This is a genomic window from Sphingobium estronivorans, from assembly GCF_008692605.1.
In the GTDB taxonomy this organism is placed as follows: Bacteria; Pseudomonadota; Alphaproteobacteria; order Sphingomonadales; family Sphingomonadaceae; genus Sphingobium; species Sphingobium estronivorans.
The window spans coordinates 1-55785 of record NZ_LFCT01000003.1 but is presented as its reverse complement, the minus strand read 5'-3'; the positions used below and the strand labels follow the sequence as shown (position 1 = coordinate 55785).

At 64.5% G+C, this 55785-nt stretch carries 56 protein-coding genes (1 of these 56 only partly in view); 28 read left to right on the top strand and 28 right to left on the bottom strand.

All coding sequences use genetic code 11. The features are described from left to right. From F7P65_RS03010 to F7P65_RS02955, 12 genes are all read left to right on the top strand, one after another. A protein-coding gene (locus F7P65_RS03010) for an XrtA system polysaccharide deacetylase (protein WP_150290278.1) crosses the window boundary here: on the top strand, positions 1 to 623 show its 3' portion. The gene continues 223 nt to the left of window position 1, outside the view; the window shows 623 of its 846 coding nt (coding positions 224–846); the start codon falls outside the window, past its left edge; the stop codon is at positions 621 to 623. Beyond that, positions 620 to 1681, top strand: a complete 1062-nt coding sequence (locus F7P65_RS03005; RefSeq protein WP_150290277.1) for a FemAB family XrtA/PEP-CTERM system-associated protein — start codon at positions 620 to 622, stop codon at positions 1679 to 1681. The genes F7P65_RS03010 and F7P65_RS03005 overlap by 4 nt, the downstream gene beginning before the upstream one ends. Then, positions 1678 to 2901: a TIGR03087 family PEP-CTERM/XrtA system glycosyltransferase gene (locus tag F7P65_RS03000; protein WP_150290276.1), complete on the top strand. Its 1224-nt coding sequence runs from the start codon at positions 1678 to 1680 to the stop codon at positions 2899 to 2901. The genes F7P65_RS03005 and F7P65_RS03000 overlap by 4 nt, the downstream gene beginning before the upstream one ends. Then, the gene (gene xrtA, locus F7P65_RS02995; protein ID WP_150290275.1) at positions 2898 to 4442 is read left to right on the top strand and encodes an exosortase A; all 1545 of its coding nucleotides are present in this window, start codon (positions 2898 to 2900) and stop codon (positions 4440 to 4442) included. Before F7P65_RS03000 ends, xrtA begins: the two co-directional genes overlap by 4 nt. Before the next feature lie 90 nt (positions 4443 to 4532). Then, positions 4533 to 6428, top strand: a complete 1896-nt coding sequence (locus tag F7P65_RS02990; protein WP_150290274.1) for an XrtA/PEP-CTERM system amidotransferase — start codon at positions 4533 to 4535, stop codon at positions 6426 to 6428. Positions 6429 to 6491: 63 nt separating this feature from the next. After that, positions 6492 to 7841, top strand: coding sequence for a sugar transferase (locus F7P65_RS02985; protein WP_150290273.1), 1350 nt, complete (start codon positions 6492 to 6494; stop codon positions 7839 to 7841). Beyond that, positions 7841 to 8974, top strand: coding sequence for a glycosyltransferase family 2 protein (locus F7P65_RS02980; RefSeq protein WP_150290272.1), 1134 nt, complete (start codon positions 7841 to 7843; stop codon positions 8972 to 8974). Before F7P65_RS02985 ends, F7P65_RS02980 begins: the two co-directional genes overlap by 1 nt. A gap of 62 nt (positions 8975 to 9036) precedes the next feature. After that, positions 9037 to 9789 (top strand): class I SAM-dependent methyltransferase, encoded by a 753-nt coding sequence (locus F7P65_RS02975; RefSeq protein WP_150290271.1) that lies wholly within the window; start codon positions 9037 to 9039, stop codon positions 9787 to 9789. A gap of 29 nt (positions 9790 to 9818) precedes the next feature. After that, on the top strand, positions 9819 to 11105 hold the full coding sequence (locus F7P65_RS02970; RefSeq protein WP_150290461.1) for an MATE family efflux transporter: 1287 nt from the start codon (positions 9819 to 9821) through the stop codon (positions 11103 to 11105). After that, complete coding sequence (locus F7P65_RS02965; protein ID WP_150290270.1) at positions 11102 to 12253, top strand: glycosyltransferase family 4 protein; 1152 nt, start codon at positions 11102 to 11104, stop codon at positions 12251 to 12253. Before F7P65_RS02970 ends, F7P65_RS02965 begins: the two co-directional genes overlap by 4 nt. Beyond that, complete coding sequence (locus F7P65_RS02960) at positions 12250 to 13002, top strand: FkbM family methyltransferase (RefSeq protein ID WP_150290269.1); 753 nt, start codon at positions 12250 to 12252, stop codon at positions 13000 to 13002. The genes F7P65_RS02965 and F7P65_RS02960 overlap by 4 nt, the downstream gene beginning before the upstream one ends. After that, complete coding sequence (locus tag F7P65_RS02955) at positions 13002 to 14756, top strand: MFS transporter (protein ID WP_150290268.1); 1755 nt, start codon at positions 13002 to 13004, stop codon at positions 14754 to 14756. The genes F7P65_RS02960 and F7P65_RS02955 overlap by 1 nt, the downstream gene beginning before the upstream one ends. A 70-nt stretch (positions 14757 to 14826) precedes the next feature. On the opposite strand, the gene F7P65_RS02950 is transcribed toward F7P65_RS02955, so the two are convergent. Both F7P65_RS02950 and F7P65_RS02945 read right to left on the bottom strand, forming a co-directional pair. Continuing rightward, positions 14827 to 16530, bottom strand: a complete 1704-nt coding sequence (locus F7P65_RS02950) for an amidohydrolase (RefSeq protein WP_205451902.1) — start codon at positions 16528 to 16530, stop codon at positions 14827 to 14829. Further along, positions 16527 to 17396 (bottom strand): NAD(P)-dependent oxidoreductase, encoded by an 870-nt coding sequence (locus F7P65_RS02945; protein ID WP_150290267.1) that lies wholly within the window; start codon positions 17394 to 17396, stop codon positions 16527 to 16529. Before F7P65_RS02945 ends, F7P65_RS02950 begins: the two co-directional genes overlap by 4 nt. A gap of 132 nt (positions 17397 to 17528) precedes the next feature. On the opposite strand from F7P65_RS02945, the gene F7P65_RS02940 reads away from it, so the two are divergent. The 3 genes from F7P65_RS02940 (at position 17529) to F7P65_RS02930 (ending at position 22383) form a co-directional block, all read left to right on the top strand. Next, positions 17529 to 18776 (top strand): threonine ammonia-lyase, encoded by a 1248-nt coding sequence (locus tag F7P65_RS02940; protein WP_150290266.1) that lies wholly within the window; start codon positions 17529 to 17531, stop codon positions 18774 to 18776. A 132-nt stretch (positions 18777 to 18908) separates the two neighbouring features. Next, positions 18909 to 19727, top strand: a complete 819-nt coding sequence (locus F7P65_RS02935) for an arginyltransferase (RefSeq protein ID WP_150290265.1) — start codon at positions 18909 to 18911, stop codon at positions 19725 to 19727. A gap of 133 nt (positions 19728 to 19860) precedes the next feature. Continuing rightward, entirely contained in the window at positions 19861 to 22383 is a 2523-nt protein-coding gene (locus F7P65_RS02930; RefSeq protein ID WP_150290264.1) for a sensor domain-containing protein, read from the top strand. 7 nt (positions 22384 to 22390) lie between these two features. Here the strand turns inward: F7P65_RS02930 and F7P65_RS02925 are convergent, their stop codons facing one another. From F7P65_RS02925 to F7P65_RS02910, 4 genes are all read right to left on the bottom strand, one after another. Continuing rightward, positions 22391 to 22870: a hypothetical protein gene (locus F7P65_RS02925; RefSeq protein ID WP_240334172.1), complete on the bottom strand. Its 480-nt coding sequence runs from the start codon at positions 22868 to 22870 to the stop codon at positions 22391 to 22393. 111 nt (positions 22871 to 22981) lie between these two features. Then, complete coding sequence (locus F7P65_RS02920) at positions 22982 to 23467, bottom strand: GAF domain-containing protein (RefSeq protein WP_150290263.1); 486 nt, start codon at positions 23465 to 23467, stop codon at positions 22982 to 22984. Between the two features lie 42 nt (positions 23468 to 23509). Next, positions 23510 to 23935 (bottom strand): alternative ribosome rescue aminoacyl-tRNA hydrolase ArfB, encoded by a 426-nt coding sequence (gene arfB, locus F7P65_RS02915; protein WP_150290262.1) that lies wholly within the window; start codon positions 23933 to 23935, stop codon positions 23510 to 23512. A gap of 3 nt (positions 23936 to 23938) precedes the next feature. Continuing rightward, on the bottom strand, positions 23939 to 24616 hold the full coding sequence (locus F7P65_RS02910; RefSeq protein ID WP_150290261.1) for an RluA family pseudouridine synthase: 678 nt from the start codon (positions 24614 to 24616) through the stop codon (positions 23939 to 23941). Positions 24617 to 24683: 67 nt separating this feature from the next. Here F7P65_RS02910 and F7P65_RS02905 point away from each other — a divergent pair, with 67 nt between their 5' ends. Next, positions 24684 to 25646, top strand: a complete 963-nt coding sequence (locus F7P65_RS02905) for an acyltransferase family protein (RefSeq protein WP_150290459.1) — start codon at positions 24684 to 24686, stop codon at positions 25644 to 25646. Between the two features lie 89 nt (positions 25647 to 25735). Here F7P65_RS02905 and wrbA read toward each other — a convergent pair whose 3' ends face one another. Further along, positions 25736 to 26335, bottom strand: a complete 600-nt coding sequence (gene wrbA / locus F7P65_RS02900; RefSeq protein ID WP_150290260.1) for an NAD(P)H:quinone oxidoreductase — start codon at positions 26333 to 26335, stop codon at positions 25736 to 25738. A gap of 116 nt (positions 26336 to 26451) precedes the next feature. Continuing rightward, the gene (locus F7P65_RS02895) at positions 26452 to 27171 is read right to left on the bottom strand and encodes a pirin family protein (protein WP_150290259.1); all 720 of its coding nucleotides are present in this window, start codon (positions 27169 to 27171) and stop codon (positions 26452 to 26454) included. Between the two features lie 124 nt (positions 27172 to 27295). Between F7P65_RS02895 and F7P65_RS02890 the strand changes: the two genes are divergently transcribed. Both F7P65_RS02890 and ctrA read left to right on the top strand, forming a co-directional pair. After that, positions 27296 to 28189 carry a LysR family transcriptional regulator gene (locus F7P65_RS02890; RefSeq protein ID WP_150290258.1) on the top strand — a complete coding sequence of 298 codons (894 nt, stop codon included), beginning with the start codon at positions 27296 to 27298 and terminating at the stop codon, positions 28187 to 28189. A 208-nt stretch (positions 28190 to 28397) separates the two neighbouring features. Beyond that, positions 28398 to 29105 carry a response regulator transcription factor CtrA gene (gene ctrA, locus F7P65_RS02885; protein ID WP_150290257.1) on the top strand — a complete coding sequence of 236 codons (708 nt, stop codon included), beginning with the start codon at positions 28398 to 28400 and terminating at the stop codon, positions 29103 to 29105. An 81-nt stretch (positions 29106 to 29186) separates the two neighbouring features. Here the strand turns inward: ctrA and F7P65_RS02880 are convergent, their stop codons facing one another. The 3 genes from F7P65_RS02880 to F7P65_RS02870 form a co-directional block, all read right to left on the bottom strand. Beyond that, on the bottom strand, positions 29187 to 29606 hold the full coding sequence (locus tag F7P65_RS02880) for a hypothetical protein (RefSeq protein WP_150290256.1): 420 nt from the start codon (positions 29604 to 29606) through the stop codon (positions 29187 to 29189). A gap of 350 nt (positions 29607 to 29956) precedes the next feature. Further along, positions 29957 to 30640, bottom strand: coding sequence for a hypothetical protein (locus tag F7P65_RS02875; protein ID WP_150290255.1), 684 nt, complete (start codon positions 30638 to 30640; stop codon positions 29957 to 29959). 100 nt (positions 30641 to 30740) lie between these two features. Continuing rightward, positions 30741 to 32063: a S8 family serine peptidase gene (locus F7P65_RS02870; RefSeq protein ID WP_150290254.1), complete on the bottom strand. Its 1323-nt coding sequence runs from the start codon at positions 32061 to 32063 to the stop codon at positions 30741 to 30743. 91 nt (positions 32064 to 32154) lie between these two features. On the opposite strand from F7P65_RS02870, the gene F7P65_RS02865 reads away from it, so the two are divergent. Both F7P65_RS02865 and F7P65_RS02860 read left to right on the top strand, forming a co-directional pair. Next, a complete protein-coding gene (locus tag F7P65_RS02865; RefSeq protein ID WP_150290253.1) occupies positions 32155 to 32643 on the top strand; it encodes an RNA polymerase sigma factor in 489 nt (162 codons plus the stop codon). Further along, on the top strand, positions 32640 to 33335 hold the full coding sequence (locus F7P65_RS02860) for an anti-sigma factor family protein (protein WP_150290252.1): 696 nt from the start codon (positions 32640 to 32642) through the stop codon (positions 33333 to 33335). Before F7P65_RS02865 ends, F7P65_RS02860 begins: the two co-directional genes overlap by 4 nt. A gap of 12 nt (positions 33336 to 33347) precedes the next feature. Here F7P65_RS02860 and F7P65_RS02855 read toward each other — a convergent pair whose 3' ends face one another. Genes F7P65_RS02855 through F7P65_RS02835 form a run of 5 tightly spaced genes read right to left on the bottom strand, consistent with a single transcriptional unit; the run spans position 33348 to position 36359 of the window. Continuing rightward, positions 33348 to 34118, bottom strand: coding sequence for a metallophosphoesterase (locus F7P65_RS02855; protein ID WP_150290251.1), 771 nt, complete (start codon positions 34116 to 34118; stop codon positions 33348 to 33350). 44 nt (positions 34119 to 34162) lie between these two features. Further along, positions 34163 to 34717, bottom strand: coding sequence for a dCTP deaminase (gene dcd / locus F7P65_RS02850; protein ID WP_150290250.1), 555 nt, complete (start codon positions 34715 to 34717; stop codon positions 34163 to 34165). Positions 34718 to 34723: 6 nt separating this feature from the next. Then, positions 34724 to 35182, bottom strand: a complete 459-nt coding sequence (locus tag F7P65_RS02845; RefSeq protein WP_150290249.1) for a cytidine deaminase — start codon at positions 35180 to 35182, stop codon at positions 34724 to 34726. Continuing rightward, a complete protein-coding gene (locus tag F7P65_RS02840; RefSeq protein WP_150290248.1) occupies positions 35179 to 35844 on the bottom strand; it encodes a glycoside hydrolase family 25 protein in 666 nt (221 codons plus the stop codon). The genes F7P65_RS02845 and F7P65_RS02840 overlap by 4 nt, the downstream gene beginning before the upstream one ends. Before the next feature lie 32 nt (positions 35845 to 35876). Beyond that, positions 35877 to 36359, bottom strand: a complete 483-nt coding sequence (locus tag F7P65_RS02835; protein ID WP_150290247.1) for a UPF0262 family protein — start codon at positions 36357 to 36359, stop codon at positions 35877 to 35879. 121 nt (positions 36360 to 36480) lie between these two features. Here F7P65_RS02835 and F7P65_RS02830 point away from each other — a divergent pair, with 121 nt between their 5' ends. Beyond that, on the top strand, positions 36481 to 37962 hold the full coding sequence (locus F7P65_RS02830) for a replicative DNA helicase (protein WP_150290246.1): 1482 nt from the start codon (positions 36481 to 36483) through the stop codon (positions 37960 to 37962). Between the two features lie 113 nt (positions 37963 to 38075). On the opposite strand, the gene F7P65_RS02825 is transcribed toward F7P65_RS02830, so the two are convergent. From F7P65_RS02825 to F7P65_RS02790, 8 genes are all read right to left on the bottom strand, one after another. After that, the gene (locus tag F7P65_RS02825) at positions 38076 to 38468 is read right to left on the bottom strand and encodes an MAPEG family protein (RefSeq protein WP_150290245.1); all 393 of its coding nucleotides are present in this window, start codon (positions 38466 to 38468) and stop codon (positions 38076 to 38078) included. Between the two features lie 63 nt (positions 38469 to 38531). Continuing rightward, positions 38532 to 39323 (bottom strand): phosphoadenylyl-sulfate reductase, encoded by a 792-nt coding sequence (locus tag F7P65_RS02820; protein WP_150290244.1) that lies wholly within the window; start codon positions 39321 to 39323, stop codon positions 38532 to 38534. Next, positions 39316 to 39756 (bottom strand): DUF934 domain-containing protein, encoded by a 441-nt coding sequence (locus F7P65_RS02815; protein WP_150290243.1) that lies wholly within the window; start codon positions 39754 to 39756, stop codon positions 39316 to 39318. The genes F7P65_RS02820 and F7P65_RS02815 overlap by 8 nt, the downstream gene beginning before the upstream one ends. Next, positions 39749 to 41380: a nitrite/sulfite reductase gene (locus F7P65_RS02810; protein ID WP_150290242.1), complete on the bottom strand. Its 1632-nt coding sequence runs from the start codon at positions 41378 to 41380 to the stop codon at positions 39749 to 39751. The genes F7P65_RS02815 and F7P65_RS02810 overlap by 8 nt, the downstream gene beginning before the upstream one ends. A gap of 3 nt (positions 41381 to 41383) precedes the next feature. Beyond that, entirely contained in the window at positions 41384 to 41680 is a 297-nt protein-coding gene (locus F7P65_RS02805) for a DUF2849 domain-containing protein (protein WP_150290241.1), read from the bottom strand. Further along, on the bottom strand, positions 41677 to 42465 hold the full coding sequence (gene cobA, locus F7P65_RS02800; protein WP_150290240.1) for a uroporphyrinogen-III C-methyltransferase: 789 nt from the start codon (positions 42463 to 42465) through the stop codon (positions 41677 to 41679). The genes F7P65_RS02805 and cobA overlap by 4 nt, the downstream gene beginning before the upstream one ends. A gap of 96 nt (positions 42466 to 42561) precedes the next feature. Further along, positions 42562 to 43995, bottom strand: a complete 1434-nt coding sequence (astD, locus tag F7P65_RS02795; RefSeq protein ID WP_150290239.1) for a succinylglutamate-semialdehyde dehydrogenase — start codon at positions 43993 to 43995, stop codon at positions 42562 to 42564. 40 nt (positions 43996 to 44035) lie between these two features. After that, positions 44036 to 45430, bottom strand: coding sequence for a protein adenylyltransferase SelO (locus tag F7P65_RS02790; protein ID WP_150290238.1), 1395 nt, complete (start codon positions 45428 to 45430; stop codon positions 44036 to 44038). Positions 45431 to 45470: 40 nt separating this feature from the next. Here F7P65_RS02790 and F7P65_RS02785 point away from each other — a divergent pair, with 40 nt between their 5' ends. The 4 genes from F7P65_RS02785 to F7P65_RS02770 all read left to right on the top strand — a co-directional run bounded on the left by F7P65_RS02785 (position 45471) and on the right by F7P65_RS02770 (position 49234). Further along, positions 45471 to 46343: an alpha/beta fold hydrolase gene (locus tag F7P65_RS02785; protein ID WP_150290237.1), complete on the top strand. Its 873-nt coding sequence runs from the start codon at positions 45471 to 45473 to the stop codon at positions 46341 to 46343. A 66-nt stretch (positions 46344 to 46409) separates the two neighbouring features. Beyond that, complete coding sequence (locus tag F7P65_RS02780; protein WP_240334171.1) at positions 46410 to 47522, top strand: glycosyltransferase; 1113 nt, start codon at positions 46410 to 46412, stop codon at positions 47520 to 47522. Between the two features lie 96 nt (positions 47523 to 47618). Beyond that, positions 47619 to 49022, top strand: a complete 1404-nt coding sequence (locus tag F7P65_RS02775) for an NAD(P)H-dependent flavin oxidoreductase (protein WP_150290235.1) — start codon at positions 47619 to 47621, stop codon at positions 49020 to 49022. After that, complete coding sequence (locus tag F7P65_RS02770; protein ID WP_150290234.1) at positions 49022 to 49234, top strand: DUF2093 domain-containing protein; 213 nt, start codon at positions 49022 to 49024, stop codon at positions 49232 to 49234. Before F7P65_RS02775 ends, F7P65_RS02770 begins: the two co-directional genes overlap by 1 nt. Positions 49235 to 49820: 586 nt before the next feature. Here F7P65_RS02770 and purU read toward each other — a convergent pair. The 3 genes from purU to F7P65_RS02755 all read right to left on the bottom strand — a co-directional run bounded on the left by purU (position 49821) and on the right by F7P65_RS02755 (position 52832). Then, entirely contained in the window at positions 49821 to 50693 is an 873-nt protein-coding gene (gene purU, locus F7P65_RS02765; protein WP_205451899.1) for a formyltetrahydrofolate deformylase, read from the bottom strand. Between the two features lie 53 nt (positions 50694 to 50746). Further along, positions 50747 to 51775, bottom strand: a complete 1029-nt coding sequence (locus F7P65_RS02760; RefSeq protein ID WP_150290232.1) for a 2-oxoadipate dioxygenase/decarboxylase family protein — start codon at positions 51773 to 51775, stop codon at positions 50747 to 50749. A gap of 70 nt (positions 51776 to 51845) precedes the next feature. Continuing rightward, positions 51846 to 52832, bottom strand: a complete 987-nt coding sequence (locus tag F7P65_RS02755) for an SPOR domain-containing protein (RefSeq protein ID WP_150290231.1) — start codon at positions 52830 to 52832, stop codon at positions 51846 to 51848. A 168-nt stretch (positions 52833 to 53000) separates the two neighbouring features. Between F7P65_RS02755 and F7P65_RS02750 the strand changes: the two genes are divergently transcribed. The 3 genes from F7P65_RS02750 to F7P65_RS02740 are packed head-to-tail and all read left to right on the top strand — an operon-like array spanning position 53001 to position 55619. Continuing rightward, on the top strand, positions 53001 to 53720 hold the full coding sequence (locus F7P65_RS02750; RefSeq protein WP_150290230.1) for a ParA family protein: 720 nt from the start codon (positions 53001 to 53003) through the stop codon (positions 53718 to 53720). A 14-nt stretch (positions 53721 to 53734) separates the two neighbouring features. After that, positions 53735 to 54298 (top strand): hypothetical protein, encoded by a 564-nt coding sequence (locus F7P65_RS02745; RefSeq protein WP_150290229.1) that lies wholly within the window; start codon positions 53735 to 53737, stop codon positions 54296 to 54298. A gap of 13 nt (positions 54299 to 54311) precedes the next feature. Then, a complete protein-coding gene (locus F7P65_RS02740) occupies positions 54312 to 55619 on the top strand; it encodes an SPOR domain-containing protein (RefSeq protein WP_150290228.1) in 1308 nt (435 codons plus the stop codon). On the opposite strand, the gene F7P65_RS22465 is transcribed toward F7P65_RS02740, so the two are convergent. Beyond that, a complete protein-coding gene (locus F7P65_RS22465) occupies positions 55616 to 55738 on the bottom strand; it encodes a hypothetical protein (protein ID WP_275897543.1) in 123 nt (40 codons plus the stop codon). The two genes, F7P65_RS02740 and F7P65_RS22465, sit on opposite strands and share 4 nt — an antisense overlap. Positions 55739 to 55785 lie beyond the last annotated feature (47 nt).

Below are 55785 nucleotides of genomic sequence, written 5' to 3'. Positions count from 1 at the left end.
GACATGAAGTGGCGAGCCATGGCTATGACCATGCGCGGGTCTTCACCTTCGACGGGGCGCAGTTCCGGGCCGATCTGCGCCGGTCGCGGGCGATATTGGAGGATGCGAGCGGACAGGCCGTGACCGGCTATCGCGCGCCGAGCTTCTCCATCGACCGGCGGGTGCCGTGGGCGCATGAGGTGCTGGCCGAGGAAGGCTATGCCTATTCCAGCAGCGTTGCGCCGATCCGGCACGATCATTATGGCTGGCCGGACAGCCCGCGTTTTGCCTGGAAGCCGGTTCACGGATCGCCGCTGGTCGAGCTGCCGGTGACGACGGCCAAGCTGGCGGGACGAACGCTGGCGGCAGGGGGAGGCGGCTTTTTCCGGCTGCTGCCCTATGGCTTTTCGCGCTGGGCGATCCGACAGGTCAATCGGCGGGATCAACGGCCCGCGATCATCTATTTCCATCCGTGGGAGATCGACCCGGAGCAGCCGCGTGTCGCCGGAGCGCCGCTGCGTTCGCGCTTTCGGCACTACACCAATTTATCGGCCATGGCGGGCAAGCTGCGTCGGCTGACACGCGACTTTTCCTGGGGGCGCGTGGATGCGCTGGCCGTACGGGAAGCGGCGCGGGCGGCATGAGGGCGGGGGAGATCATGGTCACGGCGCTGGACCTGGCCGATCCGGTGCAACGGCAGGCGGCGGACGCGTTCGTGCTGGCGCATCCCGAGGGTACGCCCTTTCATCGTCCGGCGTGGCTGCTGGGCGTGGCGCGGGGGACGGGCAGTCGCGCGCATATGCTGGCCGCGGTGGCGCCCTCCGGCCCGATTGTCGGGTTGCTGCCGCTGCATCATGTGAAGAGCGCCCTGTTCGGGCAGGCGCTGGTATCGTCGGGCTTTGCCGTGGATGGCGGGATTTTGGCGACCGATCCGGCGGCGGTGTCCGCGCTGGCCGCCGCCTGCGAGGGCTTGGCGCGGGAGGCCGGCATCGCCTCGGTCGAGATACGCGGCGGGCCGGTGCCGGGCGAGGGCTGGACGCTGCACGAGGGCAGTCACCTCGGCTTTTCGCGGCCGATAGCGGGCGATGACGAGGCGGAGCTGCTGGCCGTGCCGCGCAAGCATCGCGCCGAACTGCGCAAGGCGTTGGCGAACGACGCGCTGCGGGTCGAGATCGGGCGGGAGGGGCGGCATCTCAAGGCGCATTATCGTGTCTATTCGGAAAGCGTGCGCAATCTCGGCACCCCGGTCTTTCCGGCGCGACTGTTCCGCGAGGTGCTGGCAGCTTTTGGCGAGGATGCCGACATATTGGTCGTTTTGGAAGGCGACCGGCCGGTTTCGGCGGTGCTGACGCTTTATCATCAGGGGCGGGTGATGCCCTTCTGGGGTGGCGGGATCGGGGACGCGCGGCGGTTGCGGTCCAATGAACTCATGTATTATCGGCTGATGGCCCATGGGCGCGAACGTGGCATGGGGATCTTCGACTTTGGCCGCTCCAAGACGGGCAGCGGTCAGGCGGCGTGGAAGAAGAGCTTCGGCTTCGATCCGGTGCCGCTGTCCTATCATAGCTGGTCGGCGACCGGCGCGCGGCGCGACATCAATCCCAACAGCCCGCAATATCAGCGGCGGATCGACCTTTGGAAGAAACTGCCCTTGCCGGTGGCGAACCTGATCGGGCCTTTCATCGCCCGGGGGTTGGGATGACGGGCGAGATCCTCTTTCTCTGCCATCGCATCCCTTTTCCGCCGGACCGGGGGGACAAGATCCGCTCCTATCATCTGCTGGAGCGGATGGCGCAGGTCGCCCCCGTGCATGTCGGCTGCTTCGCGGATGATGCGCGGGACATGGGGTTTGCGCCCGACATGGCGCAGATGACCGCCAGCCAGTGCGTGCTGATGCGGGACCGTTCACGGGTGGCCGCGGGGCTGAAGGGGCTGGCGACGGGGCAGTCCCTGCTGGTGTCGCTGTTCGATCATCCGGGGCTGCATCGCTGGGTCGCGCAAACGCTGGCGGAGCGGCCCATAAAGGCGGTCGTCACCTATTCCGCGCAAATGGCGCATTTCGTGCCGGTGCTGCCCCAGGGGGTGCGCTTCGTCATGGATTTCGTGGATTTCGATTCGGCCAAATATGCCGCTTATGGCGCGCAAGGCTTCGGCCCGATGGCGTGGGTCAACCGGCGCGAGGGGCGGGTGCTGCTCGATTTCGAGCGGGAGGTGGCGGAGCGCGCCGATCTCTGCGCCTTTGTGAGCGAGCCAGAGGCGGCGCTGTTCCGCGAGGCGAGCGGGCTTGGGCCGGATCGCATCGTCGCCATCGATAATGGCGTGGCGCTGGATTATTTCGATCCGGTGGCGGATTTCGCGGCGGTGGAGCGCGCGGCGGCGCCGTTGCTCGTCTTTACCGGACAGATGGATTATCGCCCCAATGTCGAAGCGGTGGAGAGCTTCGCGCGTGAGACGCTGCCTGCGGTCCGCGCTGAATATCCTGAAGTGACTTTCGCGATCGTCGGTCGCAATCCGTCCAAGGCGGTTCAGGCATTGGCTGCGTTGCCGGGCGTGGTCGTGACCGGCGCCGTGCCCGATGTGCGCGGCTGGCTGGCGGCGGCGGATGTGGTGGTGGCGCCGCTCAGGATCGCGCGGGGCATCCAGAACAAGGTGCTGGAGGCGATGGCCATGGCGCGGCCTGTCGTCGCCTCCCCGCAAGCCGCCGAAGGGATCGATGCGCGGGACGGGGACCATCTGTTGATCGCCGCCGATCCCGCGCAGGAAGCGGAGAAGATCGTCGCATTGCTGTCCGACAGGGATCGCGCCCGGCGTCTGGGTCAGGGGGCGCGGGCGCGGATGGAGGATCGCTATCGCTGGTCCGCGACGCTCGCTGCGCTGCCGGACATGCTGTTCGGATCGCCGCCTGCCGTGAGAGCCGCATGATCGAGCGTGTCCTGCCGATGAAGCCGGAGGTCGGGCTGGCTGGCTGGCGCGGGCATCTGACGGCGCTCGGCATCATGGCCTGCACCATCCTTGCGCTGTTCCATCGCGACGTTCTGGGCATGATGGCGATCTGGTGGAACGCATCCACCTATGGACATTGTCTGTTCATCCCGTTTCTGGTGGCATGGCTGGTGCAGCAGCGATTGCCGGGCCTTCGCCGGTTGGAGCCGGCGGCCTGGGCGCCGGGACTGATCTGGCTGGCGGTGGGGGCTTTCGCCTGGATGCTGGGGGCGGCGGCGGGCGTGGCGGTGGTCCGTCATGGGGCGCTGATCCTGATGTTGCAGGGGACGGTGATCGCGCTGCTGGGACCCGCTGTGTCGCGGGCCTTGCTGTTCCCGCTGTTCTACGCCTTCTTCATGGTGCCGTTCGGCGAGGAGATCGTCGCGCCCCTCCAGCTTCTGACGGCGCATATTTCCATGGTCCTGCTCCACCTGACCGGCATTCCGGCACAGATGCAGGGCATCTTCATCACCACGCCCAATGGCTATTTCGAGGTGGCGGAGGCCTGTTCCGGCGCGAAGTTCGTGATTGCGATGACCGCCTATGGCCTGCTGGTCTGCAATCTCTGCTTCACCCGCTGGAGCCGGCGAATCGCCTTCATGGCCGGGGCGCTGGCGCTGTCCATATTGGCCAACGGCGTACGGGCGTTTGCCACGATCTTCGTGGCGGAACTCACGACCATCGATGCGGCGGCGGGCTTCGATCATGTCGTCTATGGCTGGATTTTCTTCGCCATCGTCCTGGCGCTGGTCATGGCGACAGCCTGGCCGTTTTTCGACCGCAAGCCCGGCGATCCCTGGTTCGATCCCGAACGCTTGGGGCACAGGGGAAGCGCGGCCACGGGACCGATCGCGGGCGGCGCGCTGGCGATCGTCGTGGCGGCGCCGCTCTGGTTGACGGCGAGCGCCGCGGCGGGACAGCCCTTGCCGGGCGCACCCGCCATGCCGGTAGTAAAGGGCTGGGTTCGCAGCGATGAACCGCGGCCCCATCCGTGGCAGCCGCGCTTCGATGGCGCGGATTATCTGAGCATGGCGCGTTACCGCAACGCGGCAGGAGAGGCTGTCGATCTCGCCATCGTGACCTTCGACCGGCAGGATGAAGGGCGCGAACTGGTCGGCTTCGGGCAGGGCGCCGCCGGTGCCGACAGCGGCTGGACATGGTCGCAGCCTGCCCCCGCGCCGGGCGATGCGCGTGGCGAGCAGATCACCGGCCCCGGCCGGGTCGTGCGCCATGTGGTGAGCTTCTATGTCATTGGAACCGGGAGGCCGACCGGCAGCGGGCATCTGGTGAAGCTGGAGACAATGAAGGCGCGCCTGCTGGGCGGCGATCAGCGCGCCGCCGCGATATTGGTGTCGGCGGAAGACAGGCCCGGACGTCCGGCGGACGCAGCGATCAGCGCCTTCCTGCAAGAATTGGGCGATGTGAAGGATTTGGCTGACCGCAGCCTTGGAACCCAGCAGGCAGTGACCCGATTCAATTGATCGGGCCAATGCCTGCTCGCCGTTTGTTTTCCGCATTTTGCGAGTCGTCGCTGTTTCAGCTGACTTCAAAATGCTTTAGGGCCTGTTCGCATGTGCGGAATAGCGGGCATTTTCCATCTTGAAACGGCCAAGCCGGTCGATCCGGCGCGGGTCGGCCTGATGCTGGACGCCATGCCGTGGCGCGGGCCGGATGACAGCGGCATCTGGACCGCGCCCGGTGTGGGGCTGGGGCATCTGCGCCTGTCGATCATCGATATCGGCAGCGGCGCGCAGCCGATGCTGACCGAGGATGACAGCCTGGCGGTGGTCTTCAACGGCGAGATCTACAATTTCCTGGAAGTGCGCGCGGAGCTGGAGGCCAAGGGCCATGTCTTCCGCACGCACAGCGACACCGAAGTCATCCTCCACGGCTATCGCCAATGGGGCGAGGCCTGCGTCGAGAAGTTCAACGGCATGTTCGCCTTTGCCCTGTTCGATGCGCGGGCGCAGGCGCTCTGGCTGGTGCGCGATCGGCTGGGGGTAAAGCCGCTGCACTATGCGCTGCTGTCGGACGGCAGCCTGATCTTCGGGTCGGAACTGAAGAGCCTGCTCGCCCATCCCTTGCTGCGCCGGGCACCGGACCTGTCGGCGGTCGAGGATTATCTTAGCCTTGGCTATGTGCCCGACGACGCCTGCATGGTGGCGGGCGTGCGCAAGCTGGGTGCGGGGGAGACGCTGCGCATCGTGCGCGGGCGGCCCTTGCCCCAGCCGCAGCGCTATTGGGACATCAGCTTTGCCGACCGCAGCAAGGCGAAACCCGAAGCGCTCGAGGAGGAACTGGTCGCGCTGATGCGGCAGGCGGTGCGCTCGCGGATGGTGGCGGATGTGCCGCTGGGCGCTTTCCTGTCAGGCGGCGTGGACAGCAGCAGCGTCGTGGCGCTGATGGCCGAGACATCGAAACAGGCGGTTAAGACCTGCACCATCGGCTTCGACGTCAAGGAACTGGACGAAACCGCCTATGCCGACCGGATCGCGCGGCGCTTTGCCACCGATCATCGTACGCGGATCGTGTCGCCGGACGATTATGGGCTGATCGACACGCTGGCGCTGCATTTCGACGAGCCTTTTGCCGACGCCTCGGCGCTGCCCACCTATCGGGTGTGCCAACTGGCGCGGGAGCAGGTGAGGGTGGCGCTGTCGGGCGATGGCGCGGATGAGGCCTTTGCCGGCTATCGCCGCCATCGTTTCCACATGCAGGGCGAAAGGCTGCGCGGCCTGATTCCGGCTTCGGTGCGGCAGCCCCTGTTCGGGACGCTGGGGCGCTATTATCCCAAGGCCGACTGGGCGCCGCGCCCGCTGCGGGCCAAGTCGACTTTCCTCGAGCTGGCGGGGGAGGGCGGAGAAGCCTATGCCGCTTCGGTCGGCGTGACACCCCATGCCTTGCGGCAGAAGCTGTTCAGTCAGGACATGAAAACGCGGCTCGGCGCCTATCGGGCGGAGGATCGCTATATCAAGGCGATGGCGCAGGCGTCCGCCCGCGATCCGCTGGACCGGGCGCAATATGCCGACATCCGCATCTGGTTGCCCGGCGATATCCTGACCAAGACCGACCGGATGAGCATGGCTGTCAGTCTGGAAGCACGCGAGCCGCTGCTCGACCACCGGCTCGTCGAGTTCGCCGCGCGCCTGCCGGTTGCCCAGCGTATTCGCGGCAACAGCGGCAAATATCTCATGAAGAAGGCGATGGAGCCTTATCTGCCGCAGGATATTCTCTACCGGCAGAAAATGGGTTTCGTGACGCCCATCAGCGCTTGGTTCCGGGGGCCTCTGGCGGGCGAGGCGAGCGCCATTGCGGGCGGATCGGCGCTGGCGAAGACCGGCTGGTTCGATGCGAAGATGCTGAGCAAGGTCGCGGCGGATCATAAGACCGGACTGGCCGATCACGGGCGGCTGCTGTGGCAATTGCTGATGCTGGATAAGGCTTTGGCACGGCTCTTTGCGCTCTAACTCTTGAAAGCCGCCTCCAGCAGTGCCAACGGAGCGGACACGCTAAGGTAAACAGGGTCAAAGGTGACAGTCTCCAAGGAAATCGTGCGGGTACGCCTGTACCTGCTGTGTCTGCTGGGGGACATGGCGGGGCTTTTCCTGTCCTTTCTGCTTGCCAACCTGCTGGTGCTGGGCGCCTTTTCGGGGGAGCCGGGCAAGCCGCACGGCCTGGTCATGTTCGCGATGATCGCGCCGATTTACGTGCTGCTGGGCGTGCAGGGCGGCGCCTATGGCATCCATATGCTGGAAAATCTGCGGCGCGGCATTTTCCGGGGGCTGCTCGCTCTGGCACAGGCGGCGATGCTGATGCTGCTGATCGTCTATCTCGGCAAGATCGCCGAGCAGCTTTCGCGTCTGACCTTCATCGTCGGCCTTGGTTTTTCGGCGGCCAGCGTGGCGATGGTGCGGCTGGCCATCGGCCGCCTCGGCGCGCGGCTGCTGGGCGAGGTGCCGCATCTGACCGTCGTGATCATGGACGGCGTGGCCATCGACACCGGCCCGCACATGGAAGTGATCGAGGCTGCTGCTGCCGGTCTGCGCCCTGGAGGCCATGATGCCGACATGGCCGCGCGCCTTGCCGCTGCCGTGGGCATGGCGGAGCGGGTGATCGTCGCCTGCCCGATGGAACGGATGGATGACTGGTCGGTGGCGTTGAAATCGCTTTCCGCGCGGGGGGAGATCGTCGTGCCGGAACTGCTGCGTTTCGCGCCCGCACGGGTGGATGAATTTGATGGTCAGCCGACCATCATCGTGGCGGGCGGCCCTTTCCAGTTCCGCGACAGGCTGATCAAGCGCCTCTTCGACATTGTCGTGGCGACGGCGGCGACCATCGCCCTGTCGCCGGTGCTGATCGCGGCCGCGTTGGCGGTGAAGCTGACCAGCCCTGGCCCGATCATCTTCCGCCAGCCGCGCATCGGTCGCGACGCCCGCCCGTTCAGCATCTACAAATTCCGGTCGATGCGGGTCGAGGCGAGCGACCGCAAGGCGGACAAGCTGACCGCCCGCGACGACGATCGCGTGACGGCGGTCGGCCGCCTCCTGCGCAAGACAAGCATCGATGAATTGCCGCAGCTTTTCAACGTTCTGCGTGGCGACATGAGCGTCGTCGGTCCGCGCCCCCATGCCGCTGCCGCCAAGGCCGGGGACAGCCTTTATTGGGAGGTGGATGAGCGCTATTGGGAGCGGCATTGCATCAAGCCGGGCATGACCGGCCTGGCCCAGGTGCGCGGGCATCGCGGATCGACCGACCATCATCAGGACCTGATCGACCGGCTCCAGTCGGATCTGGAATATGTGACCAAATGGTCGATCTGGCGCGACCTGCGCATCATCGTCGCGACTATCGGCGTGCTGGTGCACCATAAGGCTTATTGATGGACGCGGTGGATCTTGTCGCGGCGCTTGTGCTGCTGCTGTCGCTGATGGCGGTGGCGTGGCCGTTTCTCTTCTATCCGCTGATCCTGCGCCTGCTGCCGAACCGGCCCGAGCATACCGTGGCGGGGCCGGTGCCGTCCGCGTCGCTGCTGTTCTGCGCCTATAATGAGGCGGCGGCGATGCCGGAGAAGCTCGCCAATCTGGCGATGCTCAAGGCGCGCTATCCGGCCCTTGAAATATTGGCATTCGACGATGGTTCTTCGGATGAAACGGCGGCGTTGATCGAAGCGCGGGGCGATCTGGTGACGCTGCTGCGAGGACCCGGGCGCAGCGGCAAGGCGCATGGGATGAAGCTGCTGGCGGCGCGCGCGCAGGGCGATGTGCTGATCTTCACCGACGCCAATGTGATGCTGGACGGCGATGCCATCGATAATCTGCTGGCCCGCTATGCCGACCCGGACATTGGCGGGGTGCTGGGATCGCTGCATTATATGGGCGATGGCGAAAGCGCCACGGCCTCGGTCGGTTCGCTCTATTGGCGGATCGAGGAAAGGCTGAAGGACGAGGAATCGCGGACCGGCAATGTGCTGGGGGCGGACGGATCCATCTTCTCGATCCGGCGGGCGCTCTATCCCGAATTTCCCGACAGCGTGCTGGATGATCTGACCGTCTCCATGGCGGTGGTCTTTGCGGGCAAGCGGTTGGTCAAGGCCAGGGACGTCATCGCTCGCGAGCGACTGGTGGCGGCGCGGGGCGACGAATATCGGCGCAAGGTGCGGATCGCCGCCCGCGCCTGGCATACGCACAGCCATTTGCGGCCGCAATTGCGGCGCATGGGCGCGTTGGACCGCTTCAAATATGGCTCGCGCAAGATCGTGCGCTGGTTCGGGGGCATCTTCATCCTGACCGGCATCCTCGCGGCCGGTACGTTGGCAATGCGGATTTCGCCGACGCTGTACATGATCTGCGGACTGACCGGCGTGTTCATCCTCTGGCGCGGGTTGCGGTCTAGGGGCGGGCCGTTCGCGGCGGTCGTGGACATCGTGATCGCCTATTTCGCGACCCTTCAGGGCGTGTTCAAGGCGATGACCGGGCGCACCGTGACCATCTGGAATCCTGCCAAGTCGCGCTGATCTCCTCTCGCCAAAGCGGCGGCATATTGTATAGGCGACCCAATGTTGAGCGGAGCCAAGGCGTGATTACTTTCCAGCGGGTGGCGAAAGTCGCCGGCAAGCATCTGACCCGAACCCTCCTGGCCGTGCGCAAGGCGCTGGGCGCGCGGGCGAACCGGGGCTGCCCGGCCTGCGGGCAGGCGGTGGTGGGTTTCTTCCGCTATGGCGACAATGGCGAATGGGGGTGTCCGAACTGCGGCGCGTCCCCGCGCGAGCGGCTGATGAACCATCTGATCGCGGGCAATGTGCTGACCGTCCCGGTGGATGGCGCGGTGCTGCACATGGCGCCCAATGAAGCCAGCCTCGTGCGCCGCTTTGCCGCCGCCGCCGATTATACGCCCGCCGATCTCGACCCGGGTCGCTATCAAGTGCCCAATATGCGGCGCGTCGACCTGATGGCGCTTAATGATAGCGAGCGTTACGACCTGTTCTACGCCAGCCATGTGATGGAGCATGTGCCGGACGATCATGCCGTGTTGCGGAACATCCACCGCGCTCTGAAGCCGGGCGGCGAAGCCTGGCTGATCGTCCCGTTATGGGACAAGCCGACCGAGGACGGCAGCTTCGATATTCCCCCGCGCGAACGCGAACGCCGCTTCGGCCAGTGGGACCATGTCCGCCAATATGGCCTGGATTTCGCGGACCGCATCCGCGCGGCGGGTTTCGAACTGGAAGAGATTGACGCGAGTGGCATCGACGCCGACACGCGGCACCATTATGCGTTGGACGACCGGCTGTTCCGCGCCCGCAAGCCCGCCGGAACCTTGCCCCGGTGAGCGAACCGCTCGGCAGGGCGCTCGCCCGGATGGAGGCTTCGGCCCGCATCCTTGCCCTTATCAAGCTCGCCAATGTCGGGCTGACGCTGATCTGGGGCTTTGCCGTCACCTATGTTTTCGTGCGGGCGCTGCCATTGCGGGAGTTTCAGTCCTTCCTGCTGCTGGTGGCGTTCGGTAACTTCACCATCTCCGCCGAGTTCGGCCTCACCAGCATCATCTATGCGCGGCTGCGGCGGCATTGGCTGGGTCTGGGGAAGGACGAGACGGGGGGCTTCCGGCTGGAGGAAATGGGCGTGCTGTTCCTGTTCCTCGGCCTGCTGATCGTCGGCGGCTTCGCGATATTGCTGATCGCGCTGGCGCTGGGCGGGCTGCATACGGGCATGCCGTTGCTGTTCCTGCTGTTCTTCCTGTCGGCCTGCCTCAACCTGCCCGCCTTGCTCGCCAAAAGGGCGTTGGCAGCGGTGGACGGCAATTTCCTTTGGGAAGCGCTCGACTGCCTGCGCCGGGTGATGACCATCGCGCTGCTGCTGTTCATCCTGCAAGGGCTTGATCCGCGCATGTCCGTCGCCTTGCAGCTTTGCGTCAGCGTCGCCGTGATCGGCTATGCCATTTTTCTGGTGCACCGGCGGTTGGGCATGCGGGCGGCGCACTGGTTGTCCTTCCGCGTCGGCGGCGGGCATGTGCGCACCCATTATCTGCGCGACATCGGTGCGTCGGCGGCGTTCACCATCTCGGAAATCCTGGCCTATAACGCGCCCTATTTCACCATAGCCGCAGCCACCCATGATGCGCGGCCGATGCTGATCTTCGACTTCTTCTTCAAGATGTCGCGCTCGCTCTCGATGCTGGTGCGGGCGATGGTGGAGGCGGCGCTGCCCCGCATCACACGGGCCTTTCATGCAGGCGACAGAGCGCGCCTGCGCCAGTTGATGGGGCGGGCGCTGGGCGTGGCGCTGTTCTTCGCGCTGGGGACGTCGGGCGCCTTGCTGCTGCTGGGCGAATGGCTGTTTGCCAAGCTGTTCGACGGACGTGCGGCGATCGATCGCGTCGACTTGTGGCTGATCGACGGCGCCCTGCTGGCGCTGGCCGTGATATGCGTGTCTGTCTATGTGCAGGGCGCGCTTGGCCGGTTCACGCTGTTGCTGGGGCGGTCGCTGCCCTTTCTCACCGGCTCGCTGTTGAGCGTCCCTCTCGCGCGGATGTTCGCGCCGGATCGGTTCGACCTGATGTTCATCCTCCTCTACACGCTGACCCTGTTCGTGGCCGCCGGCATCCACGGCCTGTCCCTGCGCCAGTTGATGGGCAGGCGCGCATGAAGGTGGCGATGTGCGATCCCTCGCTCTTCACCGGGCGCTATGACGACAGCCTGTGCGCGGCGATGGCGGCGGCAGGCGCGGATGTCACGCTTTTGGGTCGTCCGATGCGGGCGACCGACGCCATAATCCCGCAGGGCTATCGCTATGAAGCGCGCTTCTTCCGCCGGAGCGAAGCGCTGCGCCAGCGGATCGGGGAGGGGCGGGCCTTCCGTCTGCTCAAGGCCGCCGAATATGGGCTGAGCTGCGCTATGGGCGATCTCGACGCGCTGGCGAAGGCCGATGTCGCGCATATGCAATGGCTCCCGCTCGCGCCCGCCGACCGGATCATGCTGCGGCGTCTGAAGGGCCGGACGAAGCTCGTCCACACCGTTCATAATGCCGATGCCTATCATGCCGATGCGGGTGTGCAGGGCAGGGGCTATCGCGCCCTGCTGGACCTGTTCGATGGGTTGATCGTCCATGGCGAGACGACCCGGACGGCGTTGGAGCGTCAGGGCGTCGACCCGGCGCGCATTCACGTCACGCCCCATCCGCCGATGTGTCTGGCGGCCGCCGGGCCGGGCGATCTGGCGGAGGTAGCCGATGCCGCCATGCCGCGCCTGCTCTTCTTCGGCACGATCCGGCCCTATAAGGGCGTCGACTTGCTGGTGGAGGCCTGTCTGTCGCTGTGGCGGGCGGGGCATCGTTTCGAACTGGTGCTGGCGGGCAAGCCCTTCATGGACATAGCGCCGCTGCTCGACAGCGTGCGCGCGGAGGGTTTCGGAGAGCGGCTGATCCCCGATCTGGGCTTCCTGACCGAACAGCGGCTGGACGCGCATATGGCGAAGGCGGACATATTGGTCTTTCCCTATCGCCATATCGACAGCAGCGGCGCCTTTCTATCGGCGCTGCATCATGGCAAGGCGATGGTGACGTCCGACGCGGGCATGTTCGTCAGCCTGCCGCCGGAGGTTGCCGTAAAGGCACCGGCAGGAAATGCGGCGGCGCTTGCGCATGCCCTCTTGCCCCTCGTAGAAAGCACGGCCATCAGGCAGGCTTTGGGCGCGCATGCCCGCAGCTATGGAGATTCAATGGGCAATTGGAAGGACATGGCATCGGCCACCCTCGCGATCTATGGCGCGATCTATCGCGGCGTGCCCGGCGCATGAGCCGTTATGTGCGCGAATTGGGCGACCGGATGCTGGCGATGCGCCTCGCCCTCGCCGGACGGGTCCATCAATATCCCGAAATTCAGGCGCTTCGCCGGTTTTTGAGCGCCTTCGCGGTGGACTGCGTGTTCGACGTCGGTGCCAATCGCGGTCAATATGCGACGATGCTGCGCAAGGATGCGGCGTTCAGGGGCACGATCCTGTCCTTCGAACCCAATCCCGAGATTTTCGCGGAACTGGAGAGCCGGGCTGCGTCGGACGGCAAATGGCATGTGTTCAACATGGCGCTGTCCGACTTCGACGGCACGGCCAGTTTCAACATCATGGCGGCCGATCAGTTCAGTTCCCTGAAGAAACCATCCGACCAACAGGATGCGATCTTTGCCGAGCGCAACAGGGTGACGCGCACGGTCGACATGCAATGCCGCCGCCTTGACGGGTTGCTGCCCGAACTGAAAGCGGCGCATGGCTTTGTCCGGCCGTTTCTGAAGATGGACACGCAGGGGCATGACCTTTCCGTCTGCGAAGGCGCGGGCGGGGCCTTAGGCGACATGGCCGGCGTCCAGACCGAACTCGGTGTCCGTCCGATCTATGAAGGCGGCACGGCTTATCGCGCGATGATCGACTGGCTCGCCGAGCGCGCCTTCGTGCCATCGGCTTTTTTCGCCAATAATAAGGGGCATTTCCCGCTGCTGGTCGAAATGGACGGTATTTTCGTCAATCAGGCGCTGTTGTCGCAGGATTGCTGATGGACGTTCGCAACCGCCCGAGAGTGAGCCATGGTATCAGCGCCACCCGCCTGTTCCTTGCGGGCGCGATCGGGCTGACGCTGTGGCTGGGCGGGACCTTCCTCTGGCATGTGACCTACAGACAGGGGATCAGCCTGCCTGTCATCCTGTTGCTGGATCAGGATTTTCCGGCGTTGCTGGGCGGCCTGTTGCTGTTGACGCTGGCCGCGCCCTTTGCGGAAGGGCTGGGCTGGCGCCTGCCCTTGCCCCGCGCGCGGGTGATGGTGCCGCTGATCGTTCTTTTCGGTCTGGTCGCCTGGGCGGGCCATTATTGGCTGTTCCAGGACTATTCCATCTCCCGCGACGAGGAGGTGGCGCGCTTCGCCGCCGCCTATATGCGGGAAGGTTTTCTGGCGCGGCCGATCCCGATGGAGTGGGAGGCCTATCGCCGGGCGATCATGCCCGAATTCTTCTCGCCCTTCGGCGCGGCGGATTATTGGACGGCGGCCTATCTGCCGGTGAACAGCGCGATCCAGGCGCTGTTCTGGCAATTGGGCGATCCCAATCTGGCGGGGCCTGCGCTGCTGATCGCCGGGCTGTTCGCGCTGTGGCGGGTGGCGCTGCATCTTTTCCCCGACCGGCCCGACGCGGTGTGGGTCACCATGCTGCTCGGTCTGTCCTCGGCGCAGCTCTGGGTCACGGCGATGACGCCCTATGCCATGACCGGGCATTTCGCGCTCAACATGGTCTGGCTGGCGCTGGTGCTGCGCGGCGGGCTGGTCGGGCATCTGAGTGCGGCGGTCGTCGCGCTGGCGGCGGCCGGCCTGCATCAATGGCACTTCCCGCCGATCTTCATCGCGCCGTTCATCCTGTGGATGTTGCTCGGCAAGCGGTGGAAGGTCGCGATCTTCCATATCCTCGTGCTGGTGGCCATCGTCATCATCTGGGCCAAGCTCTGGCCGGCTTTCCTCACCCATGTGCTGGGTCAGCCGACCGATGTGCGACCCTCCGCAGGCGTGGGGGACAAGGTAGGCAGCCTGTTCGAACGGTTGGGCGATCGTTGGCAGCCGCTGGTCAATCTCAGCCGTTTCGCCGCCTGGAACAATATATTGATGGTGCCGCTGGCGACGCTGGGCGTGTTCGCGATGCGCTGGCGCAGGGCAGTCCGGGGGCAGGAAATCGCCTTGCCGCTCGCGCTGGGCTGCTTTGCCGGTTGCGCGCTGGCGTTGGCGCAGGGTTATGGCTGGGGATTTCGCTATGCCCATGGCTTTATCGGGCCGTTCTGCCTGCTCGCCGGGCTGGGGTGGGCGCGTTTCCGGGCGGATGCAATGCGCCCGGTGTTTCTGGGCGTGGGGATCACCCTGCTGGTCAGCGCCTTCCTTGTCTGGCGTACGCATCTGTTTGTCGCGCCCTATGCCGCGAGCCACCGCATGATCGACGCATCGAAGGCTGACGTGGTGTTGGTCGATCCGCGCGGCGGCCTGTATGTCACCGATCTGGTGCGGGGCCGCAATGGTGTGCCAGGCAAGCCGATGGTGATGAACCTTGGCATGCTGACGCTCGATCAGGTGGATAATCTCTGCCAGAATTATGTGGTCGAACTGTTCGACCGCGCCGAATTCCGGCCCTTGGGCGTGCCGCTGGCACGCTGGAACCTGGGCCGCATGGATGCCTTGCGCGCGCATATGAAGGAAGAGGGCTGCGACAAGCCGGTCCAGCCGCCGCTGCCCGAAACGGAAGAGGATGCCTTCAACGCATCAGGGGATGTGCTTTAGGGCGATTTCTCGACCAGCGACCCCATCGGCTGCCGGCCAGGAAATCGCGGTCAAATGCCTCCAAGGGGCGCTACTGCCCCTTCACATAGACCCGCTTGCCGCCGATCCACGTCTCCAGCACCTGCGTCGTGCGAATTTCGCTCGCGTTGGAGAGCGAAATATCCCGGTCGACCAGCAGGAAATCTGCCCGCTGACCGGGCACGAGGCTGCCGAAGCGCTTTTCCGCAAAGCCCGCATAGGCCGCCTGCCGTGTGAACCCGTCCAGCGCCGCCTCGAAGCTCACCCGCTGTTCCGGCATCCAGCCCCCCGCCGGCTGACCCGACGCATCCTCGCGGCTCATGGCGGCGGCCATGCCAAGGAAGGGATTGGGGCTTTCCACCGGCACGTCCGACCCGAAGGCAAGGGGGACGCGATGATCCAGCATCGCCTTCCACGCATAGGCGCCCTTCAGCCGCGCGTCGCCCAGTCGTGCCGTCGCCATGCGCCAGTCCGAGGTAGCGTGCACCGGCTGCATGGATGCCACGATGCCAAATTGCCCGAAGCGCGGCAGCTCTGCGGGGTCGACGATCTGCGCATGTTCGATGCGCCAGCGCCGGTCGCCCTTATAGGTTTCGCTGAGTTCCTGGATGGCGTCCAGTATTTCGCTATTGGCGGCGTCACCGATGGCGTGAACCGCGATCTGGAAATTGTCCATCGCCGCCCGGCTCATGATGTTGCGGAGTTGCGTCGAGGGGATCATCGGCAACCCGCGTTGCCCCGGCGCGTCGGCATAGTCCGCCTTCAGCCACGCTCCGCGCGACCCCAGCGCACCATCGAGGATCAGCTTGATCCCGCCCATGCGCAGATGATCGTGATACAGCCAGGGCGTCGGCTCCGGCCCGGCGATCAGCACCATATTGTCGAGGCCATAGGCGTAGGAGATGATCCGCACGCGCAGCGCCCCCCGATCCGCGGATCGCCGGAACGCCTGCCAGTCCTCGATGCTGGTGCCCATGTCGGCAATGCCGGTAATACCCTGACGGAGCAGCGCCTGCTGCGCCTTTTCCAGCGCAATGTCGCGGTCCTTGGGCGCGGGTGGCGGCATGACCTTCGTCACCAGATCCATCGCCTTGTCGACGAACACGCCCGCCGGCTTGCCGCCCGCCATTTCGATCCGGCCGCCCGCCGGCGCTTTGGTGGCGGCGGTGACGTTCGAAGCCTTGATCGCCAGCGAATTGGCCCAGCCCGCATGGCCGTCGATCCGTTCCAGCCAGACCGGCACATCGCTGACCGCCGCATCCAGTTCGGCCGCTGTGGGAAAGCGCCCCAAGCCCCAAAGCTCCTGGTTCCAGCCCGTCCCGATGATCCATTTCCGCCCCGGATTGGCGGCGGCATAGTCGCGGATCTTCGCCTGCGCCTCCGCCAGCGATGTCGTGCCCGACAGGTCCAGCGTGATGAGCGACAGGCCATAGCCCATGACATGCCCATGCGCATCGATGAGGCCGGGGATCAGCGTCTTGCCGCCCGCGTCCAGTTTGAAGTCGAGCCTTTTGGACTGGGGTGGCTCCGGCTCGTTCTTCCTGCGCTTTTTCTGGCGCGGCTGTTCCGGCTCCTGATAGCGGTCGGGCAACAATTTTCCGACCTTGCCCTCATCATCGATGGTCAGGGCCCGGAACCGCACGATCCGTCCATTGGCGTCCAGCGCGATGCCGTTCACATTGTCGATGACGCCCGAAGCCAGGGCCGTGCCGGGCAAAGCGAGCGCGGCCACCGCCGCCAGCAATGCAGCCTTCATGCCCGCGTGATCCGCCGCACCAGAGCGCTGGTGTCTTGCCGATGGCCGCCCATCGCCTGCACATCGGCAAAGAACTGGTCGATCAACGCCGTCACCGGCAGGGTCGCCCCATTTGCCCGCGCTTCCTCCAGCGCCAGCCCCAGATCCTTGCGCATCCAATCCACCGCGAAACCGAAATCGAAATTGTCCGCCGCCATCGTCTTCCAATAATTGTCCATCTGCCAGCTTTGCGCCGCGCCGCCGGAGATCGCCTCGAACACCTTGTCCAGATTGAGTTCCGCCGCCTGCGCGAAACGCAACGCCTCCGCCAATCCCTGAACCACGCCGCCGATGCAGATCTGGTTGACCATCTTCGCGGTTTGTCCCGCGCCCGCTTTCCCGACATGGACGATGCGAGCGGCATAGGCCTGCATCACGATCTTCGCGGCGTCGACGGCGGGCTGGCTGCCCCCGCACATGACGGAAAGCGAACCCTTTTCCGCGCCCGCCTGACCGCCCGTGACCGGCGCGTCCACGAAATAGAGGCCCCGGCTTTCCCCCTCCACATAGAGCTGCCGCGCAATCCGCGCCGATACCGTCGTATGGTCGATATAGAGACCGCCGGGCTTCATCGCGCGGAAGGCGCCGTCCCGGCCCAACGTCACCTGCGACAGATCGTCGTCGGTCCCGACGCAACTGATGACGATATCGGCATGTTCGGCGGCCTTGGCCGGGCTGACCGCGACCGTGCCGCCATAGGTCTCCGCCCAGCTTTTCGCCTTGCCGATGGAGCGGTTGTAGACCGTCATCCGGTGCCCGGCCCTGGCCAGATGTCCTGCAATCGGACCGCCCATGACGCCCAGGCCGATAAAAGCGATATGTGCCATATGCCTCATGCAGTTAAAGGGGTGAGGCCAAGCCATAAGCACAGTTGTCCGTCAGTGCCAGTTCCTTCAACCGCAATTTTCATGTCGCTGGCCTGTTTCGGCCCGCGCGAAAATGCTTTAGGGGAGCGCGCCATGAATACGCTGACCAGCATCGAGAGCGCCATGCCGCTGCCCATTTCCGTCGACGATATATTGGCGGCGCGCGTGCGAATTTCCGGCTCGGTCGTGCATACGCCGACGCTGGTGAGCCAGACGCTGTCGACCATGTTCGGCTGCAAGGTCTATCTGAAGTTCGAGAATCTTCAGTTTACCGCCGCCTATAAGGAGCGCGGCGCATTGAACCGCCTTCTCCAGCTTGACGAAGAGGCGAAGAAAAAGGGCGTGATCGCCGCCTCGGCCGGCAATCATGCGCAGGGTCTGGCCTATCATGGCAAACGGCTGGGCGTGCCCGTCACCATCGTCATGCCGACCACCACGCCCACGGTGAAGGTGACGCAGACTCAGGGCCATGGCGCCACCGTCGTCCAGTTCGGCGAAAAGTTCGACGATGCCTATGCCCATGCCCGCAAGCTGGAGGTGGAGCAGGGCCTGACTTTCGTGCATCCCTTCGATGAACCCGCCATCATGGCAGGGCAGGGCACGGTCGCGCTCGAAATGCTGGAGGACGCGCCGGAGATCGACACGCTGATCGTCCCGATCGGCGGCGGCGGCCTGTTTTCGGGCGTGGCGACCGCGGCCAAGGCGATGAAGCCTGATATCAAGGTCTATGGCGTGCAGGCGGAACTCTATCCCTCGATGTACGACTTTATCAAGGGCGCGAACCTGCCCTGCGACGGCGACACGCTGGCGGAAGGCATTGCCGTCAAGCAGCCGGGCGAACTCACCCGCCGCTTTGTCGAGCGGCTGGCGGACGATGTGCTGCTGGTCAGCGAGCGCCATCTGGAGGAGGCTGTCAGCCTGCTGCTCCAGATCGAAAAGACCGTGGTCGAGGGGGCGGGGGCGGCCGGTCTCGCCGCGCTGCTGACCAACAAGGACGAATTCGCCGGGCGCAAGGTGGGACTGATCCTGACCGGTGGCAACATCGACACACGCCTGCTGGCGAATGTCCTGCTGCGCGATCTGGCGCGTTCGGGCCGTCTGGCGCGGCTGCGCATCATCCTTCAGGATCGGCCCGGCGCGCTGTTCCATGTCGCGCGCATCTTCGACCAGGAAGCGGTCAACATCCTGGAACTCTCGCACCAGCGGATTTTCACCAATCTGCCGGCCAAGGGCCTCAGCCTCGACGTCGAGTGCGAGACACGGGACGGAGCCCATCTGGAGCGGCTGATCGCCGCTCTTCGCGCGGTGGGTTACGAAGTCGCGCCGATCGAAGTCGCCTGATCGACGCGCCCGCTGTGGCGCCTCTGCCCTCCACGTGATTTTCGTGGTAAATAAACTTTTCACAGCGGCCCGCGAACGGCATAGTCGACTCATGAATCAGGGGTCGGGCAGCGCTGTGGGGGAGATGCGGTTGTGAGTGCGCCATTCCGCTTTCCACGCTTTTTCGTGACCAATCCCAGCCCTTGCCCCTATCTGCCGGGCAAGAGCGAACGGAAGGTGTTCACCGAACTGAGCGGCGACAATGCGTCGGAACTGAACGACGCGCTTGGCCGCATCGGTTTTCGCCGCAGCCAGAATGTCGCCTATCGCCCCAGCTGCGCGGATTGTTCCGCCTGCGTGTCGGTGCGCGTCGTCGCGGGCGAGTTCACGCCCAATGCGACCCAGCGCAAATTGCTGCGCAAGAATGAAGATCTGGTCATCACCGCCTGCAAGCCCTGGTCGACGGAGGAGCAGTTCGCGTTGCTTCAGCGTTACCTGCGTGCGCGCCACCCGGGCGGCGGCATGACCGAGATGGATGAGATGGATTTCGCCGACATGGTCGAACAGACCCCGGTGGAAAGCCATGTCGTCGAATATCGCGAACCCGGTGAAAACGGTCGTCCCGGCAAGCTGGTCGGCGCCTGCCTGACCGACCGGCAGGGCGATGGCCTGTCGATGATCTACAGCTTCTTCGATACGGAGCTGGAGCATCGCAAGGGGCTGGGCAATTTCATCATCATGGATCATATCCTGCGCGCCGCGAAAGCCGGTCTGCCCTATGTCTATCTCGGCTATTGGGTCGAGGAATCGCAGCGGATGCAGTATAAGATTCGCTATCGTCCGCTGGAAAGGCTGAGCCGTAACGGCTGGACGCGCTTCGATCCGCAGCAGCAGGTGCAGGCCGTTCGGGAAGCGGGCTGCCGCGACGAAGCGGCGTTGCCGGGCGAACTGGCAGCGATTTTTCGTAAATAAGATGCCGGACCGCGAACCGCGGATCGCGCCATTGCGGATATATTTCCGATACTTGCATGGGAAAGCTTCTTTAACTTTTTCCGCTACAGCATGCTGATGAAGTGCGGAAACAGCATTGGATCAGAGCAGTCCCATGGACCGTTTTGCTGATCGCCGATTTGGAGATATCGATGCCGAGCCGGCCATGGGCCGGCTGGACTGGGATATGCTCCATTACCGCAATGAAATGGCCTCTTCACCGGTCTTTCACGGCGTTTCCCCGCCGCTGATCCGCTGGATCGCGGACGATCGTGGCCGCGTCCTGTCCCGGGAAATCTGTTCGGACCTGTTCGCGCGGCATTTTACCTGCGACATGATGGGTCATGACTGGCGCGTTTTGCTCGACCGGCGCGACCGGCGGGCCTTGGCCGACGCGGCGAAAGGATCGTCCCGGCCCGACCCGGTCCCGGTTCGGATGCGCGCCCAATCGGGAGCCAGGCGGTGGGGCATTGTCCGCATGACGCGGGTTGTCGAAGCGGACGAAGCGCCGCTCTGGTACGGGACCGTCGAGGATATTGACGAGCGCCACGATCATGACCGGCGCGCCCTGGCCGATGCGCTGGCGGAAAGCCGGCAGCATTATCGTTGGTCGGTCGACCTGAGTCCGCAAGTGCCCTGGACGGCGGCACCCGATGGCAGGGTCGAGGAAATCGGCCCGCGCTGGCAGGAGTTGACGGGGCGGTCGCCGCACTCCGCGCGAGGGGCTGGATGGATTGCCTCGCTGCATCCCGACGATGTCGAGCGAACCCTGTCGCTCTGGGCCGAAAGGCTCCGGTCGGGCGAGCCGGTAGATATTGATTATCGAATATGCCTTGCCGGCGGCAGCTATCGATGGATGCGTGCAAGGGCTTCGGCGCGACGGGACGACCGGGGTCGGATCGTGCGCTGGTACGGCACGCTGGAGGATATTCATGCGGAAAAGCTGGCGCAGCGCGCTCTCGCCGAGAGCGAAGAGCGCTTCCGCCTGGCCATCCAGTCGGCGCGCCTTGGCATCTGGGATTTTGACGGAGCCAGCGGAATGCGCACCTGGTCGCGGGAATTCCGCGCGATGCTGGGCCTGTCGGATACAGAGCCGGCGACGAGCGAATTGGCGTTGAGACTGGTGCATCCGGAGGATCGGCCGCGCCTTGCCGCCATGCTGGACGCGGTGGCTGCCAATCGCCTGCCGCCGCATTTCGAAGCGACGCTGCGGGTGTATCGGGCCGACACTGGCGCACTGCGTTGGATCCGGAGCATCGGCTGGAGCAGCTTTGCCGAATCCGGCCGCCCGGCGCGGGTGATTGTCACCTTTCAGGATGTGACCGAGGAACGGAACAGCGAGGATCGCATCCGCTGGGCCGCGACCCATGACCCGATGACGCGCATGCCCAACCGCGCGCTGTGGCAGGCCACGCTGGAGGACATGACGGAGCAGGCGCGCCAGTCGGGCGAGAGTTTCGGTCTGGTGATGGTCGACATCGACGATCTGAAGCGTATCAACGACATGCTGGGCCATGACGCGGGCGATGCGCTGCTCTGCGGCTTTGCCCAGCGCTTTGCCGCCTGCGCCCCGGCCGACGCAACGGTCGGGCGGCTGGGCGGCGATGAATTCGGCATGATCGCGCCCTCACTGGCCGACAGCGCTGCGCTGGCCGAATGGAGCGCCGAATTGCTGGGCGGCGTGCGTGGACCTTATGTTCATAACGGTCGTTCGCTCGATTGTAGCGTCAGCATCGGCGGCGCCGTGTTCGGTGAACATGGTGATGAAGCGACGGAATTGCTCAAGGCGGCCGACCTGGCGCTTTATGCGTCCAAATCCGCAGGGCGCGGGCGGCTGACCATGTTCCATTCGCAATTGCGGGCGGAGGCGCAGCAGCGCAGTTCCATGATCCACATGGCGCGGCAGGCGATCTCCGACGATCTGGTGGTGCCCTTTTATCAGCCCAAGATCGACCTGCTGACCGGCCGGATATTGGGCTATGAGGCGCTGCTGCGCTGGCAGAATCCGCGCACCGGCGTGCATGCGCCGGACAGCATTGCGGCGGCCTTCGACAATGCGGAAATCGCGGTCCAGCTTACCGAGAAGATGATGGCGGCGGTCGTGCGCGACGTCAGCCGCTGGTTGCGCGCCGGTCACGATCCGGGCCGCGTGGCGATCAACGCTTCGGCGGCGGACTTCATGCAGCATGATTTTGCCGGCTATGTCCTCGCCCATCTCGAACGCAGCGGCATATCGCCCCAGCATTTCGAGGTGGAGGTTACCGAAACGGTGTTTTTGGGCCGGGGCGCGGATCAGGTCGAGCAGGCGCTGCATCGGCTCTCGGCGGCGGGCGTGCGGATCGCGCTCGACGATTTCGGCACCGGCTATGCCTCGCTCAGCCATTTGAAACAATATCCGGTCGACGTGTTGAAGATCGACAAGAGTTTCGTCAGCAATATCGAGCAGGATGCGGGGGACGCGGTCATCGTCGACGCCATCGGCAAGCTGGGTGGCAGCCTGGGCATGGAGGTCGTGGCCGAGGGCATTGAGCGGCAAAGCCAGATCGCCCTGTTGCTGGCGCGGGGTTGTGCCGTCGGGCAGGGCTATCTGCTCGGGCGGCCCCGGCCCTGGGCGGGCGTGCGATTGCAGGCGGCCTGAAGGCGCTCTATCTCGAACGCCGCCGGGCGGTGTGGGAATTCACCGTTTCCGTGACATAGCTGCGCGTCGTCCTGACCGTGGGCTGGATGACGACTGTCGTGGTGGTGGCGCCGGGATAATAATAGCCTTGCGCAAAATAACCGGGCGCCTGCGTCGTCGTGACAATGGGCTGGCCGGGGACGGGCGGCGCGGGCGCGGCGGCATAGGGCGGCGCATCGTAATCGACGCCGGGGCCGTCATGGACCTGGCCTTCGAACCGGCCCTCATAGTCGCCGCTATAGGTCCTGCCGTCCCTGTCGCGCCATGTGCCGCTCCAGCGCCCCTCATAGCTCGGCGTCTCTGGCGGAGGGGGCGGGACGTCAGGGGCCGTCACCTCGTCATCGTAGCGCAACCCCTGTGGCGGCGGCGGATGGCCGCTTGCCGCAACGGGCGTCGTCATCCCCAATGTCAGGCCGATGCCCGCCAGGACGATGCTTCGTATCGACATGCCGCACTCCCCGTTTTCGGCTGATTTGTTAACGGCTTGTTTAGCATGGTGGAGCGCGGCGATCCACGCATGGGCGCTGCGCGCCTTGTCCCGAAACGGGGCAGGATCGCTTCAGGCGAGCCGCGATCCGATTCGCGCGATCAGAAGCTCCAGCCCCGTCCTGTCGGCTTCGTCGAACCGGGCGGGCAGGGGGCTGTCGAGGTCAAGTACGGCAGCTATCCGGCCTTCCCGCATCACCGGCACGACGATCTCCGACGCGCTGGCGGCATCGCAGGCGATATGGCCGGGGAAGGCGTGGACATCCTCCACCAACTGCGTCTGGCCGCTGGCCGCCGCGGCGCCGCAGACGCCCTTGCCGAGCGGAATGCGGATGCAGGCGGCCTTGCCTTGAAACGGCCCCAGCACCAGTTCGCCCACGACCATACGGTAGAAGCCGGCCCAGTTGAGGTCGGGCAAAAACTGCCAGATCAATGCCGAGATATTGGCCATATTGGCGATGGCATCGGCCTCGCCCGCAGTCAGCGCATCGGCGGCGGAAAGCAGGTCGTCATAGAGCGTGATCTTGTCGGCATCCGCCGTGGGAGCAAAATCGAACATGACGGCGGATATACGGCGTGCCGGATATTTCGGCCAGCCCGGTTAATCGAAGCGCACCTTGCCCCGGCCTGCCTTCACCGAACTGCGCGCCTTCTTGGCGTCGACGCGGCGGGCTTTTGCAGCCTTGCCCGGCTTGGTCGCCTTGCGCGCCTTGGGCACGATGGTAGCCTCGCGGATAAGGTCGACCAGCCGCTCCACCACTTCCTGCCGGTTCATGAGTTGCGAACGCGAGCCTTCGGAACGCAGGATCAGGACTCCGTCCGCCGTCATCCGTCGCCCCGCGATCATCGCCAGCCTGTTCTTCACCGCCTCGGGCAAGGAAGGGCTGTTCGCCACGTCGAAGCGCAACTGCACGGCGCTGTCGGTGGTGTTCACATGCTGGCCCCCCGCGCCGGTCGAGCGGACGAACGTCTCCGACAGTTCATCCGTGTCGATGGCGATCGACCGGGTGACGGGGATGAGGGTCAAGCCTTACAGCCCCGCCTGTTCGAGCAATTCTTGCCCGAAACCTGCCGCAGCGAAGCTTTCCGGCAAGGGGGCGGTCGCCTCCGCCGGAGCCTTCTCGCCGCGCGGGATGCTGAGGAAGCGGCTGTGGAGCAGCATCGGCTCACCGCCCGATCCATAGACCGGATCGCCGACAATGCCGAAGCCAAGGCCATGCAGCGCATGGGTGCGAATCTGGTGCGTGCGCCCGGTTCGCGGTGTGAAGACGATCAGCGACCGGCCATCCTTTTCCGCGATCTTGCGCCATTCGGTGAGCGCCGTCTTGCCTGCCTTCGCCGGGATCATCCGCCAGCCCTGCGCCTGCGTGCTGATCTTCTTGAGCGCGAGTTCGATGGTGCCGCTTTCCTCTGCCGGCACGCCGTCCAGCACGGCGACATAGCGCTTGGCGACGGTTCCCGCCTCGAAAGCGGCGGCAAAGCGCTTGTGCGCCTTGGGATTGCGGGCAAGGGCGAGGCAACCGCTGGTGTCACGGTCCAGCCGATGGACCGGCAGCGGCCAGCGCTGAAAGCCGAAGGTCAACGAAGAAAGGTGGTTCTCCAGGCTGAGCGACCCGTCGCGCGGCGCGTCGACGGGCAGGCCGGCGGGCTTGTCGAGGATGATGGCCTCGCCATCGATGAACAGGACTCGGTCGTGAAGCAGGGACAAGAGGCGTTTTCCGTAAATTCAGGGAAGCGATTGACGCGCGTGCGGCTTCCTATAGGGCGTCGTGCTTATGGAGAACAGGGGGCATGAGGCGCACCCGCACGGCGGGGGGCGGCTGGAATGGATCGATGTCGCGCGCGGCATCGGCATCATCGCCGTGGTGGTCGGCCATGTGTGGACGCGCGGGGGGCTGCGCGACGCGATGTACAGTTTCCATATGCCGCTGTTCTTCCTGCTGTCGGGCCTGCTGTCCCGGCCGCAGCCGGTGGCGTCTTTTACCCGTCGCCAGCTTGGTTCGCAGATGCGGCCCTATGCCGCATTCCTGATCCTGCTGATCGTCGCCGACCAGATCATCGAGACGATGAAGGGCGGGCGGCCGATCTTCCACGACTGGCCGAAGGATGTGCTGCCGATCCTGCTGGGCGGTTCCTGGTTGCGCGGGCCGTTCACGATCTTCTGGTTCGTGCCCTGCCTGATGCTGGCGCGCATCCTGTTCAATATGGGGCTGGCCCGTTGGCCCGATCCGCTCGATCGGCACTGGGCCTGGGTGCTGCTGCCATGCTTGCTGATCGCCTATGCCGTGGGCCGGTTCACCACCCTGTCGCCGCTCGGCCTGCTCACCGTGCCCATGGCGCTGTCGCTGCTCTGGATCGGTGCGGCGTGGCAACGGATGACATGGCGGAGCTGGATGCTGGCGCCCTTCGCGTTTCTGTCGCTGGCGGGCCTGACGGTGCTGCTGCCGACGCTCAACATGAAAGCGGCGGATTATGGCTGGCCGCTGTTGTCCATCGGCTCCGCGGTCGCGACCTGCTTCCTGCTGTTTCGCCTTTCGGTGCGGGTGGCGCCCTTTGGCGGCTGGATCGCTGCCATCGGTCGCGCCTCACTGGTCATCATGTATCTGCATGTCGCGGTGATCCACTATCTCTCGCCCTACTTGAGCAAGCCGTGGTTGTTGATGCAGGCGCTGATTCTGCCGCTGGCCGCTTATTATCTGATGCGATCTTCGCCAACGGCGCGACGCATCTTCCTGTGATGTCATGACCAAAGCGAGGGAGCCGACCCGCAATCGCGTGCCGGCTCCCCGCTGGCGTTGATGCCTTGCGACCCAAGGCTCAACAACTGTTAACCGTGCAGCTTCAGCGCGGTTTCCGCGATCCGGCGACCCTGATAACGCGCGCCTTCCAACTCTTCCTCGCCCGGCTGGCGGCTGCCGTCGCCGTCCGCGATGGTCGTCGCACCGTAGGGCGCGCCGCCGCGCACCTTGTCCACGCCCATCTGCGCGGTGAAGCCATAGTCGAGGCCGACGATCACCATGCCGAAATGCAGCAGATTGGTGATGATCGAAAACAGCGTGGTTTCCTGCCCGCCATGCTGGCTGGCGGTTGAGGTGAAGGCACCGCCGACCTTGCCGTTCAGCGCGCCGCGCGCCCACAGGCCGCCCGCCTGGTCGAGGAAGGCCGCCATCTGACTCGACATCCGGCCGAAGCGGGTGCCGGTCCCGACGATGATCGCGTCATACTCGGCCAGATCGGCTACCGTCGCGATCGGCGCTTCCTGATCGAGCTTGAAATGGGCGGCCTGCGCCACTTCCAGCGGCGCGGTTTCGGGCACGCGCTTGATGTCGACCTGCGCGCCGGCGGCGGCAGCGCCTTCCGCTACGGCCTTCGCCATCGTTTCGATGTGACCGTAGGAAGAATAATAGAGAACCAGAACCTTGGCCATGACTGTCTCCAATCGCGTTAATGCATTGATCGATAAAAGGTTTCGAAAAAATTTGGCCGCCCGCGTGAGGGGGGGGGAGAAACGCGGGCGGCCTTGGCCCCGGAGGGGATGGGGCCTTATTCGCTGTCCACGAGGACGATTTCCGTGTCCTCGATGGCCTTGATGGTGACGGCCGCGCCGCCGATGATGGCGGCGCCGTCGCGCGCCTCGAAAATCTGGCCATCGATCTCGATCCGTCCCGTCGCCGGGACCAGATAGAGGTGACGCCCTTCGGCGCTGTCATAGGTCACGCTCTCGCCCGCCTTGACGGTGGCGCCCAGCAGACGGGCGTCAGCACGGATGCGCAGCGCTTCCTTGTCCTCCTCATAACCGCTGGCAAGGACTGTCAGCTTGCCGGAACGATCGCCCTTGGGGAAAGGCTTGGCGCCCCAACTCGGCTGGCCGCCCCGGTTGCGGGGGATGACCCAGATCTGGAAGAGCGTCGTCGTCTCATCCTCCAGATTATATTCGGCGTGGCGGATGCCGGTTCCAGCGCTCATCACCTGGACGTCGCCGGCCTCGGTACGGCCCTTGTTCCCCAGACTGTCCTGGTGGGTGATCGCGCCCTTGCGGACATAGGTAATGATTTCCATGTCGGCATGGGGATGCGGGGGAAAGCCCGAACGCGGGCCGATTTCATCGTCATTCCACACCCGGATTGCGCCCCAATGCATGCGGGCGGGGTCGTGATAGTCCGCAAAGGAGAAATGATGCCGCGCGTTCAGCCAGCCATGGTCGGCATGGCCAAGCGAGGCGAAGGGGCGGCGTTCAATGCGGCTCCCGATTGTCGTGCTCATATGCTGATGCCTTTCGAATGTCCTGCCGCCAACTTCCCGGAGGGGAGGTTCCGGCTTGCTTTCCGACAATCTAGCGATCAGGATTGTTTCTTAAATAAGCAGCATTGAAACGGATTGTTTCCTTATGCGTCTTCCCGATTTCGAAGCCTGGGCCATGTTCGCCGCCGTGGTGGAGCATCGCAGCTTCACCGACGCCGCCAAGGCGCTCAGCGTTTCCAAGGCCACCGTTTCCAAGGCAGTGACCCGTCTGGAACAGCATCTCGACACCAGCCTGTTCAGCCGCACCAGCCGCCGTTTGACGCTCACCGAAAGCGGCAAGCGGCTGGCCGATCATGCGGCCCGCATCCTGGGCGAAGGGCAGGCGGCTGAGGAGGCTGCGCGGGACGAAACGGCGGAACTGTCCGGTACGGTCCGGTTGGGCGCGCCGATGACCTTCGGCCTGCTCCGCGTCGCGCCGCTGATCGCGGAATTCACCAAGCAGAATCCGCAGGTCGACATTGACCTGCATTTGTCCGACGCCCGCATCGATCTGATCGAAATGGGCCTGGACGCGACCATCCGCATCGCCGACATGCCGGACAGTTCGCTCCGCGCCCGGCGGCTGGCGGACGTCAACATGCATGTCGTCGCATCGCCCGCCTATCTGGCGGAGCGGGGCCGCCCGGCGCATCCCACCGACCTCGGCAGTCATGACTGCCTTTGCTACGCCAATGTCCAGACGCCGGACGTCTGGCGCTTTTCGGGCCCCGGCCAGCAGAATGTCGTGGTGCAGGTCCGGGCGCGCATCACGGTCAACAGCGGGGAGGCGATGCTGCCTGCCCTGCGCGCCGGTGTCGGCATCGCCCGGCTGCCTGATTTCATTATCGGCGATGCCCTGGCCTCAGGCGATCTGGAAGAAATTCTTGCCGATTGGCGCCCGCCGGCGCTGGGCATCCATCTGGTCACCCCGCCGTCGCGCCTGCGCCCCGCGCGGGTCGATGCGGTGCTGGATTTCCTGACCCGCCATCATGGCTGTTGAGCAATCATTTCGAAGTCGAATCCATATTGACTCCAGATGAATCATTTCGGGATCAAATCGACCGAAACTGATTCAAATCGCACGACTCGCTGGAATCCTTGAGTTATCTAAAAATTAACCTTTGTCCTTCAGAAGTTTTTTGGTTAATGAATTGGAGTGGGGACCGTTCTCTGGGGGTGAACGGGACTGCTACGCAAAGGGGCTTCACATGCGCGTGCTGCTAATCGAAGACGAACCGACAACCGCCAAGGCGATTGAGCTTATGCTCACGACCGAGGGGTTCAACGTCTACACGACCGACCTTGGCGAAGAGGGTCTCGACCTCGGCAAGCTGTATGATTACGACATCATCTGCCTGGACCTGAACCTGCCGGACATGCACGGCTATGACGTGCTCAAGAAGCTTCGCGCGGCGAAGGTGCAGACCCCCGTGCTGATCCTGTCGGGCATTGCGGAAATGGACAGCAAGGTCCGTTCCTTCGGTTTCGGCGCCGACGATTATGTGACCAAGCCCTTCCATCGGGAGGAACTGATCGCCCGCATCCATGCCGTGGTGCGCCGGTCCAAGGGACATTCGCAGTCGGTCATCCGCACCGGCAAGCTGTCGGTTAACCTTGACGCGAAGACGGTGGAAGTGGACGGCAACCGCGTTCACCTGACCGGCAAGGAATATGCGATGCTGGAACTGCTCTCGCTTCGCAAGGGCACGACGCTGACCAAGGAAATGTTCCTGAACCACCTTTATGGCGGCATGGACGAGCCTGAACTCAAGATCATCGACGTCTTCATCTGCAAGTTGCGCAAGAAGCTGGCGCTGGCCTGTGGCGGCGAGAATTATATCGAGACGGTTTGGGGCCGCGGTTATGTGCTGCGCGACCCGGACGAGGCGGAAGAGCTGGCGACCAAGGTGGCCTGACGCGCCCCGCCTATCTGTTCAACGGGGGTGGAAAGACCGGCGGTCCTCAGGGGCGCCGGTCTTGTCCTTTGTGTTCCTGTTTCAACTCCATTTGGTCTTTGTGTCGATCCCCGGAGTTCGGGTGCGGAAACCGGGTCTCTTCGTCTCGACCGATGCGCGAAAGCGGGTGGGCACCTGATAGCCTGCTTCAGCCGGGCGTTCGCCGGACGGGGGACTTTTCACCGTTTCCGGGTTGATCGGCGCGTCGAGCTGGACGCCGAAAGCCTGTCCCTTGCGCCATGCGATCCGGCCTTCGGCGGGGGAACAGTCGGGAAGGCCGATGACGACATGATCTCCCACAGCCAGCTCAAGCTCGCATCGTCCGCCCAGGCCGCGTTCCGACACGTCACGGACCAGTATGTCGACTTCGCCATGACGCGGATGACGCATGCGTGCCTTCAGCAGCCGACGCTGCCGGTCATAGAGACGTTTGGACAGGAAATCGGGATCGAAATCGGGCATGAATGTCCCGCAACTGTTGATTGATGGTGCCGCGAAGCACCCGTGGCGCCTTTGTCCCGTACAGTAAACGCCCGTCGGACCCTTTTTATGCCGCCGATCTAGCTTTTTTTGCCAGCCATGGGAAGGCGTAACAATCTAACCGATTTATATCAGGAGTAAATTTATTCGAGAAAAGACCGGCGATCCGATAGGGATCGCCGGTCTTTTTGGTCAGGCGGCAAGCGGGCTGAAAGCCAGCTGCGGGGGGTAGAGCGCGCTCCGTTAAATCAGACGCATGACGCGCGCTCTATTTTTTTGTTGTCGCATCTTTTTTCTGCGGAAAACCGGTTCCCACTTTTCCGCACGATGCTCTAGTTGGCCGCCTGATCCGAAGAGGAGGACTGGCTCTGGCCCGAAGCCTGTCCGCTGCCGGAAAGCTGGCCGCCAGCGTCGATCGAGGCGGCACTGCCGGCATTATTGGCAAGACCGCTCGCGGACCCCGCCGCGCTGCCGGCGGCACTCCCCGCAACGGAGCGCGTGCGGCCCGCTGCATCGGTGGCGCGGTCATGAGCGGCGCTCGCCGTCGCGCCAACCCGGTCGCGGGTGTTGCCGGCAGCCGTAGCTGCTCGATCCCGCGCCGCGCCTGCGGTGTTGGTCACCTGGTCCCGTGCGCCGCCGACGGCGTTGCGGACATCGCTGGTGCCCAGCGTATCTGCGGTCAGGCTACCGCTGGCGGAACCGTTGGCCGAACCCGATGCGCTGCCGCCATGGCTCTTGCCGTGGCGGGTCACCGATCCGCTGGCAGACCCATTGCCGCTGCCATGGCCCGACCCACTGGCGCCGACACGGCCGTTCTCAAGGTCGATGCTGCGGTCAAGGCCTACGCCGCCCGACCCGCCAAAGGTACCGCCCAGCGATCCGGTCGCGCTGCCCAGCGTGCCGCCCAGGCCACCACCCAGCATGCCGCCACCGCCGCCGCCCAGCAGCTGGGCCGAAGCAGGGGCAGCCGTCAGAGCGGCGAGGGCAGCGGTAGCAAGAAAGAGCTTCATCTTCATCGATCGTCTCCTTGTTCGTTGTCGATCCGATGAAGGGACAACGGGCTGGCCGATCGATTTAATCCCAAAGCACCAAAAAATGTTCACAAGATACTGAAATTCAATCCATGTTTCTGCAAGATCCGCAGATGACGCCTTTGCCCAACCCCTTGCCGCCAGACTTGGCCTCGCTCAGCAGGGCGTCAAGGCTGCCGGTCGCGAACAGCCGCCCCGCGACCAGCGGCGCGGCAAAGCTGGTTCCGCGCACGCGCCCCTTGCCGCCATCGGCCCGGGCAGCGTTCATGTCCGCGCCCGGCGCGGCGAAATCGACATGCCGCGCCCGCCCGGCCTCCGGTAACAGCCGCCCGCGCCCGTCAATGCCTGTCACCGCGATGACATCGGGATAGGAGGCGGGGTAGGCAGGGGGCGCTGCCGGGCCGTCATTGCCGACCGCCGCGACCACTCTCACGCCCTTGTCCCGCGCCAGCCGGATCGCGCCCGCCAGCAGCGGATTGTCCGGCCCGACCAGGCTGACCGTCACCACATCCGCGCCCCGCGCCGCCATCCAGCCGAGCGCCCGCGCGATCGCAAAGGCCCCACCGCCGGCCGGGTCGTCGCCATAGACATCGGCCACCAGCAACGGCACGCCGGGGGCCGCGCCGCGCACGATCCCGGTTCCACTGATGAGCGAGGCGACCGCCGTTCCATGGGCGCTGGCCCGGGGAGCGCCCCGGGCAAAGCCCTGTTGTTCGATAGGTCCGCTCAGCGCCGGGTGCTTCGCTACGCCTCCGTCGATCAGACCTGCGCTTCGGCCCCGTACCGCGCCTCCCTCGGCAAGCGCCGTCGTGGCAAGCGCCAACCCCGGCCCACTGGGGAAATAGAGATTATCCGCGCTCGCTTCCGCTTCCGGCGCGATGGATCGCACCTGTTTCAGCGCGCGAGAGAGACTTTGCCCCTTTGGCACGGTGAGCCGCGTGATGCGGAGGTCCAGTCCTTCGACGGCCTCCGTCTCCACGCCATAGCCCGCCGACCGCAGCGCATCGATGCTCTGCCCCCTGGCGCCAGTCAGCAGGATCACGCCGCGCCGCGCCGGTTCGCGTCGATCATCCAGTTCGATGGTATCTCCCTCCCGTCGCAGCAGGTCGCCGATCCGCGCGGTCCGCGCCGCCATCAACCTGTCGGCCAGCCGGGCGGGGGAAAGCCCTGTCTGATCCAATCTGGTCTGATCCAACGTGCTTTCGACCCGGTCGAGGACGCCGGGCGCCATGCCGCGCACCTGTCCCCCCACTTGGTCCCATGCTTCGCGGGGGGAGGGCAGCAACTGCGCCTGCGCGCCCGGAGCGGTCAGCAGCAGGCCGGCAAGGATCAAGGGACGCGCGAATTTCATCTCCACCTCTTTGTCACCGGCCCCTTTTCCGGTCCTTTCGCTCTCAAAATGATTCATCGCGAAAAAATTTCCGATACATGATGGCTGTCAGGGATGAAACGGCGGTCGCAGGTCGTTTCATCCCTGATGGACAAGAAATGGAGACCGGATGTCGTTCGAAAGCGATCTGTTGGCGATCCTGCCCCGGCTGAGGCGCTTTGCCGCCAGCCTGTCGCGGGACCGTGCCGATGGCGACGATCTCTGCCAGGCGGCCCTGGAAAAGGCTCTGCGGGCGCGCGATCAATGGCAGCCGGGGACGAGACTGGATAGCTGGATGTATCGGATCATGCGCAATCTCTGGATCGACGAGGCCCGCTCGCGGCAGCGCGCCGCCCGGACCTTCGCGCCGGAAGAGGCGGGCGAGCATGTCGGCCATGCGGGCGACCGCGATATGGAGGCGCATGTCATGCTCTCCGACGTGGATCGCGCCATGCATGCCTTGCCCGACGAGCAGCGCGAAGCCATTGCGCTCGTGCTGGTGGAGGGGCTGTCCTACAAGGAAGCGGCCGAAGTGCTGGGCGTCCCCATGGGCACGCTGACCTCGCGGTTGGTGCGCGGGCGCGGGGCGCTGATCGAACTATTTGGGGAAGCGGCATGACGGATATTGACGAAGCCATGTTGATCGCCTGGGTCGATGGCGAACTGGACGAGGTGACGCGGCGGCGTGTGGATCGCGCGGTGGCCGAAGATCCAGCGCTGGCCGGGCGCCTGGAGATGCACCGCCGCCTGCGCGAGCGCGTGTCGGGCCATTATGCGCCGGTCGAAGCCGAGCCGGTGCCGCCCGCCATGCGCGCTTTGTTGGAAGGGGGCGCGAAGGTCGTGCCGCTCGCCCGTCCTGCGACGCCGCGTTGGCGCAATTGGGGCATCGGCGGTGCGATTGCCGCCAGCCTCGTGCTGGGTCTGGGCATCGGTCATCTGTCGGGCGGTCCGAGCGGGCCGGTCGCGGTCAGCGACGGCGCGATGGTGGCTCAGGGCGAACTGGCGTCCGCGCTCGATACGCAATTGGCCTCGGCCCAGGATGGCGCGGCGATCCGCATCGGCCTCAGCTTCCAGCGCAAGGGCGGCGGCTGGTGTCGCAGCTTCGAGGGACAGGCGGTGGCGGGCGTCGCGTGCCGCGAAAGGCAGGGCTGGCAGGTGCAGCAACTGGTGCCGGGCGCGGGGCAGGGGACCGCCTACCGCCAGGCGTCGTCAGGCGACGCGCGCATCACGGCGACGGTCGATGCGTTGATGGAGGGCGCCCCCGCCGATGCGGCGCAGGAAAAGGCGGCCAGGGAGACAAAGTGGCGGTAGGTCAGGGCGCGCCTACTCCCTGTCGGCGCTGGTTTGCAGAAACCACCTTTGACTGTTTTCAAGGCCTATGGCGGTCAACCGGCCGCTGCGAAAGGCGCCGGTGTCGATGCCGATCCGGTTGGACTGGACATCCGCATCCTCGCTGATGCTGTGGCCGTGCACAATCATCTTGCCGAAGGGTCGCCGGTGGTTCAGGAAATCGCCCCTGATCCAGCGCAGATCGGCTGGCGTCTGCGCATCCAGTGCAATGCGCGGCCGCACCCCGGCGTGCACGAACATATAGTCGCCGACCGTCAGCATGTCGGCGAAATCATCCAGGAAATCGACATGTTCGCGGGGGATATGGGCCAGCATCCATCTTGCCAGTCCCGCGTCGCTCAGGGCGGTGCCGTCATCGGGCATCAGGCCATAGCTGGCCAGCGTCTCGACACCGCCGAACCGCCGGAAGAGCCGGGCCGCCTCCGCTCGGCCGCGCGCCGCCGCGATGAACATTTCCTCATGATTGCCCTTGATGAAGCGAATATTCGGGTCCGCCCGGGCCAGTGCCATTGCCCGCCCGATCACTTGCGCCGATTGCGGCCCGCGATCCACCAGATCGCCCAGCAGGATCAGCAGCCGGGGCAAAGGCGCCCGCGCCGCCTCATCCTGCGCAATTCTCTCCAGCAATTCGGCGAACAGATCGTCGCGCCCGTGAATATCGCCGATGGCATAGGCACGCATATCCTCGCCCAGGCTGGGCGGCGGTCCATCCTCAGGCGCTTTGCGGCGGAAGCGTATCAGCATGGCGGGCAAGGCTCACACATCATGCCCGCCAGTGTCGCACGCCCTTACAGGCGAGGCAATGTCACGCCCTGCTGCCCCATATATTTGCCCGCGCGGTCGGCATAGCTGGTCTCGCACGGCTCATTGCCCTTCAGGAACAGGAACTGGCACGCGCCCTCATTGGCGTAAATCTTGGCGGGCAGCGGCGTCGTGTTGGAAAATTCCAGTGTGACATGGCCTTCCCAGCCCGGCTCCAGCGGGGTGACGTTTACGATGATCCCGCAACGCGCATAGGTCGACTTGCCAAGGCAGATCACCAGCACGTCGCGCGGCACCCGGAAATATTCGACCGTGCGGGCGAGGGCGAAGCTGTTGGGTGGAATGATGCAGCAGTCGGTCTTGCGGTCGACGAAGCTGTTCGCGGCGAAATCCTTGGGGTCCACCACGGCGCTGTCGACATTGGTGAAGATCTTGAATTCGTCCGCGACCCGCGCGTCATAGCCGTAGGAGGACAGGCCATAGCTGATGCAGCCGTCGCGCCGCTGGCTCTCCACGAACGGCTCGATCATGCCATGGGTCTGGGCCTGTTCGCGAATCCACTTGTCCGACAATATCGACATGGCTGTTCAGCTCTTTCTCGGAATGATGCCCAGGTCGGCAGGACCAAAGGCATGAGGCAATAATTCTGCGATGCTATGTTCGACCACAGCATCGCCTTCAGGAGCGGCGCAGTAAATGGCGAGCGTCCGCCCGGCCATCTGCTCGGCTTCGTTCATGATCTGGCGGCACCGGCCGCAGGGCGTGACGATAACCTCGCCCGTCACGGAGCCATCGGCGCCCATCGCGCCGCCTACCACCGCAATCGCTTCGACATCGGCAAAGCGCCCCTGCGCATTCACCGTCGCCAGCGCCACGGTCTCGGCACAGAGCGACAGCCCATAGCTCGCATTTTCGAAATTGCAGCCGGTCACGATCTGGCCGTCGGTCAGCCGCACCGCAGCCCCCACGGCAAAGCGGCTATAGGGCGCATGGGCATGTCCCATCGCTCCACGCGCCGCCTCGATCAGTTTTTCCGTCGCACTCATTGCGGCATCGCATCCCATCGTACCGGACCGTCGATGCCGTCGATATGCCGCATATCGCTGGCTGTCCACATTACCCATTTGCGCTTTCCGCTATCGGGCGGGAAGAAATTGCGGTCCAGCCACAATGTCCGGTTGATCCCCGAGGCGATGCCATATCTTGCGTCGAAATCGTCGCTGACGTTCAGCACCACCGGCGTGCCCGCATGACTTTCGACCAGATTGATCAATGTGTTCAGTTCCGACAGCACGGCATCCTGCCCCGGCCGCGCCCGGCAACCCGGCTCGAACGCCAGCCGGATCACCGGCGGCAGGGCAGCATTGTCGCGGGGCACCATGGCCATGAAGCCGGTCGCCTGATCGGAAGCTTTCGCACACAGGCTGAAATCCAGCGACGCGCCATAGCGCATGCCCGCCGCCCGCGCGCCTGCCCAATTCGTCTCGAACGCCGGATCGCGGAAATGGCCGCCGCTGGCCGCGCGAATATAGGCGAAATCGGCCCCCTGCGCGGCCAGAGTGCCCCATTCGATGATGCCATTGTCCGACGACACCGACACGCCCTGGGTCGGGAATCTTTCCCGATCCGGTGCCCAGTCGCGCGCATAGAGCCACCCACCCAGAGCCAATAGGCCGAGAACGACAAAAACCACGGAAAAACGGGCCATGAACTGGCCGACACTATTGATACGGATGCCCCTTACCCCTTGATGTGCAGAACGCAGATCAGCGTGAAAAGGCGCCGGGCCGTATCGAAGTCGACCTTGATCTTGCCCTCCAGCCGCTCGATCAGCGTCTCGGCGGCCGCATTGTGGATGCCGCGGCGCGCCATGTCCACCGTCTCGATCTGTTGCGGCGATGCATTGCTGATCGCTTGATAATAGCTGTCGCAAATGGCGAAATATTCCCGGATCGGGCGGCGGAACCGGCCGAGGCTCAGGATGATCGCCTCCAGCGGGTCGCCATTCTCCCGCCGGATCTCGATGACCAGCCGGCCTTCCTCGACGCGCAGCCACACCTTGTAGGGACCGGCATAGCCGTCCTCATGGGTCCGCTGCGGTTCGAAATGATTATCCTCCAGCAGGTCGAAAATGGCGATGCGCCGTTCCTGCTCGACATCGGCATTGCGCCAGAGAATCGTCCGCTCGTCGAGCGTGATATCAATGATGCGCGGGTCTGTCATGGACGCTATGGTCAGTGCGGCTGTATGCCGGGAAAAGCAAGGGGGACTCTTGTCCACAGCTTTTCCGAATGCTTTCAATGTTGAGCCTTGCAAGGGCCGGTGCGCGAAGCGATGAGGGGCGATGGTCGAACTGTTACACATGAATGCCGCCGCAGACGCTGGCACCCCTGAACTTCCCCGCAATGTCGAGGCGGAGGCCGCGCTGCTGGGCGCGCTGATGATCGACAACCGCATCGCCGAAGATGTGCAGTTGAAGCTCAAGCCCGAACATTTCTTCGAACCGCTGCACGGTCGCATCTACGAATCCGTAATGCGGCTGGTGGAGCGCGACATGGTCGCGAACCCGGTGACGCTCAAGCCCATGCTGGAACAGGACCCGGCGCTCAAGGAACTGGGCGGCGTCGGCTATCTGGCGCAACTGACCGGCAATGGCGCGGCGCTGCTGGGCGCGCGCGATTTCGCGACGCAGATCTACGACCTTGCCCTGTTGCGACAGCTTGTTCATGTTGGCCGGGAACTGGTTGAAAATGCTCTTGATACCAGCGAGGATGTCAATCCTCGCGAGCAGATCGAGCAGGCCGAAGTCGCGCTTTACAAGGTGTCGGAAGGCGAGGGCGAAACCGGCTCGGTAAAGAGCTTCGCCACCGCTACGACGATGGCGGTTCAGGTCGCGGAGCGCGCGCTGAACAGCGGCGGCCATGTGTCGGGGATCACCACCGGCATCAACAGCCTCAATGAGAAAATCGGTGGTATGCACAATTCGGACCTGATGATCCTCGCGGGTCGTCCGGGTATGGGCAAAACCTCGCTCGCGACCAATATCGCTTATAATGCGGCGTCGCGCTGGCTGCGCGACCATGGCGACGGCATTCCGCCCGAAAAGAATATGGGCGCCAAGACGGCGTTCTTCAGCCTTGAAATGTCCGCGGATCAACTTGCCACCCGCGTTCTTGCCGAACAGTCTGGCATCAGCGGCGAAGCGCTGCGCATGGGCAAGATCAGTCGGACCGACTTCCAGAACCTCTCCCGCGCGGCGCGGGAGTTGCAGGAATTGCCGCTCTTCATCGATGACACGCCCGGTCTCACCATTGCGGCGCTGCGTACCCGTGCCCGCCGTTTGAAGCGCCGCCATGACATAGGTTTCGTCGTGGTCGATTATCTCCAACTGTTGCAAGGCACAGGGAAGGGCGACAACCGCGTCAACGAGATTTCGGAAATTTCCCGCGGTTTGAAGACCTTGGCGAAGGAGTTGAATTGTCCGGTTCTGGCCCTGTCGCAGCTCAGCCGTGCGGTGGAACAGCGCGAGGACAAGCGCCCGCAGCTTTCCGACCTTCGTGAATCCGGCTCGATCGAGCAGGACGCGGACATGGTCTGGTTCGTGTTCCGTGAGGATTATTATGTCGCCGCCAAGGAGCCGGGGAACAAGGAAAGCTCCGAGCATCTGGAATGGGCGCAGGAGATGGAGCGCATCTACGGTCTTGCCGAAGTGATCGTGGCGAAGCAGCGTCACGGTTCGACGGGGCGCATCCGCATGAAGTTCGACGCCAAGATCACGCGCTTCTCCGACCTGGCGGAAGGCAGCTATCTCGACGATTATGAATAAGCCTGCCTGATCCTCCCCATCGAAAGATGGGGAGGGTTAAGCCCGCGCGGCGCCTGAGCGAAACCCACTTGTGATCGGTCGAAGATCGAGCGCGATGGTATCAGAGGCGTCTCTCACCCGACAAAAGCCTGAAACACCAGCGCCAGCCCGACCATGCTGACCGCGTAAACCAGGGTCCGCACCATCGGCACGCCCATGCCATACAGCGGCAGGTAAACCGCCCGAGCGCCCAGCCAGAGCCAGCCGCCTATCGCCGTCGTCCCGCTGGTCTTGCCCGCGATCACCACGCCCAGCAGCACGATGATCGCGATGGGATAGGTTTCCAGAAAATTCGCCTGCGCCCGCACCAGCCGCCCGCCTATCGGATCGAGCGGCGGCAATGCCTCATCGCGTGCGCCCATATTCCACTTGGTGCCATATTGCCGGGTCTTGATATGCGCCGCCGCGAAGATGTGCACCAGCAACAGCACGCAACTCCACGCCAATATCGTCAGCTCAACGGCCATATCCTGTCTCCCTCTTCAGTCTTCCATCGCCGCAACCCTATCGCGATAGAAGGAAGAGGAAAATCAGAATACCGGCTGGTTCGCCGGATCGTCCGGGTCGGCCTCAGGCGAGGGGATCGGCGTCACGGGCGTATGGATGCCGCATTCGACCTTGTCCCACCCGCGCCAGCGCCCGGCGCGCGGGTCTTCGCCCGGCAGCACCTTGGAGGTGCACGGTTCGCAACCGATGGAGAGATAGCCCTGGGCCTCCAACGGATGCCGGGGCAGGTTTTCCGCCTCGAACCAGGCTTCCAGATCGTCCTTGGTCCAATCGCCCAGCGGATTGATCTTCAGCCGCCCATCCTCGACCTCGAAGCGGGGCAGGTTCTGCCGGGTCACCGACTGGAACGCCTTGCGCCCGGAAATCCAGGCGTCCAGACCGTCTTTCGCCCGGTGCATCGGTTCCACCTTGCGGATTTCGCAGCAGCCGTCGGGATCGTAGGACCAGCGCAGGCCGGTTTCGTCCTTTTGCGCCAGAACCTCGGCATGGGGCACCACCGCCCGGCTATCCGTAAAGCCCAGCGTGTCGATCAGCGTTTCGCGATAGTCCAGCGTCTCATCGAACATCTTGAGCGTATCGACGAAGATCACCGGAATCGTCCTGTCGGCCTTGGCGACCAGCGACAGCAACACCGCGCTTTCCGTGCCGAAGGACGACACCACGGCGACATTCCCCGCCAGCCCTTCGGCAAAGACGGTCTTAAGCATCGACAGCGTGTCGACGCCTTCGAACCGCGCGTTGAGCGCGTCCGCATCGGCCTGGGTAAAGGCAGGGCGGGCGTCGATGACGTCCAACTGGCGGGCAGGTTCAGCCATTCACAGTCTCCGGGTGCCGTTTCGCCCACACCGGGCGGCGGCCGTCGACGGTCTTTTGATAGACGTCGGCATAACGATTGAGCGCACGCTCCACGGCGGCATCGTCCAGCGCCTTGTCGGGCCGGAATGTATCGAAACCGCAGCGGCGCATGGCATTGAGCTGATCCACCAGCACATCGCCCACGGCGCGCAGTTCGCCGTCATAGCCGGCTTCGCGCAGTATGCGCGCCGCCGAATAGCCGCGCCCGTCGCCATAGGCGGGGAAGTTCACCTCCACCAGCGACAGGCGGTCGATGTAGGGCAGCAATTCGCGCGCATCCTCACCCGCTTCGATCCGCACGGCGGTGGAATTGGACTGGCCGGTGAAGGATTCGACCGTCACCGCTGGTTCCTGCGCGGCTTCGCCTTCGCGGAAGGACAGGAACTCAACCATAGATCGCCTCCTTGAAGGGCTTCATGCCAAGACGGCGATAGGTGTCGAGGAAACGTTCGCCTTCCTCCCGCTGAGAAAGATACAGGTCCGTGACCTTCTCGATCGCGTCGACCACGCCATCCTCGGAGAAGCCGGGGCCGGTGATCTGGCCCACGCTGGCATCCTGCGCACCCGATCCGCCGAGCGAGAGCTGGAAATTCTCGACTCCCTTCCGGTCCACGCCCAGCACGCCGATATGGCCCGCATGGTGATGGCCGCAGGCGTTGATGCAGCCGGAAATCTTGACCTTCAACTCGCCCAGGTCCTTCTGCCGGTCCGCGCCTGCGAACCGCTCCGACAGCTTCTGTGCCAGCGGGATCGAGCGCGCATTGGCGAGGCTGCAATAGTCGAGGCCGGGGCAGGCGATGATGTCGCTGATGAGGTCCATATTGGCCTCCGCCAGACCCGCCGCGTCCAGCTTCTGCCAGATGGCGTGGAGATCGGCCTTCTTCACATGCGGCAGGACGAGGTTCTGCGCATGGGTCACGCGCAGTTCGTCAAGCGAATAGGCCTCCGCCAGATCGGCCACCAGGTCGATCTGCTCCGCCGAAGCATCGCCCGGAATCCCGCCGCGCGGTTTCAGGCTGATGTTGACGATGGCATAGCCCGGCTGCCTGTGTGCGGCGATCTGACGGTCCACCCACAGGGCAAAGGCCGGATCGGCGCGGTCGATCTCATCCGAAAGGCCCGTTTCATAGGCCGGGCCAGCGAAGAAGGGACGGATACGGTCCAGTTCCTCGGTCGGCGGATTGAGGCCGAGCTCACGCATATGCGCAAATTCTTCCTCGACCTGCCGCTTATATTCCTCGACGCCCAGTTCATGGACGAGGATCTTGATCCGCGCCTTGTACTTGTTGTCGCGGCGTCCGTAGCGGTTGTAGACGCGCAGGCATGCCTCCAGATAAGAGACGATCTCATCTTCCGGCACGAAGTCGTTGATTTGCGGGGCAACCATGGGTGTGCGCCCCATGCCGCCGCCGGCATAGACCTCTGCCCCGACCTTGCCGTCGCGCGACACCAGTTTCAGGCCGATGTCGTGCAGCCGCATGGCCGCACGGTCTTCCTCGGCGGCGATCACGCAAATCTTGAACTTGCGCGGCAGATAGGTGAATTCCGGGTGGAAGGTCGACCATTGCCGCAGCAGTTCCGCCCAGGGGCGGGGGTCCGTCACCTCATCCGCGGACACGCCGGCATATTGGTCGGACGAGATATTGCGGATGCAGTTGCCGCTGGTCTGGATGGCATGCATCTCGACCGTCGCCAGTTCGGCCAGAATATCGGGCGCGTCGGCCAGCTTGATCCAGTTATACTGGAGGTTGGTGCGCGTCGTGAAATGGCCGTAGCCCTTGTCATATTTGCGGGCGATCTCGCCCAGCTTGCGCATCTGCCGGCCGTTCAGCGTGCCATAGGGGATGGCGACGCGCAGCATATAGGCGTGCAGTTGGAGATAGAGGCCGTTCATCAGCCGCAGCGGCTTGAACTGATCCTCTGTCAGATGTCCGGCCAGGCGGCGCTGCACCTGATCGCGAAACTCCTCGACGCGGGCATCGACGATAGACTGGTCATAATTGTCGTAACGATACATGGTTCAGATCACCCAGTTGCCGGCATCGGCGTCATTCGGTTTCAGCGTCAGGTCGGGGCGCACGGTCGGCCCCAGAGCACGGATGCGGTCCTTGATATGCGCGGGGCGCACGCCTTCTTCATCGACTGTCGCGTCGATCACATAGGCGCTCACGACCCGCAGCGCCGCTTCCTCGACGCGGGCGAGTTCGTCACCCTTGTCGCCCACGTCGACGGAGTCGCCGACCTGGCGCGACCAGCCGTCGCCCGCCCACCAGATCACGTCCCCGGTGCCGAGGTCATTGCCGGTCAAAATCTTCACTTATCTGTCTCCGCCCCAATTTTCGCCTCAGCCGCCCAACCCGCCAGCACATCCTGCGCCAGGGCGTGGGCCGCCACGTCCCCGACCACGATCAGGGCCGGGCTCTTCACTCGCTCGCGCGCAACCATGTCGCCCAGATCGGCGAGCAGGGTGCGCAAGGTCCGCATGTCGGCGCGCGTGCCGTTTTCCAGCACCGCCACCGGAATGCCCGGCGACACGCCATCGGCGATCAGCTTGTCGGCGATATCCGCCGCCGTCGCCACGCCCATATAGATGACGAGCGTGCGTCCCGCGCCCGCCAGTCCCGACCAGTCCTGGTCCGTCAATCCCTTGCACTGTCCGGCGACGAAGGTGACGGCGCTCGCGGCATTGCGATGGGTCAGGGGGAGTTGCGCCTGCGCGGCGCAGCCGATGGCGGCGCTGATCCCCGGCACGATCTCGACCGGGACGCCCGCGGCACGGCAGGCTTCCATTTCCTCGCCGCCGCGCCCGAAAATGAAAGGATCGCCGCCCTTCAGGCGGACGACCGACTGTCCCGCCAGCGCCAGTTCCACCAACAGCGCGTTGATGCCCTCCTGCGGCATAGAATGGCGGCTGCGCTGCTTGGCGACGGAAATCAGTTCGGCTTGCGGAGAGGCCAGCGCCAATATCTCCATCGACACCAGCCCGTCATGGACGATCACGGCGGCGTCGCGGATCAACCGGACGGCTTTCATCGTCAGCAGTTCGGGATCGCCCGGACCCGCGCCGACAAGATGGACAGTGGCAGGTGCATGTTGAGCCATGCCAGGCAAATGGCGAAAGCCGCCAATGGTTTCAATTCAGAATGCTTTGCCCGGCGCGTAGGAAAATTTGGGGGCCGGTGATTCATGCTCCGCGGTTCAGTCCCCCATCGCGCCGGTATCGATGTCCCTGAGGCCGACGCCAATCGATGCGCGGGGCTGTTCGATTTCCACGGACGCCACCGGATAGGCGCAATAGTCCGCCGCATAATAAGCGCTGGGTCGATGGTTGCCCGAAATCCCGACGCCCCCAAAAGGCGCGGAGGACGACGCGCCGTTGGTCGGCCGGTTCCAGTTGACGATGCCGGCCCGGATATTGGCCCAGAACTGGTTATATTGCTCGGGCGACCCGCCGATCAGCGCCGCCGACAAGCCGTAGCGCGTATTGTTCGCCTCCATGATCGCGGATTCGAAATCCGGCACCCGGATAATCTGCAACAAGGGTCCGAACAGTTCGATATCCGGCCTTTCCGCCATGGCGGTCACGTCGATGATCGCCGGCGTCAGGAAGGGCAACCCTTTGGTCGTCCGCACCATATGTTTGATCGGCTTGCCGCCGTGGCTCATCAAAAAGAGGAAACTTTCGGTCAGTTGATCCGCCGCCTGATTATCGATCACCGGCCCCATATAGGGTGCCGGATCGGCATGGGGATGATCGACGATCAGCCGGTCGGCCAGCTTCTTGACCTCGGCAATCAGTATATCGGCCAGGCTTTCCTTGACGATCAGCCGGCTCGCCGCCGTGCAGCGCTGCCCGCTCGACAGGAAGGCCGATTGCACGATCAATGCCGCCGCGCTGGCGATGTCGGCCGTGTCCCAGGCGATGACGGGATTGTTCCCGCCCATCTCAAGGGCCAATATCTTCCCCGGATTGGCCGCGAAATGCCGGTTGATCGCGATCCCCGTCTGCGCCGATCCGGTAAAGAGAATGCCGCTCACATCGGGATGCGCGGCCAGGGCCTTGCCCTCGTCCGGTCCGCCCAGCACCAGCCGGACGGCATCCTCCGGCACGCCCGCCTCATGATAGAAGCGCACCAGCATCTCGCCCACGGCGGGCGTCTTTTCCGAAGGCTTGAACAGCACCGCATTGCCCGCCAGCAGCGCAGGCACGATATGCCCATTGGGGAGGTGCGCCGGGAAATTATACGGCCCCAGCACTGCCATCACGCCATGCGGCTTGTGCCGAACCGACTGGCGCGCGCCCATGGCCGCTTCCAGCCGCCGCTGCCCGGTGCGTTCGGAAAAGGCGGCGACGGAAATGTCGACCTTGTTCATCACCGCCGTGACTTCGGTGCGTGCATCCCAGAGCGGCTTGCCTGTTTCCCGCGCGATCAGGTCGGCCAGCGCCTCCTCATGGGCGCGCACGACATTGACGAAGCGGCGGAGCGTTTCGATGCGAAAGGCGATAGGCTGGGCGGCCCATTTGGGCCAGGCGGCGCGGGCGCGGGCGACCTCTGCCTCCACATCGCTGGCAGTCCCCTGCCACAATTGAGCACCGGTGGCGGGTTCTGTCGAAGTCAGCGTTGCGGACATGGCTTCGATATGGCGGATAATTGCGCGTTAGGGAAGGGGCTCAGCCCATATCGGGCGCATCGCCCATCGCATCGCCCATGCGCCGGATCGCGGCGACCTTGGCATGGAGCGGCGTCCAGTCGTCATTCCCGTCGATGGCGCGCCAGATCCCCTCCACCTCATCGATAGGCATGGAGCAGGGCGTGGGGTCGGTCCAATATGCGTGGTCTTTCGTCCCGCTCGGCTCACATCCCGCCATGGCTTCGCGGAATGCTGCCCATTCCTCGCCGGCATAGGGGGCGCCTTCACGCGGATCGCCGCCCCGCCAGTCCTGGAAGAAGCAATCGATCGGCGTCTGGCTGGCGATCATCCCCTTGACCGCGGCCTCGATCATCGCGGCCGCATCGCCACTCTGCGCCACGCCGAGCCGCCAGCAGAAGCGCCGCGCCATCGCCTCGCCATAAAGCTGGGGGAAACGCTCCAACTGAGCGATCAATGGCTCCGCCTCGACCAGAGGCCGCAGCGACACCGCCAGTTGCGCGACGTCCCAATGGATCGCCTCGGCCTGCCGCCCGAAGGCATAAAGCCCCGAATGGTCGAAATAGGCGGCGGTAAAGCCCGGCTCCCACAGCGGCGTGAAGCGCCATGGCCCATAGTCGAAGCTCTCGCCGGTCACATTGATATTGTCGCTGTTGAGCACGCCGTGGACGAAGCCCGCGACCATGTAGCTCGCCGCCAGATCGGCGGTCCGCTCGACCACGCGGCCCAGCAATTGCGCGGGCGGATTGTCGCCCGGCGTCTCGCCGTACAGCTTCGTCAGGGCATAGTCGGTCAGCCGTTCCAGCAATGGCTTGTCGTCGAAATAGGCCGCCCGCTGGAACGACCCGATGCGGATATGCGAATGGCTCAGCCGTACCATCACCGCCGCGCGGGTCGGGGACGGTTCGTCATTGCGCTCCAGCGCCTCGCCAGTTTCGATGATGGAGAAGGTCTTGGAAGTGTTGACGCCCAACGCCTCCAGCATCTCGGTCGCGAGAATCTCCCGCATTCCGCCTTTCAGCGTCAGCCGCCCGTCCCCGAACCGGCTATAGGGCGTCTGTCCCGATCCCTTGGTGCCCAAGTCCAGCAGTCGCCCGGCTCCGTCCCGCACCTGCGCGAACAGAAAGCCCCGGCCGTCGCCTATGTCCGGATTATATTGCCGGAACTGATGCCCGTGATAGCGCAGCGCCAATGGCTGAGGCAGCGATCCTTCCAGCGGCGCAAAGCGTCCGAAATGCGCCACCCATTCGGCGTCGCTGAGATCGCCAAGTCCTACGGTCGGCGCCCATCGGTCGTTGCGGAAGCGCAGGATCGCCTGCGGAAAGTCCGCCGCCGCGACGGGATCGGCAAAATCGGGTTGCAGCGCAGCGATTTCATTCGCCGGACGATATTCGGAGGGTTGCAGGGCAGAGCGCATGCGGCGATATGGGGGATGCAGGGTGGAAGGATCAAGCAGCTTGAGCAGTTACACCGACGGATATTGGTGGTCGCCCGATGGGCTGAGGCTCCATTATCGCGATTATGCGGGCGGTGAGGACGGTCGACCGCCCTTGCTCTGTCTGCCGGGCCTCACCCGGAATGCCCGTGATTTCGAGCCGCTGGCGGCGCGGCTGGCGGGCGACTGGCGCCTGATATGCCCCGATATGCGGGGCCGTGCCGAAAGCGCGCAGGCGAAGGACCCGATGACCTATGTCCCGCTCACCTATTTGCAGGACATCAGCCGTTTGTTGGCTGACCTGGCCATCAGCCGCTTCGTTGCCGTCGGTACGTCGCTGGGCGGCATCATCACCATGTTGATCGCCGCGACCAACCGCGAATGGCTGGCGGGCGCGTTGCTCAACGATGTCGGGCCGACGCTGGAGGAGGCGGGGCTTGCGCGCATCCGCACCTATGTCGGCATCGGCCAGTCGCATCCAAGCTGGGTCCATGCCGCCCGCGCGCTGGAGGAGGCGAACCGCGACGTCTATCCGGCCTATGGCCTTGATCAATGGCTCGCCATGGCGAAACGCCTCTATCGGCTCAACGGCGCGGGCCGCATCGTCCTGGACTATGACATGCGGATCGCCGAACCGCTGCGCGTTGCGAGCGACGAAGCCGCCGGGGTCGACATGTGGCCGGTGATGCAGGCCTTTCGCGGCATCCCGACGCTCCTGCTGCGGGGCGAACGTTCCGACCTTCTGTCCGCGGAAACCGCGCACCGCATGGTGGAGGAAATCGGCCCCGACGCCGAACTCGCGACCATTCCCCATGTCGGCCATACGCCAGTCCTTGATGAGCCGGCATCGGCCTTCGCCATCGACCGGCTGCTCGCGCGAGTGCTGAATGGCTGATGCGACTTGAGTGAAAGGGAGCATTTCACGTCGCGAACCTTACGGCAAACAGGGGCGCCGCCCCGGTTGTTGCACATTCATGGCAGTTTTTCGCTGGGCGGCAAGGAAGCGCGGGCGGTCCGACTGATGAACCTCTGGGGGGAGCGCGCCCAGCACAGCATCGTCAGCGCCGCGCCCCATCTGATGAGCGCCCGCGACGCCATCGATCCCGCCACGCCCGTCGATTTTCCCGATCCGCCGCCCCTCGCGGGCAAGCCCGGACTCAGGCGCTTCAAGGCCATTGCGGAATTTCTGTCGGGCTATGACCTTGTCCTCAGCTATAATTGGGGGGCGATGGATGCGGTGATGGCGCATCGCATCCATGCCCGGTCGCTCCACTTGCCGCCGCTGATCCACCATGAAGACGGCTTTAACGCCGATGAAGCGAACGGCCTCAAGTCCCAGCGCAACGTCTACCGCCGGATCGCGCTCCAGCGCGCCCATGCACTGGTCATCCCCTCGATCCGCCTCGACGCCATTGCCCGCACGGTCTGGCGCCAACCGGCGGCCAGGGTGCATCTGATCCGCAACGGCATCGACACGGATCGCTATGCGCAGCCGCCCGCGCCTGATGCCATTCCGGCCCTCAACCGCTCGCACGGCAAGTTGCTGGTCGGCACGCTGGCGGGTCTGCGCGGGGTCAAGAATATTCCCCGCCTGGTCCGCGCCGTCGCCCCGCATCGCGACCGCCTGCAACTGGTTGTCGTCGGGGAGGGGCCGGAGCGTGCCGCCATTCTGGCCGAAGCTCACGCCCACGGACTTGCCGATATCTGCATGGTCGGGTTCATGAGCGAGCCCTGGCGATTCATCGGCCTGTTCGACATTTTTGCGCTCTCCTCTGACAGCGAGCAATTTCCGATTTCGCTGGTCGAAGCCATGGCGGCCGGTATTCCTGTCGCTTCGACCGATGTGGGCGACGTCGCGAACATGGTCGCGCCCGAAAACCGGCCCTTCGTCGTGCCCGATGAAGCCGCGCTCAGCGCCGCGCTCGGCCAACTCGCCGCCAGCGCCGACCTGCGCGCGCAACTGGGCGAAGCGAACCGCCACCGTGCCCGGCGCGACTTCGCGGAAGAAGCCATGGTCGCCGCCTATGCGACGCTTTACGGACAGGCACTATCCAGCCCATCCATTTTGCGGTAGGGCCCCGCCGGAAAACTCGCTCTATGTCAGGAAAACTGCTATAGGACGGCGTTTAAGTGGTCGGCGGCCACGGGTTTTTTGCGCTGGGAGAATGCGTTGTTCAAGGGGTTGAAGCCCATCATCTACGGCGGCCGCGAAGTGTGGCCTCTGGTCGAGGGCGGCAAGGGCGTAGCTGTTTCCAACCATGCCAGTTCGGGCGCCTGGGCGGCCGCCGGGGGGATCGGCACCGTGTCGGCGGTCAACGCCGACAGCTATGACAGCTTCGGCAATGTCATTCCGCAAATCTACCATGGCCGCACCCGCCGCGATCGCCATGAAGAACTGATCGCCTATGCTATTGACGGTGCGGTCGAACAGGTGAAGCGCGCCTTCGAAATCGCGGGCGGCAAGGGCGCGATCAACATCAATGTGCTGTGGGAAATGGGCGGCGCGCAGCGCGTCCTTCACGGTGTGCTCGAAAAGACCAAGGGCATGGTCGCGGGCGTGACCTGCGGCGCGGGCATGCCGTACAAGCTGAGCGAAATCGCCGCATCCTATGGCGTCAGCTATCTGCCCATCGTTTCGTCCGGCCGCGCTTTCCGCGCGCTGTGGAAGCGCGCCTATTCCAAGGCTTCGGAATGGCTGGCGGCGGTCGTCTATGAAGATCCGTGGCTCGCCGGCGGACATAACGGCCTTTCCAATGCCGAGGACCCGAGGGTCCCGCAGGATCCCTATCCGCGCGTGCGGGATTTGCGCGCGACCATGCGCGAAGGCGGTATTTCCGACGATGTGCCCATCGTCATGGCGGGCGGCGTCTGGCACCTTCGGGACTGGAACGACTGGATCGACAATCCCGAACTGGGCGCCATCGCCTTCCAGTTCGGCACTCGTCCGCTGCTGACGCAGGAAAGTCCGATTCCCGCCGAATGGAAACAGCGCCTGACGCAGCTTGAGCCGGGCGATGTGCTGCTGCACCGCTTCTCGCCGACGGGCTTCTACAGTTCGGCGGTGCGCAACCCCTTCCTGCGGCTGCTTGAAGCCCGTTCGGAACGGCAGGTTCCGTTCAGTACCGAACAGGCGGGCGACCACACGCATCAACTCGATGCGGGGGTGAGGGGCAAGAATTTCTGGGTGACGCGGAACGATCTGCTGCGCGCCCGCGAATGGGTGGGGCAGGGCTTCACCTCCGCGCTCAAGACGCCGGACAACACGCTGGTCTTCGTGACCGAAGAGGAAAAGGCCGAAATCCGCAAGGATCAGACGGATTGCATGGGCTGCCTCAGCCAGTGCGCCTTTTCGAGCTGGATGGACAGCGAAACCAACTCGACCGGGCGTCTGGCCGATCCGCGCAGCTTCTGCATCCAGAAGTCGTTGCAGGAGGCCGTGCATGGCGGCGACCTTGACAAGAATCTGCTTTTCGCGGGCCATGGCGCCTACAAGTTCAAGCAGGATCCTTTCTACTCGAACGGGTTCGTGCCGACCGTGAAGCAACTTTTCGACCGCATTCTGACCGGCGACTGATGGCTGACATTCAGGGACTGGCGGTGCTGCATTACGACACGCCGCATTTCGACATCGTGCGTCCGGGGCAATTCGTTGTCTGTGCCGTCTCGGGCGCACGGATCGATCTTGAAGATCTCAAATATTGGAGCGCGGAGTTTCAGGAGGCCTATCGCGGCCCGGTCGAAGCGACTCAGTCTTTCCTGAAGCATCGCGGATCGGCGTTTCGTTGAACGAAGCGAAGGCGATTGCGTAGCCTGATACGCTCTCTCATACGCCTTTGAGGGGTCTTGTCATCGATTTACCGCCTCGATGCGGCATCTCATCTATTTTCTGCTATTCCTTTCATCGTGCAAATGGTTTATTCTTCCTTCAGAAGCGGCGGAGATCGCGCATTTGAGGAAGGATGTCGGGAATGTCGCGAATTGATATTTTTGGGGATCGCGTCTGCGTGGTGTCGAGCCTGCTGATCGTTGGTTGGTTTATTTATAACGTCGCCTTCTAAGGTTGGAAGGTTGACCTGACGCCTGCGCCGCGGCTGTTTCGGCGGCTCTTGATGCCGTATCCGGCGCGATGCGATTTGCGGGGCTGGACATAGCCTTTCCCCACGCGTCGAACGCGGGGAGCGAACCGCTCCCGCACAATTCATAACCCGCCTTCCATGGATGAATATTCCGCCGCGAGCGCCATGCTGCGCGGCCTTTGCAGGTTTCATCCGGTTTCGCACCGAGGCTTAAGCAAATAATTAAAAGCATCGTGCGGTAAAGGGTCCGGCTACCTTCCCGCGTATGCGAAACGATGCCGGTTTGCCAGTTTAACTCAACGAAAGACCACGGTTTTCCCGCCATTCAGCAGCACTCGCCGGTCGGCCAGCCAGCCGACTGCGCGGGCCAGCACCTGCGCCTCAATATCGCGGCCGATGCGGATCATGTCCTCGGCGGTGGCACGGTGATCCACGCGCTCGACGGCCTGTTCGATGATCGGCCCTTCGTCGAGATCGGCGGTCACGAAATGCGCTGTCGCGCCGATCAGCTTGACGCCGCGCTCATGTGCCCGGTGATAGGGCCGCGCCCCCTTGAAACCGGGCAGGAAGCTGTGATGGATGTTGACGCAACGTCCGGCGAGCTTTTCGACCAGCCCTTCCGACAGCACCTGCATATAGCGGGCCAGGATCAGATATTCCGACCGCGTCCGATCGAAAAGGCCCATCAGCGCGTCCTCCTGCGCGGCCTTGTCGCCATTGGGCGGCAGTTCATGATAGGGAATGCCATGCCATTCGGTGATCCGGCGCATGTCGGGATGGTTGGACACCACGCCCATAATGTCCACCGCCAGCATCCCCGTCTGCCAACGATGCAGCAGGTCGGCCAGGCAATGCGACCCTTTGGACACCGCAAGCAGCATGCGCGGTTTTTCATCCGCCGCGGTGATCCGCCAGTCCATCGTGAAATGCGTACCGACATCGGCAAATTCGCTACGCAGTCGATCCGTGTCACCCATGCGCGCATCGGTCGCCTCGAACGCGACGCGCATGAAGAAGCGATCCGCCTCCCGGTCCGCATATTGCTGGCTGTCCGTGATGAAGCCGCCGCGCTCAGCCAGGAAACGGCTGACCGCCGCGACGATGCCGACACGGTCGGCACAGGCCAAAGTCAGCACCCAGGATGGGACAACCGGGTCAGTCACGCGCATCTCCTCACAAAGTGGGAAAGGCGTTGCCCCAAGCCGGCGCGCGGATCAACCCGTTACGCGCCCGCGCGGTCCTGCCTGCTGGTCATGGCGAAAATGCCGGTCGCATTGCCGGTGTCGAAGGCCAGGTCCAGCGTGCCGGTTTCAGGATCGATATCCCGGCTGATGAACTCATAAAAGGACCCGGGCACCATGCGCAGTTCATTCCCGGCAAACAACCGTTCGACCCCGTCCGCCCGAAAGGCCGTCTGCCGGACGCGTCCAGTGCGGGAAATTTCCAGCCTGTCCTTCATCGGCCAGTCCTCCGCCTGCAGCCGATCCGCCAACGCGGCGACGTCCGCCACCCGGTCGGTCGCATGATTGAAGGCGTTGCCCTCGGTCGCGATCCAGCCTGCTTCATGCGACCGGGAGAGCAGCAGTTCATAATCCCCGATGCTGACCGGATCATGCTGCCGGTCGAAGGCGGCGACGATCACCGGCAGCGCCTCTGCCGCCTCCTCCAGCGAAACAAGGCTGCCGCGCCCATATTTGTCCAGCACGGCGCAGGCATCCGCCGTCAGCGGATCGCGCGACGTGCCGAACACGCGGGCCGCAACCTCGGCAAATTCGGGATCGAAACGGTCGACATGCAATTCCGACAGGAAGAATTGCGGAATCGCCTCGGCCATGTCGCGATGGCGATAGGCCCGTCCGGTCATGCGCAGCCGGTCGAGCGGATAGACCGCTGCCATCTCATAGCCCAGGGGCAGCAATATCCGGGTAAAGGCTTCCTCACCGGGCGGCAGCTCTCCGGTCGGTCCCTCGGCCAGCCGCACCGTGCGCAGCGCACCATGATCGAACAGCACCTTGCCGCCATGCGCCATCCGGTCCGCGACATAGGCGGCACCGCTTGGCACCCGGTCCAACAGATTTTGGAACAGCACGACATTCAGCGCCATGGCGAAGGCGGCGCGCGAAACCTGCGGTCCGTTTTCCGCCATCAGCGCCGGATCGATGCTGAGTGCAGCCAGCGCGGCGCCGGCGGCCCTTTCGCCCATGGCCGCTTGCGCCAATGCGGCGATCACCGCTTGCTTTTCCACCGACATGAATGAGGCTCCTTCATGAAGCCCCCTTATCGCTCTCTTGAAATAAAATTCCAAGAGATTGAAAGCTTTTTCACATCTTTTTGGGCATGCAATCGGCACCGGCGGCCTTGATCGCGCCGCATAATCGGGCCGCGTCGGCACTGTTGGCCAGCGGCCCCGCCTGCAGTCGGGTCACGCCGCCGCTGGTCGTGATGAAGGGGCGATAGGCTGACAGGCCGCTGACCTTGCCGCTGAGCTGACTCCAGAGCGTCCGCGCACGGGCTTCCGCGCTGAATGCGCCGATCTGCACCCGCCAGGAACCCGTGCTGGCCGCTTGCGGCAAAGCAGGCTTGGCGGACGCCACTTTCGGTGCGGGCCGGGTCTTGGCCGGAGGCGCGGCCTTGGCGGTTTCCGCTTTGGGGGCGGGAGCGGGGGCAGCGGCTGACGGAGCGGAGGGCGGAATGGCGGCCGCTCGAAGCGGTTGGGGCGCGCCATTGTCTGCCGCCTGTTCCTGCTGCGCCATGGAACGTGCCATGGCGATGGCCTGACTGCGCTGATCCTGAGGGATGAACTTGTCCATCTGACGCAGGCTGGCCGTAGCCTGCGCCAGCCCGGAATCGGACGCGCGAGTCATCAGCGCATAGGCCCGCACCCAATTTTTCGCCACCAGATCGCCGTTGAACAGGGCCGTGCCGACAATATATTGCGCCCGCGGTTCACCCCGGTCTGCGGCATGCTGCAAGAAGGGCAGGGCACCCGCCCGGTCGCCCTGCTGGAACAACAGCAGGCCCAGATTATCCTCGGCGCGCGCATGACCCTGGCTGGCTGCCTTGCAATACCAATCGATTGCGGCGGCCGGGTCCGTCTTCACGCCGCGTCCGAGCTTATAGGCCTGTCCCATGTTGAACTGCGCATCGGGGTCGCCGGTCTGCGCCAGCGGCTGCCACAAGGCGACGGCCTTGGCATAGTCGCCTTGCTGCCATGCATCGACGCCCGCCTTCACATCCGCCAGTGTCGGTTGCGCGATGCTCAGCATCGTTCCAGCGGCCAGCACACCCCAGATATGCTTCATGCTCATGCTCCCAATGGGTCTTTGCTCGATCCTATGCGACGGCAAGGTTAATAACGACTTAGCATTAAGAATATCCCCATTTCCACAGGCTGGGAGGCTTCCGCATCCGTTAACCAATTCTTAGGCGGCCTTGTGGCACCTCTTTCCGCAATTGGATTTTCTGGGGGAAGTTGCGTGCGCATATTGGCATTGGCATCGCAAAAGGGGGGGTCGGGCAAGACGACCCTGTCGGGCCATCTGGCCGTTCAGGCCCAACTGGCGGGCGCAGGCCCGGTCGTGCTGATCGACATCGACCCGCAAGGCTCACTGGCCGACTGGTGGAATGAGCGCGAGGCCGAATATCCCGCCTTCGCCCAAACCACGGTGGCGCGCCTTGCCGCCGACCTCGAGATTCTCCGCCAGCAGGGGTTCAAGCTGGCCGTCATCGACACGCCGCCGGCCATCACCATGGCCATCCAGAGCGTCATTTCCGTCGCCGAACTGATCGTCGTACCGACCCGTCCCAGCCCGCACGACCTGCGTGCCGTCGGCGCCACGGTCGACCTTTGTGAACGGGCGGGCAAGCCGCTGATCTTCGTGGTCAACGCCGCCACGCCGAAGGCGCGCATCACCTCCGAAGCAGCCGTCGCTTTGTCCCAGCATGGGACAGTCGCGCCAGTCACGCTGCATCACCGCACCGATTTCGCCGCATCGATGATCGACGGCCGCACGGTGATGGAGGTCGATCCCAATGGCCGCTCCGCCGGAGAGGTCACGCAGCTCTGGACCTATATTTCCGACCGGCTTGAAAAGAATTTCCGCCGCACCGTCTTTTCCGTGCCGCACAATGCGGTGGGAACGGCGAGCACCGTTCGTCCGGCCAATGGTGGCTTCGGCCGCCGGATCGCACAGTAAGGGGAGGGGAAAACATGGCCGAACCGAAACCTCTCGCCTCGCTGACCTCGGGCCTGCTCGCGCGCAAGGGCGCCGCGCAGCCCGCGATGCGCCGCCCCATGCTGGGCGTTGGTCTGACCGCCGGAGCGACCGCGCTTCAGGAGGATCTGGGCTGGAACGACATGGGCTTCGATGTCACGCAGCCTGAACCAACGCCGATTGAGCCGCGCTCCGTCGCTGGCCTGACGCCAATGACGTCGGTTCCGACCGTCGCGCCCGTGCCGCCGGTGGTAACCGAACGCGAGGAATTGGCCGAACGCATAGCGGAAACCGGCGCAGTGTCTTCGGTTGTGGATGTGAAGCCGATCAAGGCCAAAAAGCCGTCCAAGGCCCGCACGCCCGCTGTGTCGAAGGGGCGCAAGGCCGCCTTCACCCTGCGGCTCGACGCCGACCGCCATCTGAAGCTCCGCCTCGCCAGCGCTATTGCCGGGCGTTCGGCGCAGCAAATGGTGACGGAAGCGCTCGACACTTTCCTGGCCAGCCTGCCGGAGATCGATCGGCTCGCCCAATCGCTGCCGCGCGCACGCGGCGACAATTAAGGAACGCAAGCCCATGAAGCGCAAGGCTTTCGCAAAGGCAGCGGTCGTGTCGCTGCTCGTCGGCACGACCATGGTGGGATGCACAGGCGCGGCCTTTCGTCCCACCGCGATTGCGCCGCAGCAAAGTCCCGATCGTCTGAGCGGGAGCGTCGAAAAGGCGCTGGCCGATCGCGATGGTCCCCGGGCCGTGGAAGCGGCGGAAGCTGCCGTGCAGGCCGCGCCGCGAGATGCCCGTTATCGTCAGTTGCTGGGCCGGGCCTATGTGGCTGACGGTCGTTTCGCCTCGGCGGAAACCGCGCTGTCGGACGCGATGACGCTCGGCAATCGCGATGCCCGCACCATCGTTACCCTGGCGCTGGTGCAAGCGGCGCTGGGCAAGGATGGCGCGGCCCGCGATCTGCTTGCCAATAATGCCGACATTGTTCCTGCCGGCGACTATGGCCTGGCCATGGCGATGGCGGGCGATGCCGAGGAAGGCGTGCGCATCCTCTCCCAGGTGATACAGGATCCCTCGGCGACCGCGCAGACCCGTCAGAATCTGGCCTATGCCTATGCGCTGGCCGGGCGGTGGAAGGATGCGCGGATGGTGGCGGGCCTCGATCTCGATCCGCTCGCCGCCAATCAGAGGATTGCTCAATGGGCGCAGACGGCCATTCCCGGTCAGCCCGAATTGCGCGTCGCGGCGCTGATGGGCGTGGCCATCAAGGGCGCCGATGCTGGGCAACCGGCTGCTCTCGCGCTGGCGCCGGACGCTGCGCCGGTCCGGATGGCCGAAGCCGCGCCTGTCGAACAGCCTTCCGCAGCGGCGCCTGTTGACATGGCCGCTGCCGATCCCGCTCCGTTCTCCGTGTCGCCGTCTGTCGCCGCCGAAACGCCTGCGCCCATGATCCAGGCTGTCGCGGCACCGGTTCGCGTCGCGGTGCGCGCTGCCACACCGCGTCAGGCCGCTCCGGCTCGCATGGCCGCGCCCGCTCGTGTTCAGCAGGTCGCCTTCCGACCGAGCGGCAGGGGCAGCAGCAATTGGGTCGTCCAACTGGGGGCCTATGATAACGCAGCCATTGCGAAGGAAAAATGGGCCTCTATGGCCCGCCGCAACAGCGCGCTTGAAAATTTCCCCGTCGTCACCAGCCAGATCACGGTCAATGGTGCGACCTTTGCACGTCTTGCCGTGAGCGGATTTGACGACCGGGCCGAAGCGGTCGCCCTGTGCAATGCGATTCGGACCCGTCGCGGTCAGTGCTTCGTGCGTGAAAATGTGCCCGATGCCACACCGCAGCGCTGGGCTCTGTCGACCCGCGGTCGGCAATATGCGACACGTTAAAGACCGGTGACGACAAGAAGAACGATCATGCGGGCGGCGCCGATGGTGTCCGCCCGCAACGCTTTTTGGCGCTGTTGCGACGCCGGAATGAAATCATCGGAATCAGGAAATCCGGCCATTTAACCGCCGAAAAGGGCAAAAGTGGCTCCCCGAGTAGGATTCGAAC

Bases quoted from the DNA above. Each gene is read 5' to 3' on its own strand.
- F7P65_RS02940 (WP_150290266.1), top strand. From the start codon at position 17,529: ATGAATACGCTGACCAGCATCGAGAGCGCCATGCCGCTGCCCATTTCC.
- F7P65_RS02810 (WP_150290242.1), bottom strand. From the start codon at position 41,380: ATGTATCGTTACGACAATTATGACCAGTCTATCGTCGATGCCCGCGTC.
- F7P65_RS02870 (WP_150290254.1), bottom strand. From the start codon at position 32,063: ATGAATCATTTTGAGAGCGAAAGGACCGGAAAAGGGGCCGGTGACAAA.
- F7P65_RS02755 (WP_150290231.1), bottom strand. From the start codon at position 52,832: ATGAGCATGAAGCATATCTGGGGTGTGCTGGCCGCTGGAACGATGCTG.
- F7P65_RS02970 (WP_150290461.1), top strand. From the start codon at position 9,819: ATGGAGGCTTCGGCCCGCATCCTTGCCCTTATCAAGCTCGCCAATGTC.
- F7P65_RS02760 (WP_150290232.1), bottom strand. From the start codon at position 51,775: ATGTCGGTGGAAAAGCAAGCGGTGATCGCCGCATTGGCGCAAGCGGCC.
- F7P65_RS02960 (WP_150290269.1), top strand. From the start codon at position 12,250: ATGAGCCGTTATGTGCGCGAATTGGGCGACCGGATGCTGGCGATGCGC.
- cobA (WP_150290240.1), bottom strand. From the start codon at position 42,465: ATGGCTCAACATGCACCTGCCACTGTCCATCTTGTCGGCGCGGGTCCG.
- F7P65_RS02990 (WP_150290274.1), top strand. From the start codon at position 4,533: ATGTGCGGAATAGCGGGCATTTTCCATCTTGAAACGGCCAAGCCGGTC.
- ctrA (WP_150290257.1), top strand. From the start codon at position 28,398: ATGCGCGTGCTGCTAATCGAAGACGAACCGACAACCGCCAAGGCGATT.
- F7P65_RS02740 (WP_150290228.1), top strand. From the start codon at position 54,312: ATGAAGCGCAAGGCTTTCGCAAAGGCAGCGGTCGTGTCGCTGCTCGTC.
- F7P65_RS03000 (WP_150290276.1), top strand. From the start codon at position 1,678: ATGACGGGCGAGATCCTCTTTCTCTGCCATCGCATCCCTTTTCCGCCG.
- wrbA (WP_150290260.1), bottom strand. From the start codon at position 26,335: ATGGCCAAGGTTCTGGTTCTCTATTATTCTTCCTACGGTCACATCGAA.
- purU (WP_205451899.1), bottom strand. From the start codon at position 50,693: ATGCGCGTGACTGACCCGGTTGTCCCATCCTGGGTGCTGACTTTGGCC.
- F7P65_RS02815 (WP_150290243.1), bottom strand. From the start codon at position 39,756: ATGGTTGAGTTCCTGTCCTTCCGCGAAGGCGAAGCCGCGCAGGAACCA.
- F7P65_RS03005 (WP_150290277.1), top strand. From the start codon at position 620: ATGAGGGCGGGGGAGATCATGGTCACGGCGCTGGACCTGGCCGATCCG.
- F7P65_RS02955 (WP_150290268.1), top strand. From the start codon at position 13,002: ATGGACGTTCGCAACCGCCCGAGAGTGAGCCATGGTATCAGCGCCACC.
- F7P65_RS02855 (WP_150290251.1), bottom strand. From the start codon at position 34,118: ATGCTGATACGCTTCCGCCGCAAAGCGCCTGAGGATGGACCGCCGCCC.
- F7P65_RS02790 (WP_150290238.1), bottom strand. From the start codon at position 45,430: ATGCGCTCTGCCCTGCAACCCTCCGAATATCGTCCGGCGAATGAAATC.
- F7P65_RS02925 (WP_240334172.1), bottom strand. From the start codon at position 22,870: ATGTCGATACGAAGCATCGTCCTGGCGGGCATCGGCCTGACATTGGGG.
- F7P65_RS02820 (WP_150290244.1), bottom strand. From the start codon at position 39,323: ATGGCTGAACCTGCCCGCCAGTTGGACGTCATCGACGCCCGCCCTGCC.
- F7P65_RS02890 (WP_150290258.1), top strand. From the start codon at position 27,296: ATGCGTCTTCCCGATTTCGAAGCCTGGGCCATGTTCGCCGCCGTGGTG.
- astD (WP_150290239.1), bottom strand. From the start codon at position 43,995: ATGTCCGCAACGCTGACTTCGACAGAACCCGCCACCGGTGCTCAATTG.
- F7P65_RS02880 (WP_150290256.1), bottom strand. From the start codon at position 29,606: ATGCCCGATTTCGATCCCGATTTCCTGTCCAAACGTCTCTATGACCGG.
- F7P65_RS02845 (WP_150290249.1), bottom strand. From the start codon at position 35,182: ATGAGTGCGACGGAAAAACTGATCGAGGCGGCGCGTGGAGCGATGGGA.
- F7P65_RS02875 (WP_150290255.1), bottom strand. From the start codon at position 30,640: ATGAAGATGAAGCTCTTTCTTGCTACCGCTGCCCTCGCCGCTCTGACG.
- F7P65_RS02980 (WP_150290272.1), top strand. From the start codon at position 7,841: ATGGACGCGGTGGATCTTGTCGCGGCGCTTGTGCTGCTGCTGTCGCTG.
- F7P65_RS02895 (WP_150290259.1), bottom strand. From the start codon at position 27,171: ATGAGCACGACAATCGGGAGCCGCATTGAACGCCGCCCCTTCGCCTCG.
- xrtA (WP_150290275.1), top strand. From the start codon at position 2,898: ATGATCGAGCGTGTCCTGCCGATGAAGCCGGAGGTCGGGCTGGCTGGC.
- F7P65_RS02865 (WP_150290253.1), top strand. From the start codon at position 32,155: ATGTCGTTCGAAAGCGATCTGTTGGCGATCCTGCCCCGGCTGAGGCGC.
- F7P65_RS02825 (WP_150290245.1), bottom strand. From the start codon at position 38,468: ATGGCCGTTGAGCTGACGATATTGGCGTGGAGTTGCGTGCTGTTGCTG.
- F7P65_RS02905 (WP_150290459.1), top strand. From the start codon at position 24,684: ATGGAGAACAGGGGGCATGAGGCGCACCCGCACGGCGGGGGGCGGCTG.
- F7P65_RS02745 (WP_150290229.1), top strand. From the start codon at position 53,735: ATGGCCGAACCGAAACCTCTCGCCTCGCTGACCTCGGGCCTGCTCGCG.
- F7P65_RS22465 (WP_275897543.1), bottom strand. From the start codon at position 55,738: ATGGCCGGATTTCCTGATTCCGATGATTTCATTCCGGCGTCGCAACAG.
- dcd (WP_150290250.1), bottom strand. From the start codon at position 34,717: ATGTCGATATTGTCGGACAAGTGGATTCGCGAACAGGCCCAGACCCAT.
- F7P65_RS02945 (WP_150290267.1), bottom strand. From the start codon at position 17,396: ATGGCACATATCGCTTTTATCGGCCTGGGCGTCATGGGCGGTCCGATT.
- F7P65_RS02770 (WP_150290234.1), top strand. From the start codon at position 49,022: ATGGCTGACATTCAGGGACTGGCGGTGCTGCATTACGACACGCCGCAT.
- F7P65_RS02930 (WP_150290264.1), top strand. From the start codon at position 19,861: ATGGACCGTTTTGCTGATCGCCGATTTGGAGATATCGATGCCGAGCCG.
- F7P65_RS02965 (WP_150290270.1), top strand. From the start codon at position 11,102: ATGAAGGTGGCGATGTGCGATCCCTCGCTCTTCACCGGGCGCTATGAC.
- F7P65_RS02835 (WP_150290247.1), bottom strand. From the start codon at position 36,359: ATGACAGACCCGCGCATCATTGATATCACGCTCGACGAGCGGACGATT.
- F7P65_RS02840 (WP_150290248.1), bottom strand. From the start codon at position 35,844: ATGGCCCGTTTTTCCGTGGTTTTTGTCGTTCTCGGCCTATTGGCTCTG.
- F7P65_RS02950 (WP_205451902.1), bottom strand. From the start codon at position 16,530: ATGAAGGCTGCATTGCTGGCGGCGGTGGCCGCGCTCGCTTTGCCCGGC.
- F7P65_RS02860 (WP_150290252.1), top strand. From the start codon at position 32,640: ATGACGGATATTGACGAAGCCATGTTGATCGCCTGGGTCGATGGCGAA.
- F7P65_RS02920 (WP_150290263.1), bottom strand. From the start codon at position 23,467: ATGTTCGATTTTGCTCCCACGGCGGATGCCGACAAGATCACGCTCTAT.
- F7P65_RS02830 (WP_150290246.1), top strand. From the start codon at position 36,481: ATGGTCGAACTGTTACACATGAATGCCGCCGCAGACGCTGGCACCCCT.